The organism is Bradyrhizobium zhengyangense (genome assembly GCF_022012435.1).
Lineage (GTDB): Bacteria > Pseudomonadota > Alphaproteobacteria > Rhizobiales > Xanthobacteraceae > Bradyrhizobium > Bradyrhizobium zhengyangense.
This window is the reverse complement of the sequence record NZ_JAKLUA010000001.1, coordinates 566,512-623,665: the sequence shown is the minus strand read 5'-3', so window position 1 is coordinate 623,665 and position 57,154 is coordinate 566,512. Positions and strand designations below refer to the sequence as shown.

Annotated in this window: 52 protein-coding genes and 2 tRNA genes (1 of these 54 cut by a window edge); 40 read left to right on the top strand and 14 right to left on the bottom strand. The window is 63.4% G+C overall.

What is annotated here, in order from left to right:
- The 15 genes from L6637_RS02945 to L6637_RS02875 all read left to right on the top strand — a co-directional run.
- Nucleotides 1–227, top strand: partial view of a hypothetical protein gene (locus tag L6637_RS02945; RefSeq protein WP_237869103.1) — the 3' portion only. 31 nt of this gene lie to the left of the window's left edge; 227 of the gene's 258 nt are visible here — the last part of the coding sequence; its start codon lies beyond the left edge, outside the window; it ends in the stop codon at nt 225–227.
- Nucleotides 224–1,393 (top strand): AAA family ATPase, encoded by a 1,170-nt coding sequence (locus tag L6637_RS02940; RefSeq protein ID WP_237869102.1) that lies wholly within the window; start codon nt 224–226, stop codon nt 1,391–1,393. The genes L6637_RS02945 and L6637_RS02940 overlap by 4 nt, the downstream gene beginning before the upstream one ends.
- On the top strand, nt 1,386–1,874 hold the full coding sequence (locus L6637_RS02935; protein ID WP_237869101.1) for a hypothetical protein: 489 nt from the start codon (nt 1,386–1,388) through the stop codon (nt 1,872–1,874). Before L6637_RS02940 ends, L6637_RS02935 begins: the two co-directional genes overlap by 8 nt.
- Before the next feature lie 93 nt (nt 1,875–1,967).
- Nucleotides 1,968–2,354, top strand: coding sequence for a DUF5681 domain-containing protein (locus tag L6637_RS02930; protein ID WP_237869099.1), 387 nt, complete (start codon nt 1,968–1,970; stop codon nt 2,352–2,354).
- 193 nt (nt 2,355–2,547) lie between these two features.
- Nucleotides 2,548–2,751: a hypothetical protein gene (locus tag L6637_RS02925; protein ID WP_237869097.1), complete on the top strand. Its 204-nt coding sequence runs from the start codon at nt 2,548–2,550 to the stop codon at nt 2,749–2,751.
- Nucleotides 2,751–2,909 carry a hypothetical protein gene (locus tag L6637_RS02920; RefSeq protein WP_237869096.1) on the top strand — a complete coding sequence of 53 codons (159 nt, stop codon included), beginning with the start codon at nt 2,751–2,753 and terminating at the stop codon, nt 2,907–2,909. The genes L6637_RS02925 and L6637_RS02920 overlap by 1 nt, the downstream gene beginning before the upstream one ends.
- Before the next feature lie 158 nt (nt 2,910–3,067).
- A complete protein-coding gene (locus L6637_RS02915; RefSeq protein ID WP_237869094.1) occupies nt 3,068–3,424 on the top strand; it encodes a hypothetical protein in 357 nt (118 codons plus the stop codon).
- Entirely contained in the window at nt 3,421–4,422 is a 1,002-nt protein-coding gene (locus L6637_RS02910; protein ID WP_237869092.1) for a phage tail protein, read from the top strand. The genes L6637_RS02915 and L6637_RS02910 overlap by 4 nt, the downstream gene beginning before the upstream one ends.
- 11 nt (nt 4,423–4,433) lie before the next feature.
- A complete protein-coding gene (locus L6637_RS02905) occupies nt 4,434–5,675 on the top strand; it encodes a hypothetical protein (RefSeq protein ID WP_237869090.1) in 1,242 nt (413 codons plus the stop codon).
- A 4-nt stretch (nt 5,676–5,679) separates the two neighbouring features.
- Entirely contained in the window at nt 5,680–5,943 is a 264-nt protein-coding gene (locus L6637_RS02900) for a hypothetical protein (protein ID WP_237869088.1), read from the top strand.
- Nucleotides 5,940–6,233, top strand: coding sequence for a hypothetical protein (locus tag L6637_RS02895; protein WP_237869086.1), 294 nt, complete (start codon nt 5,940–5,942; stop codon nt 6,231–6,233). Before L6637_RS02900 ends, L6637_RS02895 begins: the two co-directional genes overlap by 4 nt.
- Complete coding sequence (locus L6637_RS02890; protein ID WP_237869084.1) at nt 6,220–6,435, top strand: hypothetical protein; 216 nt, start codon at nt 6,220–6,222, stop codon at nt 6,433–6,435. The genes L6637_RS02895 and L6637_RS02890 overlap by 14 nt, the downstream gene beginning before the upstream one ends.
- The gene (locus L6637_RS02885) at nt 6,432–6,605 is read left to right on the top strand and encodes a hypothetical protein (RefSeq protein WP_237869082.1); all 174 of its coding nucleotides are present in this window, start codon (nt 6,432–6,434) and stop codon (nt 6,603–6,605) included. Before L6637_RS02890 ends, L6637_RS02885 begins: the two co-directional genes overlap by 4 nt.
- Nucleotides 6,605–7,042 carry a DUF7694 domain-containing protein gene (locus L6637_RS02880; RefSeq protein ID WP_237869080.1) on the top strand — a complete coding sequence of 146 codons (438 nt, stop codon included), beginning with the start codon at nt 6,605–6,607 and terminating at the stop codon, nt 7,040–7,042. Before L6637_RS02885 ends, L6637_RS02880 begins: the two co-directional genes overlap by 1 nt.
- Nucleotides 7,043–7,242: 200 nt before the next feature.
- Nucleotides 7,243–8,613, top strand: a complete 1,371-nt coding sequence (locus L6637_RS02875; RefSeq protein WP_237869078.1) for a terminase large subunit — start codon at nt 7,243–7,245, stop codon at nt 8,611–8,613.
- A 40-nt stretch (nt 8,614–8,653) separates the two neighbouring features.
- Here L6637_RS02875 and L6637_RS02870 read toward each other — a convergent pair whose 3' ends face one another.
- Both L6637_RS02870 and L6637_RS02865 read right to left on the bottom strand, forming a co-directional pair.
- Nucleotides 8,654–9,436, bottom strand: coding sequence for a hypothetical protein (locus L6637_RS02870; protein ID WP_237869076.1), 783 nt, complete (start codon nt 9,434–9,436; stop codon nt 8,654–8,656).
- Nucleotides 9,437–9,471: 35 nt separating this feature from the next.
- Nucleotides 9,472–9,993: a phosphatidylinositol 4-kinase gene (locus L6637_RS02865; RefSeq protein WP_237869074.1), complete on the bottom strand. Its 522-nt coding sequence runs from the start codon at nt 9,991–9,993 to the stop codon at nt 9,472–9,474.
- A 588-nt stretch (nt 9,994–10,581) separates the two neighbouring features.
- Here L6637_RS02865 and L6637_RS02860 point away from each other — a divergent pair.
- On the top strand, nt 10,582–11,004 hold the full coding sequence (locus L6637_RS02860) for a hypothetical protein (RefSeq protein ID WP_237869073.1): 423 nt from the start codon (nt 10,582–10,584) through the stop codon (nt 11,002–11,004).
- Nucleotides 11,001–11,189, top strand: a complete 189-nt coding sequence (locus L6637_RS02855; protein ID WP_237869072.1) for a hypothetical protein — start codon at nt 11,001–11,003, stop codon at nt 11,187–11,189. The genes L6637_RS02860 and L6637_RS02855 overlap by 4 nt, the downstream gene beginning before the upstream one ends.
- 542 nt (nt 11,190–11,731) lie before the next feature.
- On the opposite strand, the gene L6637_RS02850 is transcribed toward L6637_RS02855, so the two are convergent.
- The 4 genes from L6637_RS02850 to L6637_RS02835 form a co-directional block, all read right to left on the bottom strand.
- The gene (locus tag L6637_RS02850; RefSeq protein WP_237869071.1) at nt 11,732–11,887 is read right to left on the bottom strand and encodes a hypothetical protein; all 156 of its coding nucleotides are present in this window, start codon (nt 11,885–11,887) and stop codon (nt 11,732–11,734) included.
- Nucleotides 11,884–12,177, bottom strand: coding sequence for a hypothetical protein (locus L6637_RS02845; RefSeq protein ID WP_237869070.1), 294 nt, complete (start codon nt 12,175–12,177; stop codon nt 11,884–11,886). Before L6637_RS02845 ends, L6637_RS02850 begins: the two co-directional genes overlap by 4 nt.
- The gene (locus tag L6637_RS02840) at nt 12,174–12,461 is read right to left on the bottom strand and encodes a hypothetical protein (protein WP_237869069.1); all 288 of its coding nucleotides are present in this window, start codon (nt 12,459–12,461) and stop codon (nt 12,174–12,176) included. The genes L6637_RS02845 and L6637_RS02840 overlap by 4 nt, the downstream gene beginning before the upstream one ends.
- A gap of 392 nt (nt 12,462–12,853) precedes the next feature.
- Nucleotides 12,854–12,930: transfer RNA gene (locus tag L6637_RS02835), tRNA-Arg, on the bottom strand.
- 404 nt (nt 12,931–13,334) lie between these two features.
- Here L6637_RS02835 and L6637_RS02830 point away from each other — a divergent pair.
- The 6 genes from L6637_RS02830 (at nt 13,335) to L6637_RS02805 (ending at nt 24,531) form a co-directional block, all read left to right on the top strand.
- Nucleotides 13,335–18,542 carry an alpha-2-macroglobulin family protein gene (locus L6637_RS02830; protein WP_237869068.1) on the top strand — a complete coding sequence of 1,736 codons (5,208 nt, stop codon included), beginning with the start codon at nt 13,335–13,337 and terminating at the stop codon, nt 18,540–18,542.
- An 8-nt stretch (nt 18,543–18,550) separates the two neighbouring features.
- Entirely contained in the window at nt 18,551–20,758 is a 2,208-nt protein-coding gene (gene pbpC / locus L6637_RS02825; RefSeq protein WP_237869066.1) for a penicillin-binding protein 1C, read from the top strand.
- Nucleotides 20,759–20,808: 50 nt separating this feature from the next.
- Nucleotides 20,809–22,551 carry an ArnT family glycosyltransferase gene (locus tag L6637_RS02820; RefSeq protein ID WP_237869064.1) on the top strand — a complete coding sequence of 581 codons (1,743 nt, stop codon included), beginning with the start codon at nt 20,809–20,811 and terminating at the stop codon, nt 22,549–22,551.
- 1 nt (nt 22,552) lies between these two features.
- Nucleotides 22,553–23,398: a phosphatase PAP2 family protein gene (locus L6637_RS02815; RefSeq protein ID WP_237862497.1), complete on the top strand. Its 846-nt coding sequence runs from the start codon at nt 22,553–22,555 to the stop codon at nt 23,396–23,398.
- 63 nt (nt 23,399–23,461) lie between these two features.
- Nucleotides 23,462–24,196 (top strand): glycosyltransferase family 2 protein, encoded by a 735-nt coding sequence (locus tag L6637_RS02810; RefSeq protein WP_237862496.1) that lies wholly within the window; start codon nt 23,462–23,464, stop codon nt 24,194–24,196.
- A complete protein-coding gene (locus L6637_RS02805; RefSeq protein WP_237862495.1) occupies nt 24,193–24,531 on the top strand; it encodes a lipid-A-disaccharide synthase N-terminal domain-containing protein in 339 nt (112 codons plus the stop codon). Before L6637_RS02810 ends, L6637_RS02805 begins: the two co-directional genes overlap by 4 nt.
- A 9-nt stretch (nt 24,532–24,540) precedes the next feature.
- On the opposite strand, the gene L6637_RS02800 is transcribed toward L6637_RS02805, so the two are convergent.
- A complete protein-coding gene (locus L6637_RS02800; RefSeq protein WP_237862494.1) occupies nt 24,541–26,229 on the bottom strand; it encodes a Na/Pi cotransporter family protein in 1,689 nt (562 codons plus the stop codon).
- Between the two features lie 156 nt (nt 26,230–26,385).
- Nucleotides 26,386–27,570 carry a cystathionine beta-lyase gene (metC, locus tag L6637_RS02795; RefSeq protein WP_237869063.1) on the bottom strand — a complete coding sequence of 395 codons (1,185 nt, stop codon included), beginning with the start codon at nt 27,568–27,570 and terminating at the stop codon, nt 26,386–26,388.
- A gap of 371 nt (nt 27,571–27,941) precedes the next feature.
- Here metC and L6637_RS02790 point away from each other — a divergent pair, with 371 nt between their 5' ends.
- The 7 genes from L6637_RS02790 to L6637_RS02760 all read left to right on the top strand — a co-directional run bounded on the left by L6637_RS02790 (nt 27,942) and on the right by L6637_RS02760 (nt 37,817).
- The gene (locus tag L6637_RS02790; RefSeq protein ID WP_237862492.1) at nt 27,942–28,958 is read left to right on the top strand and encodes an amino acid ABC transporter substrate-binding protein; all 1,017 of its coding nucleotides are present in this window, start codon (nt 27,942–27,944) and stop codon (nt 28,956–28,958) included.
- A gap of 24 nt (nt 28,959–28,982) precedes the next feature.
- Nucleotides 28,983–30,188 (top strand): amino acid ABC transporter permease, encoded by a 1,206-nt coding sequence (locus L6637_RS02785; protein ID WP_237862491.1) that lies wholly within the window; start codon nt 28,983–28,985, stop codon nt 30,186–30,188.
- On the top strand, nt 30,185–31,705 hold the full coding sequence (locus L6637_RS02780; RefSeq protein ID WP_237869062.1) for an amino acid ABC transporter permease: 1,521 nt from the start codon (nt 30,185–30,187) through the stop codon (nt 31,703–31,705). The genes L6637_RS02785 and L6637_RS02780 overlap by 4 nt, the downstream gene beginning before the upstream one ends.
- 11 nt (nt 31,706–31,716) lie before the next feature.
- Nucleotides 31,717–32,454 carry an amino acid ABC transporter ATP-binding protein gene (locus tag L6637_RS02775; RefSeq protein ID WP_237862489.1) on the top strand — a complete coding sequence of 246 codons (738 nt, stop codon included), beginning with the start codon at nt 31,717–31,719 and terminating at the stop codon, nt 32,452–32,454.
- A gap of 90 nt (nt 32,455–32,544) precedes the next feature.
- On the top strand, nt 32,545–34,782 hold the full coding sequence (locus tag L6637_RS02770; protein WP_237869061.1) for an O-linked N-acetylglucosamine transferase family protein: 2,238 nt from the start codon (nt 32,545–32,547) through the stop codon (nt 34,780–34,782).
- A gap of 141 nt (nt 34,783–34,923) precedes the next feature.
- A complete protein-coding gene (locus L6637_RS02765) occupies nt 34,924–37,170 on the top strand; it encodes an O-linked N-acetylglucosamine transferase, SPINDLY family protein (RefSeq protein WP_237869060.1) in 2,247 nt (748 codons plus the stop codon).
- 110 nt (nt 37,171–37,280) lie between these two features.
- A complete protein-coding gene (locus L6637_RS02760) occupies nt 37,281–37,817 on the top strand; it encodes a DUF805 domain-containing protein (RefSeq protein WP_237869059.1) in 537 nt (178 codons plus the stop codon).
- 28 nt (nt 37,818–37,845) lie between these two features.
- Here the strand turns inward: L6637_RS02760 and L6637_RS02755 are convergent, their stop codons facing one another.
- The 4 genes from L6637_RS02755 to L6637_RS02740 all read right to left on the bottom strand — a co-directional run bounded on the left by L6637_RS02755 (nt 37,846) and on the right by L6637_RS02740 (nt 42,442).
- The gene (locus tag L6637_RS02755) at nt 37,846–38,880 is read right to left on the bottom strand and encodes a cysteine synthase A (protein ID WP_237862485.1); all 1,035 of its coding nucleotides are present in this window, start codon (nt 38,878–38,880) and stop codon (nt 37,846–37,848) included.
- An 83-nt stretch (nt 38,881–38,963) separates the two neighbouring features.
- Nucleotides 38,964–40,193 carry an SAM-dependent methyltransferase gene (locus L6637_RS02750; RefSeq protein ID WP_237862484.1) on the bottom strand — a complete coding sequence of 410 codons (1,230 nt, stop codon included), beginning with the start codon at nt 40,191–40,193 and terminating at the stop codon, nt 38,964–38,966.
- A 94-nt stretch (nt 40,194–40,287) separates the two neighbouring features.
- Nucleotides 40,288–41,124, bottom strand: coding sequence for a DUF1365 domain-containing protein (locus L6637_RS02745; protein WP_237862483.1), 837 nt, complete (start codon nt 41,122–41,124; stop codon nt 40,288–40,290).
- Nucleotides 41,125–41,128: 4 nt separating this feature from the next.
- Complete coding sequence (locus L6637_RS02740) at nt 41,129–42,442, bottom strand: NAD(P)/FAD-dependent oxidoreductase (RefSeq protein ID WP_237869058.1); 1,314 nt, start codon at nt 42,440–42,442, stop codon at nt 41,129–41,131.
- A gap of 402 nt (nt 42,443–42,844) precedes the next feature.
- Here L6637_RS02740 and L6637_RS02735 point away from each other — a divergent pair, with 402 nt between their 5' ends.
- The 9 genes from L6637_RS02735 to L6637_RS02695 all read left to right on the top strand — a co-directional run bounded on the left by L6637_RS02735 (nt 42,845) and on the right by L6637_RS02695 (nt 54,956).
- Nucleotides 42,845–44,326, top strand: coding sequence for an efflux transporter outer membrane subunit (locus tag L6637_RS02735; protein WP_377802647.1), 1,482 nt, complete (start codon nt 42,845–42,847; stop codon nt 44,324–44,326).
- The gene (locus tag L6637_RS02730; protein WP_237862481.1) at nt 44,316–45,740 is read left to right on the top strand and encodes an efflux RND transporter periplasmic adaptor subunit; all 1,425 of its coding nucleotides are present in this window, start codon (nt 44,316–44,318) and stop codon (nt 45,738–45,740) included. The genes L6637_RS02735 and L6637_RS02730 overlap by 11 nt, the downstream gene beginning before the upstream one ends.
- Nucleotides 45,741–45,776: 36 nt before the next feature.
- Nucleotides 45,777–48,923, top strand: coding sequence for an efflux RND transporter permease subunit (locus tag L6637_RS02725; RefSeq protein ID WP_237869057.1), 3,147 nt, complete (start codon nt 45,777–45,779; stop codon nt 48,921–48,923).
- Entirely contained in the window at nt 48,923–52,027 is a 3,105-nt protein-coding gene (locus tag L6637_RS02720; protein ID WP_237869055.1) for an efflux RND transporter permease subunit, read from the top strand. The genes L6637_RS02725 and L6637_RS02720 overlap by 1 nt, the downstream gene beginning before the upstream one ends.
- 41 nt (nt 52,028–52,068) lie before the next feature.
- Nucleotides 52,069–52,809 carry a tRNA-uridine aminocarboxypropyltransferase gene (locus L6637_RS02715; RefSeq protein ID WP_237862478.1) on the top strand — a complete coding sequence of 247 codons (741 nt, stop codon included), beginning with the start codon at nt 52,069–52,071 and terminating at the stop codon, nt 52,807–52,809.
- A gap of 75 nt (nt 52,810–52,884) precedes the next feature.
- Nucleotides 52,885–53,727: an ABC transporter permease gene (locus tag L6637_RS02710; protein WP_237869053.1), complete on the top strand. Its 843-nt coding sequence runs from the start codon at nt 52,885–52,887 to the stop codon at nt 53,725–53,727.
- An 8-nt stretch (nt 53,728–53,735) separates the two neighbouring features.
- Entirely contained in the window at nt 53,736–54,488 is a 753-nt protein-coding gene (locus tag L6637_RS02705) for an ABC transporter ATP-binding protein (protein WP_237869051.1), read from the top strand.
- A gap of 56 nt (nt 54,489–54,544) precedes the next feature.
- Nucleotides 54,545–54,618, top strand: a tRNA-Cys gene (locus L6637_RS02700).
- A gap of 191 nt (nt 54,619–54,809) precedes the next feature.
- Complete coding sequence (locus tag L6637_RS02695) at nt 54,810–54,956, top strand: hypothetical protein (RefSeq protein WP_237862475.1); 147 nt, start codon at nt 54,810–54,812, stop codon at nt 54,954–54,956.
- 32 nt (nt 54,957–54,988) lie between these two features.
- Here the strand turns inward: L6637_RS02695 and L6637_RS02690 are convergent, their stop codons facing one another.
- On the bottom strand, nt 54,989–55,207 hold the full coding sequence (locus L6637_RS02690; RefSeq protein ID WP_237869049.1) for a hypothetical protein: 219 nt from the start codon (nt 55,205–55,207) through the stop codon (nt 54,989–54,991).
- A 288-nt stretch (nt 55,208–55,495) separates the two neighbouring features.
- On the opposite strand from L6637_RS02690, the gene L6637_RS02685 reads away from it, so the two are divergent.
- On the top strand, nt 55,496–55,759 hold the full coding sequence (locus tag L6637_RS02685; protein ID WP_237862473.1) for a hypothetical protein: 264 nt from the start codon (nt 55,496–55,498) through the stop codon (nt 55,757–55,759).
- 237 nt (nt 55,760–55,996) lie between these two features.
- Here the strand turns inward: L6637_RS02685 and L6637_RS02680 are convergent, their stop codons facing one another.
- Entirely contained in the window at nt 55,997–57,139 is a 1,143-nt protein-coding gene (locus L6637_RS02680) for a transporter substrate-binding domain-containing protein (protein WP_237869047.1), read from the bottom strand.
- Between the last annotated feature and the right edge of the window lie 15 nt (nt 57,140–57,154).

The following is a 57,154-nucleotide window of genomic DNA, read 5'->3' as shown; positions in this document are numbered from 1 at the left end:
CAGTTTCGCGCGATCATCTTATGGTCAGCGATCCTGAAATCCGCAAACAGCTCCAGCTTGCCGGCCTGCGCTTTATGTACAGCCGCGCTCAGTGGCTGGCTCATGAGCTGAAAGTGATGGGGCTGGCCGTAAAGAACGGCACCATGACGACCGCAGAGCTCGACTCCAAGCTGGAGGAGATGGGTGCGTTGGATTTGGTCTATCCCGAGCTGATGAGGGCCGAATGACAGACCAGTTTCCCTGCCCGATACCGCCCCTCGATCCGAAAGACCCGTTCCCGGATACTTGGCCTGGTGCGAAGCCTCCAGAGCAGCAAGAGCGGGACGAGCGCCGCGACCGTTTATCCTCGCTGAAGATACCTCATAGGGCAGCTCTGCGGCTTGAACCCCTTGAGAGCATCTTTCTCGAGGATGATTGCGCTAAGGCTCATATCATCAAGGGTATTTTTGCTTGGGGTGAAACATCGGCATGGATTGCCCCTCCCGGCGGTATGAAGTCGGCGCTTCTTGCATCTGCAGCAATGAGCATTGCGCTCAATCAACCGTGGTTCGGCCGAAGGCCGCCCGGCAACCCCGTGGGAGTGGTTTACTTCGCCCTTGAGCGCGCCGATCTGGTGAAGCGGCGGCTGATCGCTCACCGCCAGAAGCTGGGAATTCCGGAGAGCCAGCCAATCCCCGTTGTTGTGCACCCCGGTATGCTGGACATGATGAACCCGGCAACTGTGCCGTTGGTAGTGGAGGCGGTGCAGCGTGCGGAGGATTACTTTATCCGACTTTCGGATTGCAATTGCGCCGGGCTGCTGATCTTCGACACGTTCGCCAAGATGATTGCAGCCGGCGGCGGCGATGAAAACAGCGCGAAAGACCAGGGCAAAGTGTTCGCCAATCTCCAGCGCATCAAGGACGCGCTCGGAAACCCGCACGTTGCCCTTATTGGGCATACGGGTAAGGACGAGGCCAGAGGCGCACGCGGCTCCAACGCCCTGTATGGTGACGTTGACGTGCTGGTGACGATCTGCGGCGACACCATCAAGACTGCGACGGTTGACAAGGCAAACGACATACCTGACGGCCCGCTGTTCTCATTCGCGTCTGAGATAGTCGAGTTCGGCACCGACGACGACGGCGACCCGATCACGGTCAACATCGTGAGCGGCGACGAGGTGTCCGAAGTCCGGACATCTTCCAGCGAGCCCAAGCTCTCCACCAATCAACGCGTGATGTACCGGCTTCTGTCCGACGCCGGCCCGACCGGGCTGACCGTGGAGGCGTGGAACGAGCTCGCCAAGGAACAGGGCATCGCCACCAAGCAGCGCCACTATGAAGCTCGCATGGCCCTCAAGGACAAGGGCCTGGTACGAGAGTACGCCGGCACGTGGAGGGTCAATGGCTGAGCCTTTGGAGCATCTACTGGAGCGGGCCAAGCACTTGCCGCCCGTGCAGCGTCCTAAGCACACACAACCGCAACCGGTCTCCCCTCCGGCGCCGATCTATCGCGGCACGATGGGCAATCCAGATGGAATGAGGGTGCTGCGCATCATCGACGGCAAGTTATTCGAGGATGAACCGCTGGGGTGGGAGATTTACAGCGAGGGGCAGCCATTGCCGGTGTTGTTGGGGCACGGCGCCTATCATGGTGACTTCGCGGTGGCAAAGATCAAACAAACCGCCATCGGCCCGAGGTACGTCAGCGTTGTCCACCGGGGGCAGTATTTCGACAACTTCACCTATTGGCTCTACGCCATGTGTGGCGAACAAGATCCAGGCTTTACGCCCCGATGGGCTGAGCGCGAACACCTCAATGCGACTACATCCGCCGAGCCAGCATCAGTAACGGGTCAGGTAACGTCCGGTCACCCCCTTATAGGGGGGTGAACCGTGACGTGACCGCGTGACCATGACCAACCGTTACCGTGACGTGACCGTTACCGTGACCAACCGTTACCAAGGAAATAGGAGAAGACTGGCGTGAACAAACAGGCGGTAAGCACGAAGTGGAAGCCCGGACAGTCTGGCAACCCGCTGGGAAGGCCTCAGGGAGCGCGTGCGAAGTTTTCCGAGGCTGCGTGCGCCGATGCGCTCAAGGACTGGACAGCCAATGGCGCAGCCACGCTGGAGCGTGTGCGAGCCACTGATCCGTCAACGTACCTGCGGGTGTTGTTCAGCATCATCCCGAAAGACATTGCGGTCTCGATCGAGAACCGCACGGGACCGATGGACTCCGCCGAGATGCAGATGATGCGTCGGCTTGTGGCGTTGATCCAGGCAACCGCTGATGCGATCGATCCTGAAACCGTATTCGCCTGGCTCGAGGAGGATCTGAGAGCCCGCGTTGCCAAGCAAATTGACGGCTGACGGATACGAAATCCGATCGCTTGCGAGTCAAATCAAGGACTTAAACCCTCTATGTTACGGCTGTGTTGCAAACCACCTCATTTTTCGTAGCCAAACGTAGTCTGGCGGAGACGTTGTAAGACGCTGTTAGAGCGGTTGAGGGCGGCTCTCGCTACATTCTCGGCACAACTGATCCGACGAATGGAGCGACGACTTGGCCAAGGACTTCAAGACCCCGCACGCAGAGAACCAGGACGCTTGGGCGCGCATCAAGCCGTTCAAAGATCCGGTTAGCGGCAAGCAACTCAACACCATCGGTGACGGCAGGCCGCAGAGCCAGGTTAACCCGCGTCCAGTCGGCGCCGATTACGGCGGCGGTCTCAAGGACGGCTCTCGCGGCCCGAAGGATGTTGTCTGATGAGCGACAAGACCGGAGCCGACAAAGACCTATGGGACATGCTCAACCTGCTTCGCCGCAACGAGCTGGGCAGGCTGAGCCATGCTGAGATCGAGATCATGCTGGCCGATATGGCGGCGCTCGGCTGGCACATCGTCAAGAAACCAGCGTCGGCCTGACATGTGCCACCGTCCCAGGCCTGATCGCGCTGACCTTGGCGAGCTTGCAAGGCTTTTGCACGCCGACACTGCACTGTGTCAGGTCTCGAACATGCAACTCCGCGCCGCTCTCGAGCTGGCAGAGCAACGCGGCTGGAAGATCTCCAAGGAAACGACCGATGGCTGACATTGGGTGCAGGTACGACCGGGCAGACCTCCTGAAGGCGCTTGCCGATCGCAAGGGTATGCGACCCGCTGATCTGTTTCGCTCGCTGTGTGACGCTGCCTTGGCCGCAGAGGGCTTTCCCATTGCTGACCGGCAGTATTGTTTGGTGCGCGATGGCGAGTTGATCTCGACCAGCTTCAAGCCCACCAAGGACCGTGATGGCGGCGAGTGGCTGCCGATTGAGAACGAGGACAACGCCCCGTTTGACCCCGCGCTGCATTGGCGTCTGAAGCCGCTGCCCCTTCGCCTCGACGGTGACCGGGTTGTCCGGGTTTATCCGGTGGTGCCGAAGTCGATGGAGCACGCATGACCGGCATTGCATGGTGGTCGCAGACTGCTGCGGCGAATGCCAGCTCGGATAGCACGGTCGGGTGGGCCGAAGGTCAGGCGCCCAGCACGATCAACGACAGTGCACGCGCGATGATGGCCTCTACGGCCAAGTGGCGTGACGACATTTCAGGTGCGATTGTCACGGCTGGCACCAGCACCGCCTATACCGTAGCGAGCAACCAGAATTTCGACAGCCTGTCCCGGCTCTCCAATCAGATGATCGCATTCACGCCGCACACAACCAACGGCGCAACCGTTACGCTAAACGTGGACAGCCTTGGAGCGAAGCCCTTGCGTTCGGCCCCATCTGTTGAGTTGCCGGCCGGGACGCTTGTCCAGGGCACGCCTTACGTTGCGGTCTATAACAACAGTGACGGCGCGTTCTATCTTCAGGGCTTTTTTGCAAACCCGTATTCGATCCCGATCGGCGGATTTCTCGACTATGGCGGTACGACCGCTCCGAACAGCTCGTTCGTGCTGGCCTATGGTCAAGCGATCTCGCGCACGACCTATTCAACTCTGTTTTCGCTTTTCAGCACGACTTACGGCAACGGTGACGGATCGACGACCTTCAACGTTCCGGATCTCCGTGGGCGCGTTATCGCTGGCAAAGACGATATGGGCGGGAGCGCTGCGTCTCGTATTACCTCGGCTGTCTTCAGCCCTGGCGGCACGAGCCTCGGCGCGGTCGGCGGCGCGCAGTCTGGAACCATCGGCACATCAAACCTTCCTCCGTATACGCCAAGTGGCTCTGTCACGAGTACACTCGTCAACGGTGGCAATACTTTTTACGGCTTCATTCAGCCCGGAAATAATGTCCAAGTCGGTGGTACGGGGACAGGTGGTGCGGCAACAGTTGCGACTTCCTTGCTCAGCGTAACGTCTTCCTTCACAGGAACCGCGCAGGGTGGCACAAGCGCAGCCTTTTCGGTCACGCAGCCAACCATTGTTTTGAACAAGCTGCTTCGCATTGTCTAAGGATCAATCGAATGTCTGAAGTCGAACAGTCACGCGACGACGCCGGCCGCTTTGAGGGCGGTAGCGAACAGCTTTTCGGTCGCGAAGCCGAACTTGTTTCCGCCGGCTACACCGTCAGGAAAGACGACGCCCCTTCGGACGAGATCGGCAGCGACGAAACATCGCTGCGGGAAGCGGCTGACACGCTTGCGGCCACCGAAGATGAAAGCCTGCCTGTCATGGAGCTCCTGGAGGCCCAGGGCAAGCTCGATCCTAACGAAGCGCTTACGGCCGAACAGGCATCGGATGATTTCACCGCTGCGGCCTCCGATATTGCCAGCTACGTCGAGGGCGCGGATCTTTCCAAATTCGCCGAAGAGGTCGATCAAGCGCGACTGAAGCAGTTCAAGGCCGACCCTAAGAGCGCAGCGAAGTTTGGTTTCGACGAAAACGATGTTCGCTCGTTGGAAGCAAAGCAAGTCGGCGAGCAGCAGCAAGCGCAGCAGCCGATCCAGCAATCCGCCGAAACTGCTCCGAACGTCGAAGGCCTCGATCCTGAGGTCGCGAAGGCCATGCAGCATCCCCAGGTGCGTCAGGCCATCGAGGACGAACTTGGCAAGGCTGATGCTGCCAAACAGCAGTATGCGCAGGCGCTGACGGCTGCGACCCAATTCGCTCAAGCGAACCTGATTGATCACCTCCCAGAGCTGGCGGAAATCCCGGTCGATCGATGGGCGGAAGCGATCTCGATTCTCAACCAGGCCGACCCGCAGCGCGTTCAGCGAGCGATGGGTGTGCTTCAGCGTGTTGATACATTGCAGCGGACCAGCGCTGAATGGCAGCAGCGGCAGGCTATCGAGCAGCAGCAGCAGTTTCAGGCTCGCTATCAGGAATACAACAGGCAGGCTGATGAAGTCCTGGGGCCGATGACGCACGCGGAAAAGTCCGCGATGGCGGAGGAACTCGTCAGCTACGTGGGCGAGCTTGGCGTCACTCGCGAGGCGCTGCTCCATGAGGCGAAGACCAATCTGGCGCTGCATCACCCCGCGTTTCAGCGGATGGCGGCTGATGCGTTGCGATATCGCGCCATCAAAAACGCTCCGAAGGCCGTCGTGCGGGCCGACCTGCCGCCTGTTCAGAAGCCTGGTTATGCCGGCGCCGTGCGCAATACGGGGAAGAGTAGCACGCTTGCGGCGCTGGAAAAGCAGTTTGCAGCAGCAACGGGCGATCGGCAGCTTCGCATCGCGGCTGAGATCTTGGGACTGAGGGAGTGATCAGATGGAAGACAAACGAACCCTGCTAGAGCGCGCGAAGTTCCTTTCGGAGAACTACGCGGGGCAGCCAATCGGTGATGACGATTTCGCGAACGGCTTCATCCTCCACAATCGGGAGAACCGCGTGGCAATCCTCGACGTGCTGCATGCTGAAGACAGCAATGGCGGCGAAATCGCGTTTGAGGACATGCGCAAGGCCGCAGAGCGGGCCGAGCTGATCGGCCGCCTCAAGGACACGCATCAGAAGCTATTGAAGGCTGGCCGGTGACGAGCCCCGTTCTGGAGGCACTACTGCTTGCCAAGGTGGACGATATGATCGTGCCGCCGCATTCGTGGGGCAAGCAAGAAAAGCTGATGTTTTTGCAGCTTCCGCATGCCCTGCGGCTCTATTATTCCGAGCGGGAGAAGGAGCGGGATCGAAGGGTCTTGCGGGCGATGAACGAGGCGGCTGATGCGCGCAAGCGTGTGGCTGAAGTGCAAGCCGAGTTGGATGTCTGCAAAGCGAAACTAACGATCTTAGAGGAAAAGAATGCTGAGGCCAAAGATGTTGCCGCTTGACGATCGGATCAAGCAGATCCGCGAGGAGTGCAACGCGGTCATCGACAAGCACGCCGCCGAGATTGCAGCCGAAACCGGTAACGTGGTCCCGGTGCCGTCGATCCGCCGTGACATCGAGCTTCGCGCCCGTGGCTGCCCGTGTGCGCAAGCCATGTACGTCCTCCATGGCGAGAAGGCGGCCGAGCATTTGGAACGCGCATGATGGGATTGCTGGACGGCATAAACGATCCCGAAGTGCGGGCAATCGTGGCGGAGCGGCGTCGCATTGCCGAACGTGTTGCCGAGCAGATGGGCGTTTCGGTGCGAGAAGCTTGTCTGGCGCTCATCGATTTCGAAACCAACTTGTCGCACGAAGGCCACGAGCTGCACTGATGAAAGCGGTCTTCCCTAAACAGGTCGAGCTTGCCCGCGTCGCCAACCACTTCGGCTCAGATGAAGGGCGCAATGGGCGGTTTCTCATCCAGGGGCCATGCGGCTGCACGTTGCGAGTTATTTCCTACGACGGCGAGGAAAGCGGCTGGGAACAGGTCTCTGTTGCCACGGAGCGCCGCCGGTCGCCGAATTGGCTGGAGATGTGTTTCATCAAGGATCTGTTCTGGGATGAAGAGGAATGCGTGGTGCAGTACCACCCGCCGCTCTCTCAGTATGTCAAGATGCACCGCTATTGCCTACATCTCTGGAAGCCCAAGCACGCCGTGATGCCGGCGCCCCCTGCGGGCTTGGTCGGAATTGTTGGCGTCGGGCCTGAAGAGGCGAAGCCGTGGGTAGACGCGATGGTCGCTGATTATTTTGCGAGGGCGTCTCAGTGACACACTGGACGGACTCGATCAGCGGCGCCCTCGATCATGTCGAGCGACTCGATGGCGACCTCGAGTATTTCGCCGAGCAGCATCTAAAGATCCGCCCCAAAGCTGGCGGCATTGTCCCGTTCAAGTTCAACCCGGTTCAACGGAAGCTGCATGCAATCATCGAGGAGCAGCGCGCCAAGACCGGTATGGTCCGCATTGTAGTGCTCAAAGCCCGTCAGGAAGGCGTCAGTACCTACGTTGCCGGACGCTACTATCACAAGACCATTCGCAATCCGGGTTTCCTGACGGCTATTGTGGCCCATGAGAAGCCGGCCGTCCGCAACCTGTTTGGCCTGGTCAAGCGCATGCATGACCTGATGCCAGAGGATATGCGGCCCGTAACGGGCGCCTCGAATGCCGAGGAACTGAAATTCAGCAGCATCGATAGCGGCTATTTGGTCTCGGTCGCGACCGAGGACGGCGCCGGTCGATCGTCAACCGCACAGGCGCTCCACGCCTCCGAGGCGGCCTTCTGGGTGAACCTGAAGGAACAGCTTGCGGCGTTGATGGAGACCGTGCCGGATCTGCCAGACACTGAGATCATCGTGGAAACGACCGGCAACCAGTTCGGTGATGAGTTTCACCAGTTCTGGTGCAAGGCCCTGGCCGGCGAAAACAGCTTCCTCGCGGTCTTCCTGCCTTGGTCGGAAGATCCGACCTACCGGAAAACCGTCCCCGACGATTTCGCAATGACGGCGGAGGAAAAGCGGCTTGCCGAGCTCCACAACCTCGACGCCGAGCAGATCTATTGGCGCCGCTGCAAGATCGCGGACAAGGGCGACATCAACTATTTCAAACGCGAGTATCCGCTGACGCCCGATGAGGCCTTCTTGGCCTCCAGCTTTGACAGCTTCATTCCGCATGATCTGGTGCTGCGGGCTCGCAAGAACGAGCACAAGGGAACGGGACCGCTGATCATTGGCGTCGATCCTGCCCGGTTCGGCGCTGACAGCACGGCCATCGCCTGGCGTCGCGGCAGCGGTATCGAGAAGGTGGAGAAGCGGCACGGCCTGGACACCATGCAGGTCGCCGGCTGGGTGGCAAAGATCATCAGGGAGGAAGAGCCGGCCAAGGTGAATATCGATGTGGGCGGGCTCGGCGCCGGCATCTATGACCGCCTCGTGGAGCAAGGCTATGGTGGCTCATTCGGCAGCGGCAAGCTGAACGCGATCAACTTCGGCTCAAAGCCGATCGAGCCCCCGTCTTTGGACGACACCGGAAAGGCCTCTGGCGGCCCCGCCAACCGCCGGGCTGAGATGTGGTCGCACCTGAAATCAGCCCTGGAAGGCCCCGGCTTCTCGCTGCCGGACAGCGACAGCTTGCAAACCGACATTTGCGGCCCTGGCTACCGGTATATGAGCGACGGCCGACTGGTGCTCGAGAGCAAGGACGAGATGAAGAAACGGGGAATGCCGAGCCCTGACGAGGGAGATGCGGTGGCGCTGTGCTTCAGCGAGCCTGGAGGGGCGCCCGTGGTGGTGAATACCAACTTCAACCGGGTGATTGAGTACTCGGATGTGGGCTGGCGGTGATGATTGATCGTTTGCTGGGGCCTGCCAGATGGGCGAGCGGCTACGCTGCGTCAGCTACTCTACGACGCTCCTCCAAGAACGCGCTCCTTGCACGTTCATCGGTCCAATTCACGACAGAGGACTCGCTTCCAAGAACCTTCTTCGCATAATCGATAGCATCAGAGGCGTTTTCGAGCGGCGGTCTAACCAAAGAATAGGCTACCGCGTCGTGCTCGGCTGCTCGAATGTCGGAAAACATGTAGCCTAGCAGGCCTGCACGTTCTTTGATCTTGGTCGGACGCGATCCGTTGAGATCGATATGATCAAACACGTAGAGCTTACCGTTGCGCTGTGAAAAAGCGGGCGTGTGCGTCACATGCTGACCAGACACTGGCCTTTCTTTCACGATCGGGTGCCTAGTGAATAATTCGCGGTCGTTGGCTAGCAATTGCAGCTGATCGAGCGTGGCCGTGATCTCAGAAGCCAAGGCGACGTTCCCGTCTTCATCCGAACCCCACTGATACGCTTCCAGTACGCCGCCTCCTACCACTAAATTGAAGATGAACGTGCAGATCTCGTCTGCTGAATCACCTTCCGTCTCGTGGATCTCCCCCCCGTGTTCAACGAAATAGTTCGCTGTCTTAGCCTTTGCGAGTGACTCTATGCCCGACAGCATTTCGCGGCGCCAGTACGTACGCCATTGTGTGTATACATTGGGAAAAGCAAACTTATTTCCAAGCCGCCGAGCATCCAGCGTTCCGTCTTCTCGTTCTCCGATAAAACGAGCAACGTGTCTGCCGCCGTGCTCAACGAAAACCCCCACGTTCCGGGGTTCGTTTCGCATGGGATCCTCGACGTATTTTGCTATCCAATATTTTGTCATTGTGCCGGTGCCTTCGGAAAGCTTGCCATGTTCGCGCTGAAAAGCTGACCGAGATTGTCTCGCCTGGTTTTCATAAATGCTGATATAGCGTCTTTTTTCTCGAATGGAATCCCGCAGCTGCACGCAGCTTCTATGGTGCCTTCGATGAAGTAATCAGGAATTTGTTTCAGTCGTTCCAGCCATGTAGCAAGACCGGCTTTCGTATCGATTTCTCCGGCCAAGCAGTGGCCTCCAAGTGCCAAACTACCACTTCGTGCCGCTAGCGTCTGATCAATATCGCCCCCTGGCGTTAGGAAAGCATGACTGTGATCAAAGATCTGTACGCGGTTAGTGGTAGCATCATGCGCAATATTTTGGTTGTGCCGGTCACCGTTCATCACGAATGCGTCGAAAACGATGATGCCCCAGGCCAGTTCCGGAAAGCTCTGGACGATGGCAGCTGGCGAAACTGGGGGGAGTGCCTGTCCCGCTAAATTGAAGTCCAGAGAGAAGAAATATGTGGTGTTTCCGCTCTCCATGAGAGCACCTGGTGGACAGGGTAGCAGCAACGCTCTGGCAATGCTGGAGCACACCAACTCGTTCGCAACGATGTACGGCTGATTTGGCAGTGCTGCTTTCCCGACGCCGGCAATGCTTACGAAAACCGGGGCGGTTGCCGTGTTTGCGATTTGAGGCCCGACGGCGAGCACTCTGTATTTAGCGGCCGGCATCGTTCCCCCACCTGTTGATGCGATGATGGCGGGAGAGACGCGATTCCGCAACTGCTACGGGTAGAAATAGGCCGAGCCCCTTTGGGGTGCTCATTGAAAAATAACCAAATCAGGTGCAGGTTGTCCGTGGGTGTGAGAACCCGGACCGAAATAGGCTGGCCGTCGATTGGCGTCGATGGCTGCCGAAAGCGCAACAGCCTTGGCGGGCTGTCTAGGCGCTATGGAGCGCCTTGGCGGGCGCGCCGTTCTGGCTTTATGCCGGGGGCGTTGCGCCATGTCCAGAGCCGCGAGGCTTAAAAGCGCGACGACCTGTCTTTCGGCAGGTTCTCACCCCCCGGCTGCCCGGTCCGTTTCCGGGTATCGGCTGTGAGAAGCCAAACCGAAAGCGCCAACCCCATGACCATCGAAAGACCCATGTTCCCGCCCCGTGGCGAGTCCGCTGGTGCGGTCTACGTGAAGACCGACATTCCCCCCGAGCAGATCTTCCAGGCCATCGGCAGACTCCGCAAGGAGGCCAGAGACGAGATTGACCGGCTTATCCGGTTTCTCGACTCTACCGAGAACCACATGGAGCTCGAGCCCGAGGACGAGGGCGACGACAGCGAGCTGGAGGACGATGACCCGGCAGAGGATGACGGTCTAGCAGAGCCATCCCTTGGCAGCGTTGATCCGTCGATGGCGGGCGGCGATCAGACCCATTGGGCTGCTGGCGGCCGAAGGGACCTTGAGAGCGATCCTGCGGAAAGCGGCATAGGCGACCATGACGGCTTGCTGGAGCAGGTCGGCTGGCAAGACTGGCAACACACGGTGATGGCATGAAAGTAGAGAGCTGGCACCGCCGCCATGCCGTGATGTTGGCAAGCCAACTTCCGGAAAAGACCGAAGACGCCCTAGCCGTGCTACGGCTGGCAACTCAGCTCGTGACGGACTTCCTGGCTGAAGGCGAGCCAATGCAGAAGCCGGCGCCGGTAGTAGCGCTGATCGGGGGCAACGAATGCGCCTGATCTGTCTCTTGCTCACGCTCTATCGGCTACGGCTCGCACGATGGCGACTAGAGCGCCGCCGCTGACGACACAAAGGCCCGCTGGTTCACGCTGGCGGGCCTCAGCTCGGGTGGCACCGGATCACTGAAGGTCGCAGTGCAGCGCTAATAGCGCCCGCACGCTATAGCCACTTCGCGTCGTTGCATGCAGGCGCCAAAACCATTCGGACCCCAATTTTCGGCGCATTGCTGACGCCACTGGCCACAACTCATAGTGCCGCCTTCATATCTGTTGTAGGCACCGCGGTAGCGCCCCCGGTGATAACCATCGTACCGATCGCGACCGACATAAACGCCACCAGGGCCAATCTCAAAACTCTGCGCCTGGGCCGTAGAGATGTCGCCCGCAGTGAGGGCTACTAACGCGGCAAATGCCAGAATGTATCTCTTCACAAGCAGCCTCCTCTCGGGAATTACTGGAAATAAACAGTCAAGGTCGTGATCTTGTTCCGCTCATTTCCTCTAGTGCAGGTGTTTTATGCCGGCTTACTACGGCGCGGCCGGCTACGCTGGCGGGCCTATCACGTCGTATTCGAACGCCACGCCCTCGGGATCGTTTTCCTCGAACCAGATCTCTGCGGCCTCGACCGTGGCGAAGACCTTGATGTGATCGACGTCGCCGACCTGCTTGGCGGTGTTCACATAGACGAAGACGGTCATTGATCCCTCTTCAGCTTGCGCCGACCCCAATGTGGTTCTTTGCCCTTGGGGTTTAACTCCGGGACATAGTGACGGTTCAGCGCTCGCACGACACCGATGCGGGCAAGCATCGTCGGGCCGCCGCGCTCGACCACCAGGAGCAAAGCCTCCATCGCGGCCCGCCACTCTGCCGCATCGTGCTCCTTCTTCGGCAGCGCGGCGATGTACTCGCCTGCGTCACGCAACGTCGCCAGCGAGCGGCCGGTCACCTCGATCGGCTCCTCGAAAGGCCGCCCCCAGCCCTTGCTCATCTCGTGTTTCGATACCCCATCACCGCCATCTGCGGCTTGCCGCGCTCGAAGTCGGGCCGAACGTCAGCACCGCGATATCCGCAAGCCTGGCAGACGAAGCGCGGCTCGAGATCCGACAGCCGCATACTGTCATGCCACCGATCAGCGTCCAAGGCGACGTGATGCCCGCAGTGGCAGTAGACCAGGACGCCGCGCAGGCCCATTTCGCGCATCTCGCCGAAGGTGATCTTGAGCGGCCGGCCGTCGGCGTGCGTTGGCGTGTGGCGGCGGACAGGGCGAGGCATGCAGCCATCGAAGCGCGCGGCCGGCAAGAGTCAAATTGTCGATTCCTAGCGGCTCGGAACGAGCTCGAGCTACAGCCCGTCGTGGGTGTGGAGAACCCAGCTATTCGATTCCGGTATCGTACTGCTGCGCCTTCATGATGATCGCTAGCAGGGCGAGCAGCGCAGTCGCGAGCAGCACGAGAACTCCACCCGTGATCCAAAGGCAGATCATGATCTGCCTCCGGTGAACATATCGCGAAAGCCGGTGTTGCGGCCGTGTTGCGCGGAGTGACTTGTAGTGTCTGGTAACGCGTTGAATTTGCTGTCAGCGCCAAGGAACGCCGCGCAACACGGTTTGACCGATAGAACGAAGCCGATACTTGGCCAAGTTGTTGATTTGAGGAATGAAAGGCTGGCGATCCCGGCAGGAATCGAACCTGCAACCCTCAGAGTAGAAATCTGATGCTCTATCCAGTTGAGCTACGGGACCGTTCCGGCCAGCCCGGTTTGGGGGCCGGCTGTTCATATATCATGGCAATATGAAAAATCTGGTCTTTCGCCAAGCCTGAACCGAACCGTTTTCCTCAATGCAGCGACAAACCGGAACGGCGGAGTGTCAGGGTGCCGGGTTGAGCGGCAGCGGACTGGACGACGGATTACGTCGCCGGCAACGCTGGCCAGCTTCCGGGACACGGTCGCCGGTCGACTGTTTCAGGTGTTGCCTGCGCCTCAGGACGGCGTGCGCGGCGGTATCTCGATCGGTCTCCTTTGGGCGTGCCTTGCCATGGCGAATGCGACGTTTTGCACCTTTGGTTCCATCGCCATGAGTCCGTCACCTTTCCGCACACATTATCGCCGCCGCGGCGCTCGTCCGCGATTTCCGGGAGTCCTTTCATGATTGGTCTGGTTCGCGCCGTCGCTCTCTGCGCCGTGCTGGCGTTTGGCCTTTGCGCTGCGCAGGCAGCAGACAAGGCATTCAAGCGTGACGATCTCGCCGATTCCGCGATCAAGCTCGAGGCGCAGATCAAGAGTGAAGCGGGGGCGGTCGCCAAGACCAACGCGACGCTGAAGACCGACGCCGACGCCGCATTCAGGCGCAACGATTACCGCACCGGGCTCTCGGTCCTCGGCCAGATTGCCGCCACCACGCCTGATGACGCCGGCAACTGGCTGCGGCTTGCAAAGGTCATCTTCCAGATCACGCCGAAGAGTTCGAGCGAGCAGACGTTCCTCTGGGAGCGCGCCTCGACCGCCGCCTACATCGCCTACATGCGCGCCGGCAATCAGGGTGAGGAAGCCGATGCGCTCGCCGTGCTCGGCAGGTCGCTCGCCGAACGGCACCTGTTTCGCCCAGCGCTCGACGCATTGCGGCTGTCGCTGGACATGCGCGAGGTCGCCGATGTCCGCGGCCAATATGAAAAGCTGCGCGACGAGCACGGCTTCCGCTTGCTCGATTATACCGTGGACTCGGATTCGGCGAGCCCGCGCGCCTGCTTCCAGTTCTCGGAAGAACTCGCCAAGCGCACCGATTTCGCGCCGTTTCTGGCGCTCGCAGGTCAGGACAAGCCGGCGCTGTCGGCCGAGGGCAAGCAGCTCTGCGTTGACGGGCTGAAGCATGGCGAGCGCTACAACATCAATCTGCGCGCCGGCCTGCCATCGACCGTCAAGGAAGGCCTGCCGAAATCGGCCGAATTCAACATCTATGTGCGCGACCGCAAGCCGTTCGTGCGCTTCACCAGCCGCGCCTATGTGCTGCCGCGCACCGGCCAGCGCGGCATTCCCGTGGTCAGCGTCAACACGCCTGCCGTGAACATTAATGTTTTCCGGATCGGCGATCGCAACCTGATCAACACGGTGGTCGACAGCGACTTCCAGAAGACGTTGTCGAAGTACCAGCTCGGCGATCTCGGTGACGAGCGCGGCGTCAAGGTCTGGTCCGGCGAGCTTGCGACCGCGATGACGCTGAACCAGGACGTCACCACCGCATTCCCGGTCGACGAGGCGCTGGGTGAGCTGCAGCCCGGCGTCTATGTGATGACGGCGGCGGCCAAGGGTCCGGGCAGCGACGATGATTATCAGCTCGCCACCCAATGGTTCATCGTGTCCGATCTCGGCGTCGCGGCCTACTCAGGCAATGACGGCATCCATGTCTTCGTCAATTCGCTGGCCTCGACTGATCCGGTCGGCAAAGCCGAGGTGCGGCTGGTCGCCCGCAACAACGAGATTTTGGCGACGCGCAAGACCGATGATGCCGGTCACGTACTGTTCGAGGCGGGCCTCGCGCGGGGCGAGGGCGGCCTGTCGCCGGCGATGTTGACGGTGACAGGCGAGAAGGCGGACTACGCCTTCCTGAGCCTGAAGACCTCGGCCTTTGATCTGTCCGACCGCGGCGTTGCGGGCCGCGCCGTGCCTGCGGGCGCCGACGCCTTCGTCTACGCCGAGCGCGGCGTCTATCGCTCGAGCGAGACCGTCTATCTCACCGCGCTGCTGCGCGACGGGCAGGGCAATGCCGTCAACGGCGGACCGCTGACCCTGGTGATCGAGCGTCCCGATGGCGTCGAATTCCGCCGCGCCGTGCTGGCGGACCAAGGCGCCGGCGGCCGCACGCTTGCCGTGCCGCTCAATTCGGCCGTTCCGACCGGGACATGGCGGGTGCGCGCCTTCACCGATCCGAAGGGCTCGTCGGTCGGCGAGACCACCTTCATGGTCGAGGACTACGTGCCCGACAGGATCGAATTCGACTTGTCCGCCAAGGACAAGCTGATCAAAGCTAACGCTCCTGTGGAGCTTAAGGCGGACGGTCATTTCCTCTATGGCGCGCCGGCCTCCGGCCTCAGCCTCGAGGGCGACATGCTGATTGCGCCCGCGGCGGCTGGGCGGCCCGGCTTTGCCGGCTACCAGTTCGGCGTCGATGACGAGCAGACCACGTCGAACGAGCGCACACCATTGGAGAACCTGCCCGAGGCCGACGCCAATGGCGTTGCGACCTTCCCGGTGACGCTTGACAAGCAGCCGTCCTCGACGCGTCCGCAAGAGGCGCAGATCTTCATCCGCATGGTCGAGACCGGCGGCCGCGCCGTCGAGCGCAAACTGGTGCTGCCGGTCGCGCCGGCGACCGCGCTGATCGGCGTCAAGCCGCTGTTCGGCGACAAGAACGTCGCGGAAGGCGACAAGGCCGAGTTCGACGTCGTATTCGTCTCACCGGAAGGCAAGACGCTTCCCCGCGACGGCCTGCGCTACGAGCTCCTGAAGATGGAGTCGCGCTATCAGTGGTACCGCCAGAACAATTACTGGGAGTACGAGCCGGTCAAGTCGACCTCGCGCGTCGCCGATGGTGACGTGACGATTGCGGCAGACAAGCCGACCCGCATCTCGCTGGCGCCACGCCCCGGCCGCTACCGGCTGGACGTCAAGTCGAATGACGCTGACGGCCCGGTGACCTCGGTGCAGTTCGACGTCGGCTGGTATTCCGATGGCAGCGCCGACACGCCTGATTTGCTGGAGACCTCGATCGACAAACCGCAATACGCGTCCGGCGACACCATGACCGTGTCGGTCAACGTCCGCTCCGCCGGCAAGCTCACCGTCAACGTGGTCGGCGACCGCCTGCTGACGACGCAGACCGTCGACGTCAAGGAAGGCACCGCGCAGGTCAAGCTCCCGGTCGGCAAGGATTGGGGCACCGGTGCCTATGTTGTGGCAACGCTGCGCCGTCCGCTCGATGCGGCTGCGCAGCGTATGCCGGGCCGCGCGATCGGCCTGAAATGGTTCGGGATCGACAAGCAGGCCCGCACGCTTGCTGTGAAGCTGTCGCCGCCGGATCTAATCCGGCCGAATTCGATGCTGAAGATCCCCGTCAAGCTCGACGGGCTCAACCCCGGCGAAGACGCCAAGATCGTCATCGCCGCGGTCGACGTCGGCATTCTCAACCTCACCAATTACAAGCCGCCGGCGCCGGATGATTATTATCTCGGCCAGCGCCAGTTGACTGCGGAGATCCGTGATCTCTATGGGCAGCTGATCGACGGCATGTCCGGCACGCGCGGCCAGATCAAATCCGGCGGCGACGCAGGTGCGGCTGAACTGCAGGGCTCACCGCCCGCGCAGAAGCCGCTGGCGCTCTATTCCGGCATCGTCACCGTCGGCGCCGACGGCACCGCGGAAGTCAGCTTCGACATTCCGGAGTTCGCCGGCACCGCGCGCGTCATGGCGGTGGCGTGGACCGCGACCAAGCTCGGCCGCGCCAACACCGATGTCGTGATCCGCGACCCCGTGGTGCTGACCACGACCTTGCCGCGCTTCCTGCTCAATGGCGACCACGGCACTGTCAATCTCGAGATCGACAATGTCGAAGGCCAGGCCGGCGATTACGTCATCAACGTCAAGACCGGCGGCCCGGTGAAGATGACCGGTAACCCCGCAACCACCGTCAAGCTCGCCGCCAAGCAGCGCAATTCGTTCGCGCTGGCGGTCGATGCGACCGCGGCCGGGCAGGCGACGCTCGATGTCGACATCAAGGGGCCGAATGGCCTCACGCTCGCGCGCCACTACGCGCTCGACGTCAAGGCGGCGACGCAAGTGCTGGCGCGGCGTTCGATCCGGACGCTGGCGAAGGGCGAGAGCCTGACGCTGACCTCGGACATGTTCTCCGACCTGGTGCCGGGCACCGGCAGCGTCTCGGTCTCGGCGAGCCTGTCCACCGCGCTCGATGCGGCGACCATCCTGAAAGCGCTCGACCGCTATCCCTATGGCTGCTCGGAGCAGATCACGAGCCGCGCGATGCCGTTGCTCTACGTCAACGACCTCGCGGCCGGCGCACATCTGGCCATGGATACCGAGGTCGATCAGCGCATCCGCGACGCCATCGAGCGGCTGCTGGCGCGCCAGGGCTCCAACGGCTCGTTCGGCCTGTGGTCGGCCGGCGGCGATGACGCCTGGCTCGATGCGTACGTGACCGACTTCCTCACCCGCGCCCGCGAAAAGGGCTTTGTGGTGCCTGATGTCCTGTTCAAGAATGCGCTTGATCGCATCAGAAACTCCGTCGTCAACGGCAACGAGCCGGAGAAGGACGGCGGCCGCGATCTCGCCTACGGCCTCTACGTGCTCGCCCGCAACGGCGCTGCTCCCATCGGCGACCTCCGCTATCTCGCCGACACCAAGCTGAACAATCTGGCGACGCCGATCGCCAAGTCTCAGCTCGCGGCGGCGCTCGCCTTGGTTGGCGACCGCAACCGCGCCGAGCGGGTCTATGGTGCAGCGCTCGACAGCCTCGCGCCAAAGCCGGTGCTGGAGTTCGGCCGCAGCGATTACGGCTCGCAACTCCGTGATGCCGCCGCGCTGGTCTCGCTCGCCAGCGAAGGCAATGCGCCGAAGGCGACGCTGACGCAGGCTGTTGCGCGGGTCGAGACCGCGCGCGGGCTGACGCCCTACACCTCCACGCAGGAGAATGCGTGGTTGGTGCTGGCGGCGCGCGCGCTGGCCAAGGAAAACCTCTCAATCGAGGTCGACGGTCAGCCGATCAAGACTGCGCTCTACCGCAGCTACAAGGCCGAGATGCTGAGCGGCAAGCCGCTGAAGATCACCAACACCGGCGATGCGCCGGTGCAGGCGGTGATCTCGGTCTCCGGCTCGCCGGTGACGCCGGAGCCGGCCGCGTCGAACGGCTTCAAGATCGAGCGGAACTACTTCACGCTTGACGGCAAGCCGGCCGACATCAGCAAGGTCAAGCAGAACGATCGCTTTGCCGTGGTGTTGAAGATTACGGAAGCCAAGCCCGAATACGGCCACATCATGGTGTCCGACTATCTGCCGGCGGGTCTCGAGATCGACAACCCGAAGCTGGTCTCGTCGGGCGACAGCGGCACGCTGGACTGGATCGAGGATGGTGAGGAGCCTGAAGACACCGAATTCCGCGACGACCGCTTCACCGCGGCCGTCGACCGGGCCTCGGACTCCAAGGCAGTCTTCACCGTCGCCTATGTCGTGCGCGTGGTCTCACCAGGCAAATACGTATTGCCGCAGGCCTATGTCGAGGACATGTACAACCCCTCGCGTTACGGCCGCACCGGAACGGGTACAGTCGAGGTGCGGGCGGCGAAGTGAGTAGTGAGATGAGCGAGGCTGATCGCGTTTCTCGTCATTCCGGGGCGGTGCGCAGCACCGAACTAAGGCGCGCGATTGCGCGCCTGAGAATCTCGAGGTTCCGGGTCTGGTCCTTCGGACCATCCCGGAACGACGGCCGAGCCGTAGGGCACGGCCGTCGTCTCTTCTCGATCGCCGCGCTCGCCTTCATCCTCGCCCTCATCGGCTTCGTCGGCTGGGTCTATTCCCTCGGCCCGCTGCCGCTCGACGAAGCGCGCCGCGTCTCGACCACCGTTGTCGATCGCAACGGCAAGCTGTTGCGCGCCTATGCGATGGCGGACGGGCGGTGGCGCCTGCCCGTCGATGCCAAGGCCAATGTCGATCCGACTTACCTGAAGCTGCTGTTCGCCTATGAAGACCAGCGCTTCTATGCCCATGACGGCATCGATCCGCTGGCGCTGGGCCGGGCTGCGGTGCAGCTGACCACGCGCGGCCACATCGTGTCGGGCGGCTCGACCATCTCGATGCAGCTGGCGCGGCTGATGGAGCCGCGGCGGCAGCGCTCGCTCTATGCAAAGCTGCACCAGATCGTCCGCGCGATCGAGCTGGAGCGGACGATGAGCAAGGACGAGATCCTCGACCTCTACCTCGCGCTTGCGCCCTATGGCGGCAATCTCGAAGGCATCCGTGCCGCATCGATCGCCTATCTCGGCAAGGAGCCGAAGCGGCTGTCGCTGGCGGAAGCTGCGCTGCTGGTGGCGCTGCCGCAATCGCCGGAAACACGTCGTCTCGACCGTTTTCCGGAAGCCGCGCGCATCGCGCGGGATCGCGTGCTCGACCGCATGGTCGAAGAGCATGTGGTCGGCATCGACGATGCCAAGCAGGCCAAGGCCGTGCCCGTGCCAACGCTGCGCAAGCCGATGCCGATCCTGGCGCCGCACGCCTCCGACAGCGCGCTGGCAACGGTCAAGGATGCGCCGGTTATCAAGCTGACGCTGGACTCAAATCTGCAGAAGGTGCTGGAGCCGCTGGCGCGCGACCGCGCCGTTGCGCTGGGACCGAACATCTCGGTCGGCATCATCGTGGTCGACAATGAGAGCGGCGACGTGCTCGCGCGTGTCGGTTCAGCGGATTATTTCGACGAGAGTCGGGCAGGGCAGGTCGACATGACCCGCGCCATCCGCTCGCCGGGCTCGACGCTGAAACCCTTCATCTACGGTCTCGCCTTTGAAGACGGCTTTGTTCATCCGGATAGCCTGATCGACGACCGCCCGGTGCGCTTCGGCTCCTACGCGCCTGAAAATTTCGACATGACGTTCCAGGGCACGGTGCCGGTGAAGAAGGCGTTGCAACTCTCGTTGAACGTGCCAGCGATCGTGCTGCTCGACCGCGTCGGCTCGAGCCGGCTGGCCTCGCGGCTCCGCCAGGCCGGCGGCAATCTGGTTCTGCCCAAGGACGAGGCGCCGGGGCTCGCGATGGGCCTCGGCGGCGTTGGTGTCACGCTCCAGGATCTGGCGCAGCTTTATGCAGGGTTCGCCCGGCTCGGCACCACCAGGCCATTGCGCGAGATCATGGCCGCCACGGATGATCGCGAGGCGCTGCGGCTCTTGGACCCGGTGGCGGCCTGGCAGGTCGGCAATGTGCTGCTGGGAACCCCGCCGCCGGAGAACGCGGCTCATAACCGCATCGCCTTCAAGACAGGCACCTCCTATGGCTATCGCGATGCCTGGTCGGTCGGCTTCGATGGCCGCATGACCATCGGCGTCTGGGTCGGCCGCCCCGATGGCGCGCCGGTTCCCGGACTTATCGGCCGCGTTGCCGCCGCGCCCATCCTGTTCGATGCCTTCGCACGGACCGGAAAGACGCTGACCCCTCTGCCCAAGCCGCCGAAGGGCACCCTGCTTGCCAGCAACGCGAAGTTGCCATTGCCGCTGAAGCGGTTCCGCCCCGTGGGGGAACTCGTCCGGACCGGCGGCGAGCAGGCGCTCCACATCCAGTTCCCGCTCAACGGCTCCCGGATCGATGTGGATCGCTCAGGCGGCACTGACGCTGCTGCCATGCCCGTCAAGGTCGCCGGCGGGGTGCTGCCGATGACTGTCATGGTCAACGGTGCGGCGCGCGGCGAGATCGACGGACGCCGCCAGCGCCTGATCGATCCGCCCGGCCCGGGCTTTGCACGGCTGACGGTGATCGACGCCACGGGCGCCGCGGACACAGTCGTCATTCGAATTCAATGAGAGCGGCTCAAGCGGTTGTGGCGATGGCGGTTTCAGCGTAAGCGGAACCAATGGCCGAGACCTATCCGACTCCCCGATTTGGAGCGCCGCGAGAGCCGAAAACGCCCGTGAATCCGGGCAGTCGGCTCGTGCTGATGCTCGATGTCGTCACTGCCAGCCACGCCCGTGCGGTGGGCTTCCTGGTGCTGTGCGCGCTGCTGCTGTTCCTGCCGGGATTTTTCACCATCCCGCCCGTTGACCGCGATGAGGCACGGTTCGCGCAGGCCACCAAGCAGATGGTCGAAAGCCGCGACTATGTGGACATTCGCTTCCAGGAGGACGTTCGCTACAAGAAGCCGGTCGGCATCTACTGGTTGCAATCGGCGGCCGTCGAAGCGGCGACGGCGCTGAAGCTGCCCAAGGCCGAATTGCGCATCTGGGTCTATCGGCTGCCCTCGTTGATCGGGGCGATCGGCGCGGTGCTGATGACCTATTGGACGGCGCTGGGCTTCGTCACGCGGCGCGCGGCGGTGCTTGCCGCGCTCCTGTTGGCCGCCTCCGTTCTGCTCGGAGTCGAGGCGCGCCTGGCCAAGACCGACGCCGTGCTGCTGTTCTCGGTGGTCGCGGCAATGGGTGCGATGTCGCGCGCCTATCTGTCCTGGCAGCGCGCCGAGGACGAGACACATCCGCCCTGGAGCTGGCCCGCGATCTTCTGGACCGCGCTCGCGGCCGGCATCCTGATCAAGGGCCCGCTGATCCTGATGTTCGCCGGGCTCACCATCGTCGCGCTCGCGATCCAGGACCGCGATGCCTCCTGGCTGTGGCGCTTGCGCCCCGTTTGGGGCCTGATGTGGATGCTGGTGCTGGTGCTGCCCTGGTTCGTCGCGATCTTCTGGCGCGCCGGCGATGCGTTTTTTGCGGACTCGGTCGGCGGCGACATGCTGAGCAAGATCGGCGCGCAGGAATCCCATGGCGCGCCGCCCGGCGTCTATTTGGCGCTGTTCTGGATTACCTTCTGGCCCGGTGCGCCGCTCGCGGCGATGGCGGCGCCGGCCGTGTGGCGGGCGCGGCGTGAGCCCGGCGCGCAATTCTTGCTGGCCTGGCTGGTCCCGTCCTGGATCGTATTCGAGGCCGTGCTGACCAAGTTGCCGCATTACGTGCTGCCGCTCTATCCCGCGATTGCGATCCTCACCGTCGGCGCGCTGGAGCGGAACGTGCTGTCGCGCTCCTGGCTGGCGCGCGGCTCGGCCTGGTGGTTCGTAATTCCCGCGGGCGGTTCGATCATCGCGGTGGTCGGCGCCGTCATGCTGACGCGGCAGCCGGCCTTCGTGGCCTGGCCGTTCATCGCGGCCTCGCTGATCTTCGGCCTGTTCGCCTGGTGGCTGTTCGACACCAATCGCGCCGAGCGCTCGGTGCTCAACGCGCTGGTCGCAGCGCTCATGCTGGCTGTCGTGGTCTATGGCATTGTGCTGCCGTCATTGACGCCGCTGTTTCCGAGCATCGAGGTCGCGCGCGCTTTGCGCAACGTGACCTGCGTCGGCCCGCGGGCGGCCTCGGCCGGCTATGCCGAGCCAAGCCTTGTCTTCCTGACCGGCACCCAGACGCTGTTGACCGACGGCTCAGGCGCTGCCGATTTCCTCAGGCAGGGAAGTTGTCGGTTTGCGCTGGTCGAGCAACGCTCGGAGCGCAGCTTCGTGCAGCGCGCCGAGGCCATCGGGCTGCGCTACAAGGTCGGGGCGCGCATCGACGGCTATAATTTCTCGCAAGGGCGCGCAATTTCGATCTCGATCTTCCGTTCCGAGGGCACCGAGTAGGATGCCAGGCAGTACCACCATTGCGCCGCGTGCAAGCTATCCCGTGCAGTTGTTCACGGTCGTTGGCCATGCACTGGCGCAATTGGTGCGCTCGCCGTCGCATTCGCGCCGTGCCGCGGCTGCGCGAAAATTGGCGCGGCATTCGCTGTGGCTGAGCGCGGCAGGGGCAGCCCTGATCATCGTGCTGATGCTCGCGTTCGATCGGACCGAGATCCAGCTGATGCCGGCGCGCGGCACGGCCTGGCTATGGCCGATCCGCATCCTCACCGATTTCGGCAAGGATGAGAACGTGCTCTCGGTGCTGGGCGCGGCGCTGGTGATCGTGGCGCTCGTTGCGGCCGGGATGCACGGCACTCGCCGTGCGCTGCTGCTCGGCTTCGGCACGAGGCTGCAATATCTGTTTCTGTCTGTTGCCCTGTCGGTGTTCGTCGCCGAGATTCTGAAATATCTCATCGGCCGCGGGCGTCCGTTCGTCGGCGGCAAGGCCGATCCGTTCAACTTCATACCGCTCGAAGGCACGGGAGCTTATGCCAGCCTGCCGTCGGGGCATGCAGTGACGGCGTTCGCTCTGGCCTTTGCGGTCGCGGCGCTCTGGCCGCGCCTGCGCGTGTTCATGTTCACTTACGCGGTCGTGATCGTGCTGACGCGGCTGGTACTGCTGGCGCATCACCCGAGCGACGTCACGGCCGGGGCTCTGGTCGGCATGGTCGGCGCCATGGCCGTGCGCTACTGGTTTGCCGCCCGCAGGCTCGGCTTTGCCATCCGCGCCGATGGCACCATCGTGCCACTTCCAGGACCGCTTCCAGGACGCCTCAAAAGGGTTGCCCGCAGCCCATCCGCCCCATAAAAGCGGCTGCTTCCCGGGCCAAGGGTTCCCGGGGGCGGGCCAATCCAACCACGAGCTTTCGATTTGTCGTCGTCCCAGCCTTCGGTTTCCATCGTTGTCCCCGTGCGCAACGAAGCCGACAACATTGCGCCCCTGATCGAGGAGATCACGGCCGCGCTCGACGGCCGCTGGGCCTATGAGATCATCTATGTCAACGACGGCTCGACCGATGCGACCGGCGACCGGCTTGCGGCGATGATGAAGCAGCGCGGCAATCTGCGGCAGCTTCGTCACGCAAAATCCGCCGGCCAGTCGGCCGCGGTTCGCAGCGGCGTGCGCGCGGCGCGCGGCACGATCGTGGCGACGCTCGATGGTGACGGCCAGAACAATCCGGCCTTCCTGCCGGATCTGATCGCGGCGGTCGAGAAGGGTGTCAATGTCGGCCTTGCCGCCGGACAGCGCGTTGGGCGCAAGGACACCGGCTTCAAGAAATTCCAGTCGCGGGTGGCCAACAAGGTCCGCAATGCGATCCTCAAGGACGGCACGCGCGACACTGGCTGCGGCCTGAAGGCGTTCCGTCGCGAGGTCTTCCTGATGATGCCTTATTTCGACGGGCTGCATCGTTTCCTGCCGGCGCTGATGCGCCGCGAAGGATTCGATATCGCCTATGTCGACGTGATCGACCGGCCGCGCCATTCCGGCGTGTCCAATTACGGCTTCTTCGACCGGCTTTGGATCGGGATCATGGATCTCGCCGGCGTGTGGTGGCTGATCCGCCGCAAGAAGCCGACGCCTGAAGTGACTGAGGTGAACGCATGATCATCCAATACGGCCAGGCCCTCAGCAATTATCTGTACGACGTCTTCGTCGCCAAGTTCGATTTCTGGCTGGCGTTCGGCCTGGTCGCGCAGCTGTTCTTCACCGCGCGTTTCCTGGTGCAATGGATCGCGAGCGAGCGGGCCGGCAACAGCGTGGTGCCGATGGCGTTCTGGTTCTGCTCGATGGGCGGCGGCCTGATGACGCTGGTCTACGGCGTCGTCAAGCGTGAGCCCGTCATCATCCTCGGGCAGGCGCTGGCGACGATCATTTATGTCCGCAACATCATGCTGATCATCAAGAACCGCGGCCGCTCGTCGAAGACGCTGGAGCGCTGATTCCTGGCCCTAGCGCGGCAGCGCCGTCGCGCCTGAGGCGGGCAGGGCTGATGTCTCCGCCTCGGAGCGGCGATAGGGCTCGCCGGCCGCATCCAGCACGGGATAGGCGACCGAGCAGATATGCGAATGGATGCGGCGCAGATCGCGCAACACGTCCAGATGCAGCGATGTGGTCTCGATCGTCTCGGGGCGACCTTCGCGCAGGCGGTCGAGATGGCGCTCGACGGCGGCGAGCTCGGTGTTTTTCAGTGCCGTCTTCTCCACCAGCAGCTTGCGGGCCTCGTTGGCATCGCCTGACATGAACACGCCGAAGGCGATCCGCAGCGAATCCATCGTGCGCTTGTGGAAGGCGGCGAGCTCGTCCGCGCCCTCGGACGAGAACTGGAAACGGCGCTTGATCTTCTTGGTGGCGAGCTCGCTCAGATTCTTATCGATGATGTCGCCGATATGTTCGAGGTTGATGGCGAAAGAGATGATCTCCATCGCACGCCGGCCCTCGCTTTCGTCGAGGCTGCCGCGGGTCAGCTTGGTGACGTAGAGCTTGATGGCCTCGTCGAGGCTGTCGACGATGTTGTCCGTCTTCGAGACCTGGTCGACCAGCGAACGGTCGCCGGTCATCATCGCGGCCATCACCTTGCGCAGCATGGTTTCGACCAGATCGCCCATGCGGAGCGTCTCGCGTGCGGCGTCCGCGAGCGCCAGGGACGGCGTCTCCAGCGCGGTCTCATCGAGATAGCGCGGGCGGGCCGGATCGGTTTCCTCTACGCGATCCGGCAGTAGCCGGGTCAGCAGACGTGACATGGTATCGAGCAGGCCGACGAAAAGGATGGCCGTGCCGACATTGAAGGCGATATGGAAGGCGGCCGTCATCCGGGCGAGATCCGGCTGCCAGGCATGCATGTGATCCGCGATCGTGTGCAGGAACGGCAGGACCAGGGCGATGCCGACCACGCGATTGACGAGATTGCCGACCGGCAGCCGGTAGCTTGCGGGATCGTCGCGCTTTGCGCCTTCGAACACGGGATTGATGGCGCTGCCGAGATTGGCGCCGAGAACCAAAGCGAGAGCCGCATACGGCGTGATGAACTGCGAATAGGCCAGCGACATGATCAGCAGCACGCTGGCGACGCTCGAATGCACCAGCCAGGTGAGGAGGGCGGCGATCACGATGCACAGGACGGGATCGCCCGTGATCGCCGTCATCACGACCCGCATGCCGGGCGCGTTCTCCGCAGGCGCCAGCGTGTCGAGCAGGATATGCAGCGACAGCAGCATCAAGCCGAGGCCGATGCAGACGCGGCCGATATCCTTGATCCGCGAGCGCGGGCCGGAGCGGAAGGCGACGAGGCCGAGCACGAACAGCACGGGTGCGACGGCGGCGATGTTGAACGACAGCACCTGCACGATCAGGGTCGTGCCGACATTGGCCCCGAGCATGATGGCAAGCGCAGCGACAAGGCTCAGCAGCCCTTCGGCGGCGAACGAGCTGGTGAGCAGGGCTGTTGCCGTGCTGCTCTGGAGTAGCGCGGTGAGGCCGAGGCCGGCGGCGAAGGCGCTGAAGCGGTTGCCGAGGGCCTTGCCGAGCAGATGCCTGAGGTCAGGACCGAACGCACGCAAAATCCCGCTGTGGACCATATGCAGGCCCCACAGCAGCAGCGCCACGCCACCCATCAGATCTAGCAGGACCAACGTACCCATTCTCCGTGTCCGGACTTAGAGTCGAAGGGGTCAGGCTAACGCCAAACGTCGGGGGATCAACCCCCTGTTGGCGCGACGGCGTTAACGTCCGGTATTCATGCACGTTCCCGCGGCGCGCATTGGCGCGTCCGCAGGCGGGATGCCGCGTGAGTAGGCTCACATGGCCGCTTTGAGGGCAGCGAAGCCGCGATCGAGATCGGCTTTGAGGTCGTCGACGCTCTCGAGGCCGATGTGGAGGCGGAGCGTCGGGCCGCCCGGCGCCCATTTGGTCGCGGTGCGGTAGGCGTCGCAGTCGAAGGGAATCGCAAGGCTTTCGAAGCCGCCCCAAGAAAAGCCCATGCCGAACAGCTTGAGCGTGTTGAGCATGGTGTCGACCGCCTTTTGCGGCGCCGGCTTCAGCACGATGCTGAACAGGCCGGAAGCGCCGGTGAAGTCGCGCTTCCAGATCGCATGGCCCGGATCGGTCTCGAGCCCCGGATGCAGCACGCGCGTGACCTCGGGCCGCGATGCGAGCCAGCGCGCCATCTCCAGACCTGAACGATGATGCTGCGCCAGCCGCACCGACAGCGTGCGCAAGCCGCGCAGCGCGAGGAAGACGTCATCGGGGCCGGCGCAGACGCCGAGCAGGCGGATGCCTTCGGATATCTGCGGCCAGGCCCTGGCATTGGCCGAAATCGTGCCGAACATGATGTCGGAATGGCCGCCGATATATTTGGTGGCCGCCTGCATGGAGATGTCGACACCCTGTTCGAGCGAGCGGTGATAGAGCGGCGTCGCCCAAGTGTTGTCGTCGATGACGAGAGCGTCATGCGCATGCGCGACCTCGGCGATGGCGCGGATATCAGGCATCTCGAAGGATTGCGACCCCGGCGCCTCGACCAGCACAGCGCGGGTATTGGGCTTGAACAACGTCTCGACGGCAGCGCCGATCAGCGGGTCAAAGTAAGTGGTCTCGACGCCGTAACGGGCGAGCATGCCGTTGCAGAAATTGCGCGAGGGCCGGTAAATGTTGTCAACGACCAGGATGTGGTCGCCGGTCTTCAGCACCGAGAGCAGGGTGGTGGAGATCGCCGACAAGCCCGACGGCACGATGCCGACGCCAGCGCATTGCGGTCCCTCAAGTGCCATCAGCGTGTCCTGGAACGCCCGCGTGGTCGGGGTGCCATGGCGGCCATAGGTGAACTCGCCGCGATGGGCATGCAGGTCCTCGGCGGTCGGATAGAGCACGGTCGAGCCGTGGAACACGGGCGGATTGACGAACCCCTTCTGAGCCTTGGTGTCGCGGCCGGAGGTGACCAGGCGGGTTTCGGCGTGCTGCTCTGGGGGGTGCGAGGAATCCATGCGTCTGCTTTCAAAAAAGCGTTTCCGCCGGGCGCGGATCGCACGGCCGGGGCGGCCCCGGGGCCGCGATCGTTAATAACAGAACACAGAAGAGTCCCGTCAACCCCTTGACCCGGCTCGCCAGTCGTTCTGTGATGCGCAGGTGCTATTCAGTCGCCGCATGTTGAGGGGCCTGCCGCGACCTTCGATCCATCGTCTGACCGGACCTTGCGCCACAGCCACAACGGCGGGCGCCTACGGCGAGGATTAAGGTATGGCCTCCTTGGGATGGGCGAGTGTTCGGCAAGGTTTTCCAGCATGACTCTTGCAAGGCGCAGCCTTGCAGGGATTCCGTACCCGACCTTGAGATGACTTTGAAAGGCTTGAAGCCCATGAAACGCGTAACCCTGGCTCTCACTCTTGCTCTCGCCGCCGGCCTCTCCGCCCAAGCCGCCGACGCGCAAACGCTCAAGACCATCAAGGACCGGGGCATGCTGTCCTGCGGCGTCAGCCAGGGCCTGCCCGGCTTCTCCTCGCCCGACGACAAGGGCAATTGGACCGGCATCGACGTCGACGTCTGCCGCGCGATCGCGGCGGTGGTCTTGAACGACCCGACCAAGATCAAGTTCGTGCCGTTGTCTGCCAAGGACCGCTTCACGGCGCTCCAATCCGGCGAGATCGACGTGCTGTCGCGCAACACCACATGGACGGTTTCGCGCGACACCTCGCTCGGCGCCAATTTCACCGGCGTCACCTATTATGACGGGCAGGGCTTCATGGTGAAGAAGTCGCTCAAGGTCAATTCCGCACTTGAGCTCAACAGCGCCTCCGTCTGCGTCCAGACCGGCACCACCACCGAGCTGAACCTCGCCGATTACTTCAAGGCCAACAACATGAAGTACGAGGTCATCGCGTTCGGCACGATCGACGAGGCGGTCAAGGCCTACGAGTCGGGACGCTGCGACGTCTTCACCGACGACTCGTCCGGCCTCTATGCCAGCCGCCTGAAGCTGACGAATCCCGCCGATCACGTTGTGCTGCCCGAGATCATTTCGAAGGAGCCGCTGGGTCCCATGGTGCGTCACGGCGACGATCAGTGGTTCGACATCGTGAAATGGACGCTGTTTGCGATGGTCACGGCCGAGGAGCTCGGCATCACCCAGAAGAACGTCGACGAGATGGCGAAATCCGACAAGCCGGAGCTGAAGCGGGTGCTCGGCACCGACGGCAATCTCGGCGAACAGCTTGGCCTCACCAAGGACTGGGTGATCCGGATCGTGAAGGCGGTCGGCAATTACGGAGAGTCGTTCGATCGCAACGTTGGCGCCGGTTCGCCGCTCAAGATCAGCCGTGGCATCAACAGTCTCTGGACCAAGGGCGGCCTGCAATACTCGCCGCCGATCCGCTGATCGGCAAAGCCGCAGGCTGCGCCGATGGGCGTCGAGGCCCGGAAACCGCCACCACAGCTCGCGCTGAAGCTCCGGCGCGCGCTCGGTGGCAAGGCAGGCTGGAACGGCGTCGCCGTCCAGCTTGTCTTTGGCGCGGTCCTGGCCTGGATTGCCTACGAGATCATCTCGAATGCCCGTACCAACCTCGAGTCCCAGCACATTGCAGCGGGCTTCGGGTTCCTGCGGAACAGCGCCAGCTTCGACGTCAATCAGACCCTGATCCCCTATTCGGGGTCCGATACCTATTTCCGCGTCTTCATCGTCGGTGTCTTGAACACGCTGCTCGTTTCGGTGGTGGGCATCTTCTTTGCCACCGTGATCGGTTTCATCGTCGCACTCTGCCGTTTGTCGCCCAACTGGCTGGTGTCGCGTGTCGGCGGTCTCTATGTCGAGGCGATCCGCAACCTGCCGCTGCTGTTCCAGATCCTGTTCTGGTATCTTGCGGTGCTCGCGGCACTGCCGGCGCCGCGGCAAAGTGTGTCGGTCCTCGGCGCCTTCTTCCTCAACAATCGCGGCGTGATCGTGCCATCGCCGCTGGCTCAGCCCGGCCTCGTTCCATTCCTTGCCATGCTCGCGCTCGGCGTCGTCGCGTCGCTGGCGTTGCGCAGCTACGCGCGGAGGGCGCTGTTTGATCAGGGCCGCGCGATCCAGATCTGGCCGTACGTTCTGGCATTGCTCGTCGGATTACCGCTCGTCACGACGCTTGTGTTCGGTCTGCCCGTCACATTCGAATTTCCGCAGTTGAAGGGATTCAACTTTGCTGGCGGGGCGCGGATCATTCCGGAATTCGTCGCACTGACAGTTGGGCTCTCGACCTATACCGCGGCCTTCATCGCCGAGATCGTGCGTGCAGGCATTCTCTCGGTTCATAAAGGGCAGATGGAGGCGGGCTCCTCGCTGGGTCTCAGCCGAGGCGCGACGTTGCGGCTGATCGTGGTGCCGCAGGCCATGCGCGTGATCGTGCCGCCGCTCACCAACCAGTACCTCAACCTGACCAAGAACTCGTCGCTGGCGGTCGCGATCGGTTATCCAGATCTCGTCTCGGTGTTCGCCGGCACGGCCCTGAGCCAGACCGGACAGGCAATCGAGATCATCGCCATGACAATGGGCGTCTATCTCCTGACCTCGCTCGTCACCAGCGCTGTCATGAGCGTCTATGGCTGGCGCATCAGCCGGAGCCTGGGTGCATGACCGATATTGCCGCGTCTTCCTTTGTCCGGCAGGACCTGGTGTCCGAGCGCGCGGCGCCCGTGAAGACCACCGGCTTTGTCGGCTTCGTGCGCACGCGCCTGCTGAACTCGCCGACCAATATCCTGCTGACGATTCTCGGCCTGTTGCTGGTCTGGTACATCGTTGTTCCAAGCATCAAGTTTCTCCTGGTCGATGCGGTCTGGAGTGGCAACGACCGCACGGCCTGCCTCGCGGAGAATGCAGGTCGTCCGGTCGGCGCCTGCTGGCCCTTTATCCAGGCTAAGTCCACGCAGCTTTTCTACGGCTTCTATCCCGAGGCCGAACGCTGGCGGGTCAACCTGACCTTCGCGCTGGGCGCTGTGCTGCTTCTGCCGCTGCTAATCCCACGTCTGCCGGCCAAGAGCGTGAATGCCGGGCTGTTCTTCCTAGCCTTTCCTGCGGTCGCATTCTTCCTGCTGCATGGCGGCGGCATCGCCGGCTTCGGCGTGAGCTGGGTTGCGGGCCTGCTGCAATTGTTCGCCGACAGCATCAGCGGGGCCGGTGAGGCTGTGGTCGGACTGAGCAAGACCTCGGCCGCCGGCCCGGCGCTCTGGGCGATCGGCAGCGCCATCGTGCTGGTCGGCACGTTGCTGCACTGGGTGATCTTTCCATTGACCTGGCTGCGCGACCAGATGCTGGCGTCCGGGCAGGGGCCCTGGCCCGACTTCCTGATCACAGCCGTGATTGTGTCGGTGATCCTGTTCGTGCTCGGTGGCGGAGCGCGTGTCGGATCACGGCCGCTGATCACATGCCTCGCCACGTTCGCCGGAATTGCGGCGGTGATCAAGCTGATGGGGCTCGATCGCGGCGGCTTGCCGATCGTCGATACGCGGCTGTGGGGCGGGCTGCTGGTGACCCTGGTGATCGCGATTACCGGCATCGTGGCGTCACTGCCGATCGGCGTCGCGCTCGCGCTCGGCCGGCGCTCGACCATTCCCCTGATCCGGATATTCTCGATCACCTATATCGAGTTCTGGCGCGGGGTGCCGCTGATCACGGTGCTGTTTTTCGCGACCTACATGCTACCGCTGTTCCTGCCGGGAAACTTCACCGTCGACGGCCTGGTGCGCGCGCTGATCGGCGTTTCGCTGTTCACCGGCGCCTATCAGGCCGAGAATTTGCGTGGCGGTCTGGCGGCGGTGCCACGCGGGCAGGGAGAGGCGGCCTCCGCGCTCGGCCTGTCCTGGTGGAAGACGACCTCGCTGATCGTGCTGCCGCAGGCGCTGCGCCACGTCATTCCCGCCATCGTCAACAGCTTCATTTCGCTGTTCAAGGACACGTCGCTGGTCTCGATCGTTGCACTGTTCGATCTTCTCGGCTCGCTGCGGGCTTCATTCGCCGATCCGGTCTGGACCACGCCGTCGACCGCCTTCACCGGCTTCGCGTTCACCGGCATCATCTACTTCATCTTCTGCTTCGGAATGTCGCGCTACTCGCTCTTCGTCGAGCACCGCCTCAACGCTCACCGTCGCAACTGATCGAGGCCACCATGACCGACCCCATCGTCAAGATTTCCGGCCTCAACAAATGGTACGGCGAGTTTCACGTGCTTCGCGACATCGACCTCGCGGTCAACAAGGGCGAGCGCATCGTGATCTGCGGCCCCTCGGGCTCGGGCAAATCGACCTTGATCCGCTGCATCAACGCGCTCGAGGAATTCCAGGAGGGCGAGATCGTCGTCGACGGCATCGAGCTCGGGCCGAACCTCAAGCATGTCGACGCGGTGCGCCGCGAGGTCGGCATGGTGTTCCAGAGCTTTAATCTGTTCCCGCATCTCACCGTGCTCGACAATTGCACGCTGGCGCCGATCTGGGTCCGCAACATTCCCAAGAAGGACGCCGAAGCCACCGCGATGAAATTCCTGGAGCGGGTCAAGATCCCGCACCAGGCCAACAAATTCCCGGGCCAGATGTCCGGCGGCCAGCAGCAGCGCGTCGCCATCGCGCGCGCTCTGACCATGAACCCGAAGGTGATGCTGTTCGACGAGCCGACCTCGGCGCTCGACCCCGAAATGGTCAAGGAGGTGCTCGACACCATGGTCGACCTCGCCGAGGAGGGCATGACCATGCTGGTCGTCACTCACGAGATGGGCTTTGCCAAGGAAGTCGCCAACCGTGTGGTGTTCATGGACGCCGGCCAGATCATCGAGGCCAACACGCCGAAGGAATTCTTCGCCGCGCCCCAGCACGCCCGCACCAAGCTGTTCCTGAGCCAAATCCTGCGCTGATACCGGGGGCATCTCGGGGGCGCCGCCAATCGGCCGGCCGGCCATGCGAATCAGCTAGACTCTCCGTCGGCCATCCCTTGGAGAGTGACCTTGCAGAGCAGCGCCGGCGCACGCGCGTTCCAGAACGCGCGATTGCAGAAGAAATTCAAGAAGCAGGCGGAGGCCATCATCTCCGCCGCGAACGCGGCCTACGGCCAGGGCCCGCATGCCGAGGCCGAGGCGCTCTGCCGACAGATACTGAATGAGCTCCCGGAGCATTTTGCAGCCTTGCACCTGCTGGGCTTGTGCGCGTTCTCGGGTCAGCGCTTCGAGGCCGCGAAACAGGCATTCACGCAAGCCGTGGTCGTCGATCCGCGCTCAACACAGGCCCTTTCAGATCTGGGAGCCACGCATTTCGCACTCGGGCAATACGAGGATGCGCGCGCGTCCCTGGAGAAGGCCATCGCGCTGAAGCCGAATTTCCCGATGGCCTTGGCCAATCTCGGCAATGCCTTGCTGCACCTGAACCGGGTCGCGCAGGCGATCGAAATGTACGATCGCGCGATCAAGCTCAAGCCCGACTATGTCGATGCGCTGTGCAATCGTGGTTTGGCGGAACTGGCCCTGCAACAGTTCGACCGCGCCAAGGAAAGTTTTGATCGTACCTTGCTGTTTCAGCCGCGACACGTGGAGGCGCTCGTCGGCAAGGGGTTGGTCAATATTCAGCTCAAGAACTACGACGAGGCCAAGAGCGCCCTTGAGGCGGCGCTCGCGCTCAGGCCGGGCTCGGCGAAGATCCTGGCGAACCGCGGACGGGTCAATCTCGAGCTGTCGAGACCGGAGCAGGCGGCGGCGGATTTTGACGCTGCGCTCGCGCTGTCTCCCAGGCTCGAGGTGGCCTTGGAGGGGAAGGCCCAGGTCGCGCTCAGCATGGGCAATACGGCGCAGGCGATGCTGGCCTGCACCACGCTTCTCGAGGAAAATCCGGGCTCCGCGGTGGCGATGGCGCTGCTGAGCGCCTGTCTTGCAAACCAGGGAGAGATCGCATCGGCGGTCGAGCTTCTCGACGCCGCGATCGCAATCGCGCCGGATGCGAGCTTGATCGGGCGAAAGATCTTCTTTCTGGATTATCTCGGCGAGGCCGATTTCGCGGTTCAGCAGGCCGCGCGAAAGCAGTGGTGGGACGTGATCGGCGTCAGAGTGCCGCAAAGGCAGCTTGCGCCCCAACAGCTCGATCCCGACAGGCGGATCGTGATCGGTTATGTCGCGGCCGAGTTCTGGTACCACTCGGCGGCGTTTACCCTGCTGCCGGTGCTCCGTCATCACGATCACGCCAAGTTCGAAATCATCTGCTACTCGTGTGCGCAGGTGCGCGACGAGATGACCGCCAAATTCCACTCCCTGGCGGATGTCTGGGTCGAGGCTGGGCAGCTTTCCGACGACCAATTGGCCGATCGCATTCAGGCCGACAAGGTCGATATTCTGGTCGACGTATCCGGGCATACGACCGGCAACAGGCTTCATGTTTTCGCCCGCAAGCCGGCGCCGATCCAGGTGTCGGGATTCGGGCATGCGACCGGGACTGGCCTTCAGACCATGGACTACGTGCTCGCGGATCCGGTCTTCATTCCGCAATCGGCGCGCCATCTGTTGGCCGAGAAGGTCCATGACCTGCCGTGCCTGATCACGATCGATCCCATCCTGGATGTGCCGCCGTCGGAGCTGCCCATGCTCCGCAACGGCTACGTGACTTTCGGCGTGTTCAACCGCATCTACAAGATCTCGGACGAGGCGATCCGGGTGTGGTCGCACATCATGCGCGAGGTGCCGGGATCGCGGATCATCGTCAAGCATACCCTGCTCGACGATCCCCTGGTGCGCGACGGCCTGGTAGCGAGGTTTGCGGCGCAGGGCATCGCCGAAGCCAATGTCACGTGCCTGGGTTCGAGCCCGCGCCACGAGCATCTGCGCGCCTTTGCCCAGATCGACATTTCGCTCGACACGTTCCCGCAGAACGGCGGCATCAGTACCTGGGAATCGCTCTATGCGGGCGTCCCTGTTGTCGCCAAGCTCGGCAACGGCGCCTCGTCGCGCGCCGGCGGCTCGATCGTGGCTGCAGCCGGCCTTGGCGAATGGGTCGCCAACGATGATGACGGTTATGCCGAGATCGCGTGCAAGTTCGCGGCGCAGCCAGAGTATCTGGCGAAGCTGCGCGCGGGTTTGCCGGCGCAGATTGCAGCCTCCGCGGCCGGCAATGTCGAACACTATGCGCGCGAGGTCGAGGCTGCTTATCGCCAGTTCTGGCGCGACCATTGTGCCGTGACCGCGGCTGGCGGTGACGTCGGGTAGGCAGGTTGGGCGCACCGGGCCAGGAACGCGCGTAACGCCTGACATCCCGGGAAAATCCGGGGCCTCTCCGGTCCGGCGGACCGGCCGGCTGGCCTCGCGAATCAGCTAGACTCTTCGGCGGGTATCCTTCGGAGAGCAATCTTGCAGAGCAGCGCCGGCGCGCGCGCGTTCCAGAACGCGCGATTGCAGAAGAAATTCAAGAAGCAGGCGGACGCTATCCTTTCTGCGGCAGCTTCTGCTTACGGCCAGGGTCGCTACGCAGAGACTGAGGCGCTCTGCCGTCAGATCCTGGAGGTGCTTCCGGATCACGTCGACGCCACGCATCTGCTCGGCATGTGTGCGCATGATGGCGGGCGCCTTGAAGAGGCGCAGCAATTGATCGAGCGCGCGATCGCACTCGATCCGCGCTCTCCCGACGCTCACAATAACCTCGCGACCGTGTTTTTCGACCTCAAGAATTACGAGGAGGCGCGTCGCTGCCAGGAGAAGGCCATCGCGCTGAAGCCGAATTTTCTGACCGCGCTGACCAATCTCGGCAACACGCTGCTGCACATGGGACATCCCGAGCAGGCGATCGAACTTCACGAGCGCGCCATCAAGCTGAAGCCGGACTATGCCGACGCCTTTTGCAACCGTGGCATGGCGGAGCTGGCGATGGGCCAGTTCGAGCGTGCCGACCAGAGTTTCGATCGCGCCTTGTTGTTTCAGCCGCGTCACGCGGAGGCCCACGCCGGCAAAGGCATGGTGAGCGTCGAGCTCCGGCACTTCAGGGAAGCCGCAGCTGCTCTTGCCGCGGGGCTCGCGATCAAGCCCGGTTCGGCCAAGATGCTGGCACAGCGCGGACGGCTCCATTTCGATCTGTCGCGGCTGGAGCAGGCGGCAGCGGATTTCGATGCGGCGTTGTCGATTTCGCCCGCGCTCGAGCTGGCGTTGCGCGGGACGACGCAAGTCAACATTCTCCTCGGAAACACGGCAAAGGCGTTTGCAGCCGTCAAGACGCTGCTCGAGCAAAATCCGCGGTCCGCGCTCGGCATGGCGCTGCTGGCGTCGTGTTACGCGAGCCAGGGCGACATCAAGACGGCGCTCGAGCATCTCGACGCGGCGCTCGAGATCATGCCGGACTATGCCGACGCGATCGCGCGCAAGATCTTCCTGCTGGATTATCTCGCCGAGGCCGATTTCGCGGTCCAGCAGGCGGCACGAAAATATTGGTGGGACGCGGTCGGCTCCCAATTGTCACGAATCGAGCTGCCGCCGCGGGAGCTCGATCCGGACAGGCGGATCGTGATCGGATATGTCTCGTCCGAATTCAGAAACCACTCGGCGGCGCTCACCCTGTTGCCGGTGTTGCGCCATCACGACCACGCCAAATTCGAGGTCATCTGCTATTCCTGCTGGCCGTTGCAGGACGAGATCACCGAGAGTTTCAAGGCGTTGGCGGACGTCTGGGTCGATGCCGGGCAGATGTCGGACAACGAGCTGGCCGATCGCATTCAGACCGACAAGGTCGATATCCTGATCGACGTATCCGGGCATACGACCGGTCACCGGCTCCATGTGTTCGCGCGGAAGCCGGCCCCCATCCAGGTTTCGGGCTTCGGACACGCGACCGGCACGGGCCTTCAGACCATGGACTACGTGCTTGCCGATCCGATCTTCATCCCGGAATCGGCGCGCCATCTGCTCGCCGAAAAGGTCCATGATCTGCCGTGCCTGATCACGATGGAGCCGGTCTCGGATCTGACTCCTTCCGAACTTCCGATGCTCCGCAACGGCTACGTCACCTTCGGCGTGTTCAACCGCATCTACAAGATCTCGGATGATGCGATCCGGGTGTGGTCGCGCATCATGAGCAAGGTGCCGGGATCGAAGATCATCCTCAAGCATGGGCTGCTCGACGATCCCTTGCTGCGCGACAGTCTGATCGCGCGCTTCGTCGCGCAGGGCATTGCCGAGGAGAACATCACTTGCCTCGGCTCCACGCCGCGCGCCGAGCACTTGCAGGCTTTTGCCCAGATCGACATTTCCCTGGATACGTTTCCGCAAAACGGCGGCATCAGCACCTGGGAATCTCTCTACAAGGGCGTTCCTGTCGTCGCCAAGCTCGGCAACGGAGCTTCCTCGCGAGCAGGTGGCTCCATCGTGGCTTCCGCTGGCCTTGGCGACTGGGTCGCCGACGATGATGACGGCTATGTCGAGATTGCGTGCAAGTTCGCGGCGCAGCCGGATTATCTGGCGAAATTGCGCGCGGACTTGCCGGCGCAGATCGCAGCCTCGGCTGCCGGCAATGTCGAAATCTATGCGGGCAGGGTGGAGGCGGGCTATCGCCAGTTCTGGCGGGACTATTGTGCCGCGGCTTTGAAGTCCGGCGAGGACGCCGAAACCTAGAGTTTTACGCAATTCCGTCGCCGGCCAACAATCATACCGATAATGACGCCCCGCCGCTTCACGCGTCCGAAAGCACCCTTTGAGTATGTGGCGCAAAAGGGGAGCGTCAAATGCTCGGTTTCGTATTCGGCCTCAACGCCCGCCTCGGGCGATTGCATTTCTTCCTGGCCACGGTTGCGCTGGCGATCGCGATGACCGCGATCTGCTTTGCCATCGTGATGGCCATGCTGCGCACGACGTCGCCGAGCATGGTCCGCCCCGAGGATCTCACCCATAACAGGGCGATCATTGTCGCGATGATCTTCTTTGGTCTTGCGACCTTCACGCTGCAATCCATGCGCATCCGAGACATCGGCTGGGACCCGGTCTGCGTCATCCCGGCCTGGATCGCGCTCATGATCGTCGATCATGTGGTGGCGGGCCGGCTTCCGGCCTCGGCCATTGGCGGGGAGCATCAGGGCACGATGGTCGGCGGGCTGGTCAATCTCGGCCTGCTGCTGGCGCTCACCTTCTGGCCGAGCGCCGAGATCGGGGGCGCTTACACCAACCCGTTCGAGCCGCCGGCGCGTGCGGCCAGCAAATCATCGACGTCTGAGCGGCGCCTTGCGCGCGTGTCGCAAGGCTCGGCGCGTGCGAGCTGGAGTTAAGCGTCTGGAGCCGACTGCTCGCGCTGGACTAGACGAACGGCAGCTTGATGTTGCTGCGCCTCTCCAGCCATTCCGGCACGGGCAGATTCTTGGCGCGCATGAAATCGGCGTTGAACAGTTTTGACTGATAGCGGCTGCCGGAATCGCAGAGGATGGTGACGATGGTCTTGCCGGGTCCGAGCTGCTTGGCGAGCCGCATCGCGCCGACAATGTTGATACCGGTCGAGCCACCGAGACACAGGCCTTCGTGCTGGAGCAGCTCGTAGATGACAGTCACGGCTTCGGCGTCAGGAACGAGATAGGCATCGTCGACCTTCGCGCTCTCGACGATCGCGGTTTTCCGGCCGAGGCCGATGCCTTCCGTGATGGAGTCGCCCGGGCTCGCCTTGGCGGTGCCGGTCCGGAAGTATTCGAACATGCCGGCGCCGTGCGGATCGGCGCAGGCGATCCGGATGTCCTTGTTCTTCTCTTTCAGAAAACGGCTGGTGCCGGCCAGGGTGCCGCCGCTGCCGACCGAGCAGACAAAGCCGTCGATCTTGCCGCCGGTCTGTGCCCAGATCTCGGGGCCGGTGGAGTCGTAATGCGCCTTGGCGTTGTCGAGGTTGTTCCATTGGTCGGCGAATAGCACGCCGTTCGGCTCGGTCTTGCGCAGCTCGTCGGCAAGACGGCGGCCGACATGCTGGTAATTGTTCGGATTGGAGTAAGGCAGGGCCGGAGACTCCAGCAGCTGGGCGCCGCACAGCTTCAGGAAATCCTTCTTCTCCTGGCTCTGCGTCTCCGGAATCACGATCAACGTGCGATAGCCGCGCGCGCTCGCGACCACCGCCAGCCCAATGCCGGTGTTGCCGGCCGTTGCTTCCACGACGAGGCCACCCGGCTTCAGCTCGCCGCGCTTCTCGGCTTCCTGGATCATCCATTTGCCGGCGCGATCCTTCACCGACTGGCCGGGATTCATGAACTCGGCCTTGCCGAGAATGGTGCAGCCGGTCAGTTCGGAGGCGCGCTTGAGCTTGATGAGCGGGGTGTTGCCGATGGCTTCGACAACGTCGTTTTTGATGGTCATGTCAGGCAATTACCGGCTGGTTCAGGATGAGGGTCCGACCCTAAAGTAGGGTCGCCAGCCGCACAAGGCGAGGGCGCGAACTCTTATTGCTGCTTTGCGAAGATGACCTGCCGGACGTCGATATTGCCGGACAGGAATCCGGCCTCGCAATAGGCGAGATAGTACTCCCACAGCCGCCGGAACCGATCGTCGAAGCCGAGCGGAACGAGACCCGGCCAAGCCGCGCGAAAGTTATTTCGCCAGGTGGCAAGCGTCTTGGCATAATCTTGCCCGAAGATGCGCTCGCGGATGACGGGGATGCTGAACCGGTCTCCGAGCGATTTCAGCACTGCGGGCGAGGGCAGCATGCCGCCCGGAAAAACATAGCGCTGGATGAAGTCGACCTCGCGTCGGTAGCCCTGGAAAAGCCGGTCCTGGATCGTGATGGCCTGGATGCCTGCCAATCCGCCCGGCAGCAGCCGGTCGCGCAGCTGAGCGAAATAGCGCGGCCAGAATTCCTCGCCGACCGCCTCGATCATCTCGATCGAGGCGATCCGGTCGTAGCGATCACGCTCGTCGCGATAGTCCTGCAACCGGATCTCGACCTGTTCGGCGAGGCCTGCTTCGTGGATCCGCTTCTGCGCAAAATCGCGCTGCTCGGTCGAGATAGTCAGGCCGACGACGCGCGCGCCAAACGTCTTTGCGGCAAACTCGGCGAAGCCACCCCAGCCGCAGCCGATCTCGAGCAGCTTCTGGCCAGGCTTCAGGTCGAGCGCCTCGGCGAGGCGGCGATATTTGTTGGTTTGGGCTGCCGTGAGGTCGGTGGTCGAGCCCTCGAACAGCGCCGACGAATAGGTCATGCTCGGATCCAGCCAGGCTGAGTAGAACGCATTGCCGATGTCGTAATGGGCGTGGATGTTGCGCCGCGCCTGGCGGCGAGTGTTGCGGTTGAACCAGTGCTGAAGCATCTGCACGAGCCGCATCAGCGGCTTGTCGCGCAGCATCGCCTGGATCAAATCGTGGTTGACGCAGAACAGGTAGAGAAACTGCGTGAGATCGGGCGTGTCCCAATCGCCGGCAAGGTAGGCTTCGGCGACGCCGATGTCGCCGCCATTGATCAGGCGCGATGCGAAGCCGTAATTGTGCAGGCGCATCGCAGCATTCGGACCCGGCTCGTGTCCTCCGAGTCTGATCACGCGGCCGTCCGGCAGCGTGACGTCGAGCGTGCCGCGCCGCAGCCGCGACCCGAAGGTCAGCGCAAGGCGAACGATGCGCGGCAGGTCGGCCAGCACTGTCTCGACGTCATCAGGTGTCACCGAAATGGCATTCGACATCGGCAGATCCATGACTTCAACGGATACTGTCCAACCGCGAGCCGAGCGCGCCGATCCCGCTTTGTTGCTTGACCCGAGCGCGCCCCTCAAACGGTCAGCGACCTATAATATAGGGACGCGATTTGCCGCGCGCCAAGATGGTTTCGTCGCTGCGCTGCCCTGCGGCATCGGATCGTGGCACCAGCCGCGCTCCCTTCAGCCAGAGCCGCAGCGCTTCCCAGTGGATCGCGGCCATCACCTTGAGGCTGACGAGCGGCAGGCTGAAGAAGGATCGCAGCAGGGCAGAGGAGGTCAGCGCGCAGCGACGGCCGCTGAAAGTCGCTGCGAGCAGTGGGCCATCATTGTCGGTCTCCAGAATGCGCAGCTTGACCGTGTCGGACGGCGGCAGCACTCGGAAATGGTAGCGCATCGCCATAGGCACAAAGGGCGAGACGTAGAACAGCTTGTCCTGTTGCTGTCGCAGACCGGCGGCATTCAGCTCGTCGGCCCTGACAGGGAGGATGTACGGATGAAGCTCGCCAAAGGTGTTGCGCACCTCGTAGATCACCAACGCGAGTTCGCCATTGGCGTCACGGCAAAAATAGACCGAGAGCGGATTGAAGCCGTAGCCGAGCAGGCGAGGATAGCAGAGCAGCTCGACCCGGCCTCCGCGGAGATTGATGCCTTCAGCGGCGGCGCAGCGCTCCACATAGGCGCGCAGCGAGGAGCCATCGCGCGGGCCGTGGTCCTTCTCGTGGAAGCTGTAGAGCGCGGCGCGGTTGACGCCGAACAGCGCCGACTGCCTGTCAGTCTCATCCAGCCGGTCGAGATCGATCAAGAGGCTCATGACGCGGTAGCTGAAGCGATGGCCCATGGGCTTGAGCCGCGCATGCATGACGTCACCGAAATAGAGCGAGGCGGCATCCGATGCTGGACGGGCTGTACTCGTCATTGCGCTACTCTGCAGCCTCCGCCAGCTCGACTGGAGCCGTGCGCCAGGGCGCGGTCGCCCCGAGTGCCTCGGCCACGCTAAGGCCGGAGCGCAGGCCGTCCTCGTGAAAGCCGTAGCCGGTCCACGCGCCACAGAACCAGGTGTGCCGCGGGCCCTGGATCTCGGCCAGCCGCTTCTGTGCGGCAAAGGCAGCTGCATTGTACTGCGGATGCTCGCAGAGATATTGGCCAAACGTGAGTTCGGGCGCGGGTTCGAACGGCGGGTTGAGGCTTACGAACAGCGGCTTGTCGGCGTCGATGCCCTGGAGCCGGTTCATCCAGTAGGTCACCGCGACATCGTTCATCGCCGCTCCCTCGCGCTGCCAGCGCAGGAAATTCCATGACGCCCAGGCGCGGCGCCGCTTTGGCATCAGCCTGGTGTCACGATGCAGATAGACCTTGTTCGGAGAATAGTTGATGGCTCCGAGGATGTCGCGCTCGCGCGGGTCTGCATCCGACAGCATGGCAAGTGCCTGGTCGCTGTGCGCCGCAATCACTACATGGTCGAAGCTCTCGTGCCGGCCATGGCTGTCACCGACCACGACGCCATGCGCCGTGCGCGCGATCGACGTCACGGCGCAGCCGAGCCGGACGCGGTCCCTGAAGGCGGCCTGGAGCCGCCCGACATAGGTCTGGCTGCCGCCCCTGACAGTGCGCCAGACTGGCCGGTCGTAGTGCAGCAGGCGATGATTGTCGAAGAAGGCGACGAAGTTCTTGGCCGGGAAGTCGAGCATTTCGCTGGCGGGAGCGGACCAGATGGCTGCCCCCATCGGGGCGATATAGTCGGTCAGCAAACGCTTGGAGAACTGCCGTTGGCGAAAATAGGCGCCGAGCGTCAGTCCGCTCAGGCTGCCGTTGCGAAGGTCGTCGACGCTTTGACGGCCGAATGTCGGGATCTCCGTCAGCATCCGCAGGTAGGATGGGGAGAGAAGATTGGCAGGCTGAGCAAACAGGCCGGCCACCGTCGCCCACCAGTCATTGCCACCGCCGCGCCATTCAAAACGACCGCCATCGGCGGACACTGCAAAGCTCATGCAGCTTGCGACCGTCTCGACGCCGAGATGGGCGAACATCGCGGTCAGATCGGGATAGTTGAGCTCGTTGTAGACGATGAAGCCGATATCGACGGTGACAGGCGTGCCCAGATAGTCGATGGTGACGGTGTGGCTGTGGCCGCCCGGTCGCAGCTCCCTGTCGTAGACAGTCACAGGGTAGCGCTGGGAAAGCGTCCAGGCCGCCGTGTTGCCGGCAATGCCCGTTCCGATGACCGCGATGCGCATGCGTCAATGCCCCTGCCTTGTGCTGCACAAGCTACGGTGCGTTGCGGCGCGGGTTTCAGGGGAGAGCGGATCTTGGCGTTGCGTCTTCGAGGCAACTGTGGCTGCAATATCACATGAAATCTTTGTAAGCTTGATTGTGTTTCCAAACCTTTCCGGATCGAAGAAGCGACTGCAACACAGGCATATCCTTCATTCCAATGGTCCGGTAGCGGACGCGGGCCCGCGGTGAGTTTCGCAGGTGCGGGACTGTCCCGCAGTTCCGCGCCCGGCTAGAATGGATTTTAGGTTCCGCAGAAAGCATCACGCTGTGAACGAGTTACAGAATGGCCTCCGGCCGCCCATCCGCGAATCGGCTCATCCGGCCGCGCGGTGGCGGCATGATCTGCCCGTCAGGGGGCGGATGTGACACAGCGGGTTCCGACCCTCGTCGGGCCGAATTTCCTTGGCCAAGTCCTTGGGTCTGCGTCCGGGACGCTGCGAGCCGTCGCGGTGGTGTGCCTGGCCGCGAGCTCGGGCGCCTGCGTGCTGACCCAGGATCTTCCCGATCCCGCGCTCGATGTTCCCACGCAGTACAAATACGCCAGGAAGGCGGACGCGCCGCCGACGCTGGATTGGTGGCGCGGCTTCCGTTCGGCGGAGCTGACGCAGCTGATGGAAGAGGCGCAGACCGTCAATCTCGACATCGCTGCCGCGGTCGCGCGCATCGTCGAGGCGGACGCCCAGGCGCGGCAGGCGGGCGCGGCGCTGTTGCCGAGCCTGTCGGGAACGGGACAAGAGACTTATTCGCGCACCTCCGGCTCGTCTTCTTCGGGGCTCACCAATGGCGGCCGCGAGGTTGTCAACTACCAGGCGTCGCTGAGCGCCAGCTATCAGCTCGATTTCTGGGGCCAGAACCGCGATGCGCTGCAAACGGCCGAGGAGACCGCCAAGGCCAATCGTTTCGACCGCGATACGGTCGCGCTGACGACGCTCGCAGCCGTCGCCAATGCCTATTTCCAGGTGCTGGCCTCGCAAGACCGCCTGCGCACCGCTCAGCGCAATATCGCCAGCGCCCAGCGTATCCTCGATGCCATCCGCGAGCGCCGCAAGGCCGGGACGGGGACCGATCTCGACGTCGCCCAGCAAGAGAGCGTGCTCGCCAACCAGAAGGCGCTGGTGCCGCCATTGCGCCAGACCCTCGACCAGAACGCCAACGCGCTTGCGGTACTGGTGTCGCGGCCGCCGGAGAGCGTGCGCCTTGCCGGCGGTTCGCTGGACCGGATCGCCATTCCGCGTGTCACGCCCGGGCTGCCGTCGGAGCTGCTGACGCAGCGGCCTGATATCCGCCGGCAGGAGGCGCAGCTTGCCTCCGCCACTGCGAATATCGGCAATGCCCGCGCGCAGTTCTTCCCGAGCATCCAGCTCACCGGCAATGGCGGTTATCAGAGCTCGGCACTCTTCTCGCTGTTCCAGCCGCACGCGGCGTTCTTCCAGCTGGTCGGCAGCGCGACGCAGCCGATCTTCGACGGCGGCAAGATCCTCGGCAATTTCGAATTTGCCAAGGCCCGCCAGGACGAACTGCTGCAGACCTACCGCAAAACCATCGTTCAGGCCTTCACCGACGTCGACAACGCACTATTTTCAATCAAGCAGACCACGATCAAGCTGCAATTGCAGCGCGACGTGGTCAACGCCTCGCGGCGCGCCTTCGATCTCGCCGAGCAGCAACTGCGCGCCGGCACGGCCGATATCGTGACCGTGCTCAACACCCAGCTGACGCTGTTCCAGGCCGAAGACACGCTGTCACAGGCACAGCTCGCGCGCCTTCTTGCCATCGTCAGCCTGTGCCAGGCGCTCGGCGGCGGCTGGGAGCCGCGAATGGAGAAACCGGTCAATGCTCTTTAAGCCGGACACGAAGGACGGCGCGAAAGCGGGGACGGCGAAAAAGTCGCGCGGCCGCGGCTTCGTCATGATCCTGATCACGCTCGCGATCCTCGGCGGGCTCGGCTATCTCGGCTGGACCGTGTGGCATCAGCAACCGCAGCAGGCAGCTGGCGGTCGCGGCCAGCAGCGGCCCGATCTGCCGGTGCCGGTGCTGGCGGCAACGCCCAGGGTTCAGGACGTGCCAGTCTATCTCGACGGCGTCGGCTCAATCCGCGCGCTGAACACGGTGACGGTGCGCTCGCAGGTCGACGGCAAGCTGATCGCGGTGAAGTTCACCGAAGGCCAGGACGTCAAGAAGGGCGACGTGCTCGGCGAGATCGATCCGGCGCTCTACCAGGCGACCTATGACCAGGCAGTGGCCAAGAAGGCCCAGGACGAGGCCCAGCTCGCCAACCAGCGCATTGACCTGACGCGCTACGAACAGCTCGCGGCCTCCAATGCCGGCTCCAAGCAACAGGCCGACACCCAGCGCGCGGCGGTCGCGCAGACCGAGGCGCTGGTCAAGGCCGATCAGGCTGCAATCGACAATGCGGCGGCAACGCTGAGCTACACCAAGATCGTGGCGCCACTGTCGGGCCGCGCTGGCCTGCGCCAGGTCGACCAGGGCAACATTATCCACGCCTCCGACACCATCGGCCTCGTCGTCATCACGCAATTGCAGCCTATCGCGGTGTGGTTCAGCCTGCCGCAGCAGCAGATCATGCGCGTCAACGCGGCGGCCGCAAAGGGCGCGCTGTCGGTCGACGTGTTCGGCAATGACGGCGTCACCGTGATCGACACCGGCAAGCTCACCGGGATCGACAACCAGGTCGATCAGACCACGGGTACGCTGAGGCTCAAGGCGGAATTCCCCAACGCCAATTACCAGCTCTGGCCCGGCCAGTTCGTCAATGTCCGCCTCAAGGTCGAAACGCTGAACCAGGCGCTGGTGGTGCCGACCTCGGCGGTGCAGCGCGGACCGATCGGCACGTTCAGCTATGTCATCGGCGCGGACAACGTCGTTACGGCCAAGCCCGTGACAGTGACGCAGCAGAACGAGCATGATGCGGTCATTGCGAGCGGCCTGACGGCAAACGACAAGGTCGTCACCACGGGCTTCGCCAATCTGTCCGACGGCTCCAAGGTCGTCATCGGCCGCGACGAGCAGACGCCGTCGGCCGACCTCGCTCCGCGCAAGCGCACGCGCGCGCCGCAAGCCGACGGGAAGGGCGGCCAGGCCAAGGATGGCCAAAAGGATGGCCAGAAGGACGGACAAGGCAAGGACGGCGAGTTCCGCGCCAAGCGGAAGAGCAGCGAGGGCGACCAGAAGGGCCAGACTGGGCCTGCGCCGGGGCCGGGGGCTCAACCATCGGGACCTGGAGCCAAGCAGCCATGATCCCGGCAACAGCCGCCTGAGCGGCAGGCGCATCCCATGGGTGTCTCCGAACCCTTCATCCGCCGTCCGATCGCAACTTCGCTGCTTGGCATTGCGCTGCTGATTGGCGGGCTGCTGGGCTATTTCGCGCTGCCGGTCTCGGCGCTGCCGCAGGTCGACTTCCCGACCGTGCAAGTGACGACGCAGCTGCCGGGCGCGAGCCCCGACGTGATCGCCTCGCTGATCACGGCGCCGCTGGAGCGGCAGCTCGGCCAGATCCCGTCGCTGACGGCGATGAACTCGACGAGCTCTTTCGGCGTCAGCCAGATCTCGCTCCAGTTCGATCTCAACCGCGACATCGACGGCGCGACCCAGGACGTGCAGGCCGCGATCAACGCCGCCGCCGGCGTGCTGCCCAAGACACTGCCTTATCCGCCGACCTACGCCAAGGTGAACCCGGCCGATGCGCCGGTCATGACGCTGGCGCTGCGCTCGGACACCATCTCGCTGCGGGCGATGAGCGACATCGCCGACACGCTGCTGGCGCAGCGCCTGAGCCAGATCTCCGGCGTCGGCCGCGTCTCCGTGCTCGGCGGGCTAAAGCCGGCCGTGCGCATCCAGGCCGATCTGGCGCGGCTTGCCGCCTACGGCATCGCCATGGAGGACTTGCGCGCCGCCATCGCAAACGCCAACGTCTCCGGGCCAAAGGGCTCGCTCGACGGCGCCCAGCAATCCTACATCATCGCGGCCAACGACCAGATCGCCGCCGCCGACGCCTACAGGCCGGTCATCATCGCCTATCGCAACGGCTCGCCCGTCACGATCGGCGACGTCGCGCAGATCGTCGACGGGCTCGAGAACGACCGCACCGGCGGCTGGTATCAGGGCACGCCGGCCGTCATCATCGACATCCAGCGCCAGCCCGGCGCCAACGTCATCGATGTCGTCAAGCAGATCCGCGCCGAGATCCCGAAGGTGCAGCGCGCGATTCCGGCCGGCGTTAAACTGACCATCGTCTCCGACCGCACCGTCACCATCCGCGCCTCCGTCCATGACGTGCAGTTCACGCTCGTGCTGGCCGTCGTTCTGGTGACACTGGTCGTGCTGCTGTTCCTGCGCTCGCTGCGCGCAACCGTGATTGCGGGCGTGGCGCTGCCGCTGTCGCTGATCACGAGCTTCGGCATCATGTACTTTGCCGGCTTCAGCCTCGACAATCTGTCGCTGATGGCGCTGACAATCGGGACTGGCTTCGTGGTCGACGACGCCATCGTCATGATCGAGAACATCGTCCGCCATATGGAGAATGGCGACAACGCGATGACCGCCTCGCTGAAGGGGGCCAGTGAAATCGGCTTCACCGTGATCTCGCTGACGGTGTCGCTGATCGCGGTGTTCATTCCGCTACTGTTCATGTCGGGCCTCGTGGGACGCATGTTCCGCGAATTCGCACTGACCTTGACCATCGCGGTCGTGACCTCGGCGGTGGTCTCACTGACGCTGACCCCGATGATGTGCTCGCGTCTGCTCAGGCACGCCCATGAGGAGTTGGCGGTACCGGGTCTCGCCGCCGTCAGCCGCTTCATCGACCGCACCGTCGAATTTTATCACCGCACGCTGCTCGTGGTTTTGCGGCATCAGCGCACCACGCTGGTCGTGACCTTCGTGACTTTGGCCGCAACTCTTGTCCTCTATGTCGTCGCGCCAAAGGGCTTTCTGCCGCTGCAGGATACGGCCTCGATCACGGCGGTGACCGAAGCCGGGCCTGACGTGTCGTTCGCCGAGATGCAGAAGCGGCAGGCCGATGCCGCCGACGCCATCAAGGCCGACCCTGACGTCACCGGCGTGGTCTCGGTGATTGGCGCGGGCTCGGTCAATCCGACCACCAATGTCGGACGGCTGGTCATGACCTTGAAGCCGCGCGGCGAGCGACGCGACGATGTCGGCGCGGTCATTGCCCGGTTGAAGGAGAAAGTCTCCGGCATTCCCGGCATGACCGTCTATTTCCAGCCGGTGCAGGACGTGCAGATCTCGACCCAGTCGAGCCGCTCGCAGTACCAATACACGCTGACCGGCACCGACGCGGCGCTGGTGTCGGAATGGGCACGCAAGCTCGTCGACGAGATGCGGCGCGATCCCCTTTTCCGCGACGTCTCCTCCGAAGCCCAGGAAGGCGGCCTGCGCGCGCAGCTGGAGGTCGACCGCACCCGCGCCGGCCAGCTCGGCGTCAGCCTGCAAGCCATCACCGACACGCTCAACGATGCCTTCGCGCAGCGCCAGATCTCGACCATCTATGGCCAGGCCAACCAGTACCGCGTGGTGCTGGAGGCGCTGCCGATGTACCAGCGCGATCCCTCGATCCTGTCAAAGTTGTACTTGCCGGGCGGCGCCAGCGCGACCGCCGGCGCACCCAACGCGCAAGTGCCGCTCGACGCCGTGGCGACCTTGAAGCGCACCACGGCGCCGCTGGCGATCTCGCACCAGGCGCAATTCCCGGCGATCTCGCTCAGCTTCAACCTCGCGCCGGGCGCGGCGCTCGGCGACGCGGTCGAGGCGGTGAAGGCGATCGAGACCCGGATCGAGATGCCCAACAGCATCGTCGGCGTCTATGCCGGCGACGCGGCCGAATTCGCCAAGGCGCTGGCCGGCCAGCCCTGGCTGCTGCTCGCCGCCGTGATCACGATCTACATCGTGCTGGGCGTGCTCTATGAGAGCTACATCCACCCGATCACGATCCTCTCGACGCTGCCGTCGGCCGGCGTCGGCGCCATTCTGGCGCTGATGCTGTTCGGACAGGACCTCTCGGTGATCGGCCTGATCGGCATCATCCTGCTGATGGGCATCGTCAAGAAGAACGCGATCATGATGATCGACTTCGCACTTGAAGCCGAGCGCGGGCAGGGCATGCCGGCCGACGAAGCCATCGTGCAGGCCTGTCTGCTTCGCTTCCGTCCGATCATGATGACGACGCTGGCGGCGCTGTTCGGCGCGCTGCCGCTGGCGATCGAGAGCGGCACCGGCGCCGAGCTGCGCTTCCCGCTCGGCATCTCCATCATCGGCGGCCTGCTGCTGAGCCAGCTGCTGACGCTCTATACCACGCCCGTGATCTATCTCGCGCTCGACCGCATCAACCGCCGCCTCGAGCAGGCGCTGCCGCCACCCGAGCCTGAGCCGCCGACGGCAGGGGCGACCGAGGGGATGCAGTGATGGCATCGATCTCGGAGCCCTTCATCCGCCGTCCCGTCGCGACCACGCTGCTGTCGATCGGGCTGTTCCTGCTGGGGGCCGTCGCCTACGAGTTCCTCCCCGTTGCCTCGGTCCCGAACGTCGACTTCCCTGCCATCTTCGTCTCGGCAAGCCGCCCCGGCGCCGACCCTTCCGTGATGGCCGCGACCGTCGCCGCGCCACTCGAACGGCGGCTCGGCGAAATCGCGGGCATCAACCAGATCACGTCGACGAGCTCGCTCGGCACCGCGAACATCCAGCTCCAGTTCGATATCGGCCGCAACATCGACAAGGCGGCGCGCGATGTGCAGGCCGCGATCAACGCGGCCCTCGTCGACCTCCCCAGCGACCTGCCGGCGCTGCCGCGCTTTCGCAAAGCCAACACGGCCGGCGCGCCGGTCTTCGTGCTGGCGCTGACCTCCAAGACGCTGTCGGCCAGCGCGATCTACGACGTCGCCGATACCGTGCTGGCGCAACGCATCTCGCAGGTCCCAGGTGTCGGTGACGTGACGGTATCAGGCGCCGACCAGCCGGCGGTGCGGGTCCAGCTCAACCCGGTGGCGCTGTCGAATGCAGGGATCGCGACCGACGACGTCAGAACCGCCATCATCAACGCCAACCCGCTCGGCCCCGTTGGCATCTTCAACGGCGAGCGCCAGAGCGAGACGCTGTCGCTGAACAGGCAGATGCGCACGGCCAAGGAATTCGGCGACATCGTCATCAAGAGCTCCGGTGGCAATTTCGTCCGACTGTCCGACGTCGCCGATATCGAGGACGCCGTCCGCAACGCCCGCTCGATCGCCTGGTTCAACAAGCAGCCGGCGGTGCTGATCCAGATCACCAAACAGGGTGACGCCAACGTCATCGACACGGTCGACCGGGTCAAGGCGCTGATCCCGGCGCTGAAGCAATGGATTCCGGCTGGTGTGGACGTCTCGACGCTGGTCGATCGGACCACCACGATCCGCGCCAGCGTGATGGACATGCAATGGACGCTGCTCGCGACCGCAGTCCTGGTCATGGTCGTGGTGTTCGTGTTCCTGCGCCGGCTGACGCCGACGATCGCCGCCGGCATCTCGGTGCCGCTGGCGCTGGCCGGCACCTGCGCCGGCATGTGGGTCGCCGGCTTCTCGATCGACAATCTGTCGCTGATGGCGCTCGCGATCTCGGTCGGCTTCGTGGTCGACGACGCCATCGTCATGATCGAGAACATGTTCCGCAACCTCGAGCATGGCATGCGACCGATGCGGGCGGCGCTGGAGGGCGCCAAGCAGATCGGCTTCACCGTGGTCTCGATCAGCCTGTCGCTGATCGCGGCATTCACGCCGCTGATCTTCATGGACGGCATCGTCGGTCGCCTGCTGCGCGAATTCTCGTTGACGCTGACCTTCGCGATCGTAGTGTCGACCCTGGTGTCGCTGACGGTTACGCCGATGATCTGCGCCCATTATGTGAAGGAGATCACGTCCGGATCCGCCACGCTGTTCGACCGCCTGATCGAGGGCTCGCTGTCGCGCGTCGTTGCGTTCTACGCCCGCACCCTGCGCGCCGTGCTCGAATTCCCGCTGCTGACGCTACTGGTGTTCTTCGCCACCATCGGACTGACGGTGCTGCTCTACGTCAAGGTGCCCAAGGGCTATTTCCCGACTGATGATTCCGGCTTCGTCATCGGCGCAACACGGGCCTCGGCCGACATCTCGTTCCAGTCGATGCTGACGCTGCAGCAACGCCTCGCCGACATTGTGATGCAGGATCCGGCTGTCGCCGGCATCGGTTCGACCGTCGGCGGTGGAGCCGGGCCAGGAGGCGCGACCTCGAACCGCGGCGTCATGTACATCAGCCTGAAGCCGCCGGAGGAGCGAGACCACGTCTCGACCCAGGTCGTGATCGACCGTCTCAGGAAGGCGCTGTTTCCCGTGCCCGGGATCCGTCTCTTCATGTTTGCGGCGCAGGATGTCCGCGCCGGTGGCCGGCAGAGCGATTCCAATTACCAATATACGCTCTCGAGCACCGACCTCGACCTGCTGCAGAAATGGGCACCTATCGTGGCCAAGCGCATGGAGACGGTGGAGGGCATCACCGACATCTCGAGTGACCGTGATCCCGGCGGACTTCAGCTCACACTGAACATCGACCGCCAGAAGGCAGCAGCGCTCGGCGTCAAGGTCCAGGACATCGACAACGCCCTGAACAACGCCTTCTCGCAGCGCCAGATCTCGATCATCTATACCCAGCGCAACCAGTACATGACCGTCCTGGAGATCGATCCGAAATTCCAGGTCGATCCGTCCAACCTCGAGCGCATCTATGTCGCCGGCGCGGGAGGCGTGCAAGTGCCGCTCTCGGCCGTGGTCCACGCGACACGCGGGCTTGCCGCGCTCGCGGTCTATCATTCGCAGTCGGTGCCCTCGACCACAGTGTCGTTCAACACGTTGCCCGTTGTGGAGCTCCAGGCCGCCACGCAAAACATCCAGCGCGCGGTCGATGAATTGCACATGCCCGAAGGCATCCGTGGCAGCTTTGACGGCAATGCCGGCGATTTCGCCAGGACCAGCGGCCGGCAACCGCTCTTGATCCTCGGCGCGCTGGTGGCGATGTACATCGTGTTAGGAGTGCTCTACGAGAGTCTCGCCCATCCGCTCACGATCATCTCGACGCTGCCGTCGGCCGGTCTGGGCGCTCTGCTCGCGCTTCAGATCACCAACACGCCGCTGACGGTGATCGCCTTCGTCGGCATCATCCTCCTGATCGGCATCGTCAAGAAGAACGGCATCATGATGGTCGACTTCGCGCTCGATGCCGAGCGTCAGCGCGGGCTGTCGTCGGCTGAGGCTATCTTCGAGGCCTGCCAGGCGCGCTTCCGCCCGATCCTGATGACGACCATGGCCGCGCTGTTTGCCGGCATTCCGCTTGTCGTGGCGACCGGGCCGGGCACGGAGCTGCGCCGCCCGCTCGGCATTACCATCATCGGCGGCCTATTCGTCTCGCAGGTCCTGACCCTCTACACCACGCCCGTGATTTACTTGTTGATCGATCGGCTGCGCCGGCGGTCCGAGCCGCGCGCGCTGGCAGCGCCGGCAGAATAGGCGGGTTGTTGAACGGCCGTACCAAGCGTATAGCGGCGGTCATGTCGAAACCAGCTGAGACCACGGCCACCACGCCGGAGCCGATTCCCGAATGTCCGCACTGCCAGAAGCCGATGCCGCTGTGCATCTGCGACAGCGTCACGCCGATCGAGAACAAGCTGTCGCTCCTGATCCTGCAGCATCCGCAGGAGCAGGACAGGGCGCTCGGTACCGCGCGGCTGCTCGCCAAGCACTTTGACGACGCGACCTTGCGGGTCGGCCTGTCCTGGCCGAGCCTGTCCAAGGCGCTTGGCCGACCGGTCGAGAACGCCTCGCACTGGGCTGTGCTCTATCTCGGCTCGGCGCGCGCCGCCGACCTCGATGCGGAGGGCGAGATCGTTGCGCTCAACCGCAAGGGCGAGATCGCGGACAACCAGCGCGCCATTTTCAACAAGCTCGAAGGCGTGGTGCTGCTCGACGGCACCTGGAGCCAGGCGAAGGCGCTGTGGTGGCGCAATCCCTGGATGCTGAAATGCCAACGCGTGATCCTCAATCCGAAGCACCCCTCGCGCTATGGCCGCCTGCGTCGCGAGCCGCGCAAGGACGGGCTGTCGACCATCGAGGCAGCGGCAACGCTGCTGGCGGGGCTCGAGCGACGCCCCGACATCGCCGAGACGCTGAACGCCAGTTTTGAACGGCTGTTGACACGCTTCCGCGAGGTCCAGGCCGAAATGCCGGAACTGGCTCCGAAGCCGCCTGTGAAGGACCGTCGGCGCGGTATCCGCCGCGGCAAACGGTCCTGACTTAAGCCTACTTCATCCCTCCGGTTGATTGCCCCGCAAGGAGCAGGCAGATACAGACCACCGGCCGACAGGCCCGTGGCCTGCGATGCCGTCGCAGCGTCGCAAGTCCGCAAAGCAGAAGGGGAGAGTCGAATTCAGAGCGCAGCGAAGGAGATTCTGGCCCAGGCCGCGCAGTTCGATCGTTGGGGCACGCTCGCCCTGATGGACATCTCGTTGCGCTACCGGCGCACCGTGATCGGACCGCTCTGGATCACGCTGACGCTGGCGGCGACCATCGCAAGCGTCGGCACGGTCTACGCAGCGCTGTTCAAGCAGGACATCGCTTCTTTTCTACCGCCTTTCGCGGTGGGCCTGATCGTCTGGACGTTGATCGCGACCACGCTCCAGGAAGGCGCCAACATCTTCGTGGTATCCGGCCATCTGATCAAGGCCGTGCCGGCGCCGCTGATCGTGCACGTGCTGCAGATGATCGCGCGCAACGTCCTCATCTTCATCCATCATCTCCTGATCGTCGTCATGCTCCATGTCGTGATGCCCTGGCCACTGCGCTGGACCATGCTGCTTGCGCTGCCCGGCTTTGCGCTTCTGCTGATGGTTCTGCTCGGCGGCGCAGTCGTGCTAGGTGTGCTCTGCGCGCGATTTCGCGATATCGGGTCTGCGGTCGTGAGTGGGCTGCAATTCATCTTCTTCCTCACCCCCGTGATCTGGACCGAGGACAGCGTGCGCGGCACCGCGCTCGCCTGGCTGACATGGGTCAATCCGTTTACGACGCTGCTCGATCTCGTGCGCAAGCCGTTGTTGTCGCAGCCAACGGACGCGGCGCATTGGCTGCTTGGCATCGCTTACGCGCTCGCTGCGGCCGCCATCGGGCTCGGCTGCTACGCAAGATACCGCCACCGCGTGGCGTATTGGCTGTGAGGCGCGAGATGAGCCCCCAAGCCCACATCATTCTGCGCAACGTCTCGGTGACGTTTCCCGTGCTGTCGTTCCGCGACCGCTCGCTGCGCAGCCGCTTCGTGCGCGCCATGACCTTGCGCCGCAAGGCGCCGCGCCCGCACATCGTCACTGCGCTCAATGGCATCGATCTCGACGTCCGCGCCGGCGACCGCGTCGCGATCGTCGGGGCCAACGGCGCCGGCAAAACCACACTGCTGCGGGTGCTGGCCGGCATCTACCATCCGACCGCAGGCAACATCGATGTGCTCGGCCGCTGCCTGTCGCTGTTCGACCTGTCGGCCGGCTTCGACGAGGAGGCGACCGGTTACGAGAACATCATGCGCCGCGGCCTTGTGATCGGTGCGCGACGCACCGAGATCGACGCTCGCCGCGTCGAGATAGCCGAATTCACCGAGCTCGGCGACCGGCTGGATTTGCCGCTGCGCACGTATTCCAGTGGCATGATGCTGCGCCTGATCTTCGCGGTCGCCACCGCCGTCGAGGGCGAGATCGTGCTGCTCGATGAATGGATCGGCGTCGGCGATCAGCAGTTCCGGAAGAAGGCCAGGCTGCGGCTCGATGAGATCGTGGCCCGCGCCGGCATCCTGGTGCTGGCCTCGCACGATCTCGATCTGATCAAGAGCACCTGCAACCGCGCCATCCTGCTGGAGGAGGGGCGGATCACCGTATCAGGCACGATCGAGGAGGTTCTTGCCCGATATCTCGGGGCTGCGAAGGTGTAACTACCCCGCCGGGGTTGCCTAAGCCGTTGATCCCCTATATTGCTCCGCCTCTACGGGGCCACGTGGCGGAGTGGTTACGCAACGGTCTGCAAAACCGTGTACACCAGTTCAATTCTGGTCGTGGCCTCCATCACCAAGCTTCTGATATTTCAACCTAAATCATGATTTCGCCCCGATCCGCCGATGGCGCGGATGGCGACTGCATGGCCCGCGCCACCGGGTTTGCCCGGGGCTTGTTGGAAACCCTCGATTCAGGCCCGATGGCATAAGCTTCGCATCTGCGAAGGCATGCAGTCCTATCAATCGAGCGCTGGAGCACACGTGGGCGAAATCGTCCGATTTATCCCGAAATCCGAGCTGGAGCGGGCTCGCCTCATTGCCGAGGCGCGCGCGATCTATGACAGCATTTTCCCGCCGGCTGCACCGGACAGGGTACAGCAGGACGACAAGGACAGCGTCAAGAATTGATCGCAGGCCCGTGGCCCGCCGTCAGTTTTGCCTCAGCAGGCGGCGTACCAGCCGTCCGGAAAGGGCAGCAGGGGCCAGGCGCCCTCGTTGTCATTCGCGGCCTTGAGCGCTTTCTTGGGCGCTATCTTGGGCGCAGCGTCGAAGCTCCACGAGCGGGGCACGAAGTCTTCCTCCGGCGCGGCTGCGAAATTGTCGTGAATCATGGCGTCCCGGACGGCATCCAGCATCAGATTGAATTCGGCTTCGCTCATCACACCCTCCGGAACGCGGATAGCGCAGTGTCGCAAAGCCGGCTTGCTTCCCGATTGACCCGGTCGTTCGCATTTTAACGATCGGGCGATCGGGATCGGTTTGGTTAGCGATTTCTGAAAGGTCCCCAAAAATCCCCAAGAAAACTCCAAGAAAACCCCGGGAACTTAGGAGGTTCCAAGCGGCGGCAAGTGTGAAAGAGATCACATCCCCCGCGATTTAACCCTCCTACCTCTTTGCTCACACCGGCCGATGGCGGCCGGGCAGGAAGGGCGGACAGGAGACTGGACATGAAGGCGAGGTTCTTGCGGTTTGCGGGTGTGAGAAGCCGGGCGCGTCGCGCCTCCACACTCGGCCTGTTCCTGACGTTGTTTGCATCCGCCGCCAATGCGCAGCAGGGCACAGCGGAGCAGCGCCGGGCCTGTACACCCGACGTTTACAGGCTCTGTGCCGGCGAAATCCCCAACGTTCGAGCCATCACGGCCTGCCTGCGCCGTAACCGCTCCAGCCTGAGCGAGGCCTGCCGCGCGGTGTTCGACCAGGCCGGCGGCTGATGCGCTCCCTGTGGATTTGTGCGCAGCAAGTGCTTTGCGTCTCCAGCGTAAATCCTTCGGGCGACGGCTGTGGATATGCTGCGGACAAGCTGTTGAATGGCTGTTTATCCGACGCAGATGCGGATCAGATCCGAATGATATCCGACAGAGTTATGATCTAGATGCGTTTTGCACCCAATCATCTGATCTGACGGGTTCTCGCAGTCCGAAGGACGGGATCCCACTTCGGTTGAGCAGCTAGCGCTTGCCGAACCATTCCTCGTAGATCCGCTGGTACGTGTCGTTCTCGCGCAGCCCCAGAAGGGCCTCGTTGACCTGCTTGCGTAGTGGACTGCCGGTCGGAAAGACGATGCCGTAGTCTTCCCTGTGAAACACGTCACCAACGGTCCGGGCCAATCTGCTGCCGTCGTGGGTCGTGTAGTAGAGCAGAGCGGGCGAATCGAACACGACGGCGTCGACCTGCTGATCCAGCAGCGCCTTGTAGAGGTCATCGACCTTCTCGAACTCGCGAACCTGAGCCTTGAGCTCATTCAGATAGCCCGTTGCAGTGCTGCCCCTTGTGGTGCCGACGGTCTTGCCGACGAGGTCCTGCTGGCCGTTGATCGGCCCCTTGATCTGCTGCACCGTCAATGAAGCGGTCAATTGCGCCGTATAGAACGCGACAAACACCACCCCCGTGAACATCCACAGCACGGCGACGATCCGGGCTATCCAGTGTCGCGGCATCTGATCGGCCTGAGTGGCCAGCGTGCCCGCCGCCCAGAACATCGCGTGGAAGATCCCCGGAAAATACTTTTTAGTCGGAATGATCCCGCTGTGATGCGTTCGCTCGACCAGGAACATCAGGTGCGCCGGCACCAGGATCAGGAGCAGCGCAATGCCGAGCCAGACCAGCAACGTGCGTGAGAAGAACAATTGCATCAGCTCGCGCAATGGATTGGCTTCGACATTGACGGCCGTGCCGCGCACCAGGATCTGCAAGCCTGAGTTCATGATCGGTTGAGAGAAGTCGAACCTGTCCTCCCGCTCTGACGTGATCGAGATGGCCGCGATGGCGAGATCGGCTCGTCCGCTTCCGACCGCGTCAAGCAATTCGCTCACATCGGGCAACACGACATATTCGGTCTCGCGGTTCAGTCGTTTGCCGATGCTGTTCCAGAGCTCGATACTGAAGCCACTCAGCACGCCGTTCTTTTCGACGACCATCGGCGGCACGATGCGGGTCGCCACCCGCAGCTTGGCCGTCTCGGCCTGAGCCGCCGACCAGGTCACGCAGACGAGCAGTGCAAACGCCAGTGCGCGGGCGATCTCGGCTCCGACCGACCGAGACAGGCGGTCGGTTCGGGTGCAAGAGCTGGTGGCTGGCTGCGGACGAGTCATCGATGGTTTCCAGTC

Bases quoted from the DNA above. Each gene is read 5' to 3' on its own strand.
- L6637_RS02940 (WP_237869102.1), top strand. From the start codon at position 224: ATGACAGACCAGTTTCCCTGCCCGATACCGCCCCTCGATCCGAAAGAC.
- L6637_RS02935 (WP_237869101.1), top strand. From the start codon at position 1,386: ATGGCTGAGCCTTTGGAGCATCTACTGGAGCGGGCCAAGCACTTGCCG.
- L6637_RS02920 (WP_237869096.1), top strand. From the start codon at position 2,751: ATGAGCGACAAGACCGGAGCCGACAAAGACCTATGGGACATGCTCAAC.
- L6637_RS02915 (WP_237869094.1), top strand. From the start codon at position 3,068: ATGGCTGACATTGGGTGCAGGTACGACCGGGCAGACCTCCTGAAGGCG.
- L6637_RS02910 (WP_237869092.1), top strand. From the start codon at position 3,421: ATGACCGGCATTGCATGGTGGTCGCAGACTGCTGCGGCGAATGCCAGC.
- L6637_RS02905 (WP_237869090.1), top strand. From the start codon at position 4,434: ATGTCTGAAGTCGAACAGTCACGCGACGACGCCGGCCGCTTTGAGGGC.
- L6637_RS02900 (WP_237869088.1), top strand. From the start codon at position 5,680: ATGGAAGACAAACGAACCCTGCTAGAGCGCGCGAAGTTCCTTTCGGAG.
- L6637_RS02890 (WP_237869084.1), top strand. From the start codon at position 6,220: ATGTTGCCGCTTGACGATCGGATCAAGCAGATCCGCGAGGAGTGCAAC.
- L6637_RS02885 (WP_237869082.1), top strand. From the start codon at position 6,432: ATGATGGGATTGCTGGACGGCATAAACGATCCCGAAGTGCGGGCAATC.
- L6637_RS02880 (WP_237869080.1), top strand. From the start codon at position 6,605: ATGAAAGCGGTCTTCCCTAAACAGGTCGAGCTTGCCCGCGTCGCCAAC.
- L6637_RS02870 (WP_237869076.1), bottom strand. From the start codon at position 9,436: ATGCGAAACGAACCCCGGAACGTGGGGGTTTTCGTTGAGCACGGCGGC.
- L6637_RS02865 (WP_237869074.1), bottom strand. From the start codon at position 9,993: ATGGAGAGCGGAAACACCACATATTTCTTCTCTCTGGACTTCAATTTA.
- L6637_RS02860 (WP_237869073.1), top strand. From the start codon at position 10,582: ATGACCATCGAAAGACCCATGTTCCCGCCCCGTGGCGAGTCCGCTGGT.
- L6637_RS02855 (WP_237869072.1), top strand. From the start codon at position 11,001: ATGAAAGTAGAGAGCTGGCACCGCCGCCATGCCGTGATGTTGGCAAGC.
- L6637_RS02850 (WP_237869071.1), bottom strand. From the start codon at position 11,887: ATGACCGTCTTCGTCTATGTGAACACCGCCAAGCAGGTCGGCGACGTC.
- L6637_RS02845 (WP_237869070.1), bottom strand. From the start codon at position 12,177: ATGAGCAAGGGCTGGGGGCGGCCTTTCGAGGAGCCGATCGAGGTGACC.
- L6637_RS02840 (WP_237869069.1), bottom strand. From the start codon at position 12,461: ATGCCTCGCCCTGTCCGCCGCCACACGCCAACGCACGCCGACGGCCGG.
- L6637_RS02830 (WP_237869068.1), top strand. From the start codon at position 13,335: ATGATTGGTCTGGTTCGCGCCGTCGCTCTCTGCGCCGTGCTGGCGTTT.
- pbpC (WP_237869066.1), top strand. From the start codon at position 18,551: ATGAGCGAGGCTGATCGCGTTTCTCGTCATTCCGGGGCGGTGCGCAGC.
- L6637_RS02820 (WP_237869064.1), top strand. From the start codon at position 20,809: ATGGCCGAGACCTATCCGACTCCCCGATTTGGAGCGCCGCGAGAGCCG.
- L6637_RS02815 (WP_237862497.1), top strand. From the start codon at position 22,553: ATGCCAGGCAGTACCACCATTGCGCCGCGTGCAAGCTATCCCGTGCAG.
- L6637_RS02805 (WP_237862495.1), top strand. From the start codon at position 24,193: ATGATCATCCAATACGGCCAGGCCCTCAGCAATTATCTGTACGACGTC.
- L6637_RS02800 (WP_237862494.1), bottom strand. From the start codon at position 26,229: ATGGGTACGTTGGTCCTGCTAGATCTGATGGGTGGCGTGGCGCTGCTG.
- metC (WP_237869063.1), bottom strand. From the start codon at position 27,570: ATGGATTCCTCGCACCCCCCAGAGCAGCACGCCGAAACCCGCCTGGTC.
- L6637_RS02790 (WP_237862492.1), top strand. From the start codon at position 27,942: ATGAAACGCGTAACCCTGGCTCTCACTCTTGCTCTCGCCGCCGGCCTC.
- L6637_RS02785 (WP_237862491.1), top strand. From the start codon at position 28,983: ATGGGCGTCGAGGCCCGGAAACCGCCACCACAGCTCGCGCTGAAGCTC.
- L6637_RS02780 (WP_237869062.1), top strand. From the start codon at position 30,185: ATGACCGATATTGCCGCGTCTTCCTTTGTCCGGCAGGACCTGGTGTCC.
- L6637_RS02775 (WP_237862489.1), top strand. From the start codon at position 31,717: ATGACCGACCCCATCGTCAAGATTTCCGGCCTCAACAAATGGTACGGC.
- L6637_RS02760 (WP_237869059.1), top strand. From the start codon at position 37,281: ATGCTCGGTTTCGTATTCGGCCTCAACGCCCGCCTCGGGCGATTGCAT.
- L6637_RS02755 (WP_237862485.1), bottom strand. From the start codon at position 38,880: ATGACCATCAAAAACGACGTTGTCGAAGCCATCGGCAACACCCCGCTC.
- L6637_RS02750 (WP_237862484.1), bottom strand. From the start codon at position 40,193: ATGTCGAATGCCATTTCGGTGACACCTGATGACGTCGAGACAGTGCTG.
- L6637_RS02745 (WP_237862483.1), bottom strand. From the start codon at position 41,124: ATGACGAGTACAGCCCGTCCAGCATCGGATGCCGCCTCGCTCTATTTC.
- L6637_RS02740 (WP_237869058.1), bottom strand. From the start codon at position 42,442: ATGCGCATCGCGGTCATCGGAACGGGCATTGCCGGCAACACGGCGGCC.
- L6637_RS02730 (WP_237862481.1), top strand. From the start codon at position 44,316: ATGCTCTTTAAGCCGGACACGAAGGACGGCGCGAAAGCGGGGACGGCG.
- L6637_RS02725 (WP_237869057.1), top strand. From the start codon at position 45,777: ATGGGTGTCTCCGAACCCTTCATCCGCCGTCCGATCGCAACTTCGCTG.
- L6637_RS02720 (WP_237869055.1), top strand. From the start codon at position 48,923: ATGGCATCGATCTCGGAGCCCTTCATCCGCCGTCCCGTCGCGACCACG.
- L6637_RS02715 (WP_237862478.1), top strand. From the start codon at position 52,069: ATGTCGAAACCAGCTGAGACCACGGCCACCACGCCGGAGCCGATTCCC.
- L6637_RS02705 (WP_237869051.1), top strand. From the start codon at position 53,736: ATGAGCCCCCAAGCCCACATCATTCTGCGCAACGTCTCGGTGACGTTT.
- L6637_RS02690 (WP_237869049.1), bottom strand. From the start codon at position 55,207: ATGAGCGAAGCCGAATTCAATCTGATGCTGGATGCCGTCCGGGACGCC.
- L6637_RS02685 (WP_237862473.1), top strand. From the start codon at position 55,496: ATGAAGGCGAGGTTCTTGCGGTTTGCGGGTGTGAGAAGCCGGGCGCGT.
- L6637_RS02680 (WP_237869047.1), bottom strand. From the start codon at position 57,139: ATGACTCGTCCGCAGCCAGCCACCAGCTCTTGCACCCGAACCGACCGC.